The sequence below is a fragment of the Streptomyces sp. 1-11 genome, assembly GCF_007176755.1.
Classification (GTDB): Bacteria; Actinomycetota; Actinomycetes; order Streptomycetales; family Streptomycetaceae; genus Streptomyces.
Map to the genome: position 1 here is coordinate 1 of NZ_BJTV01000025.1, position 57671 is coordinate 57671.

A 57671-nucleotide genomic window follows, 5' to 3' on the forward strand; every position below is an offset into this window, starting at 1 on the left:
CCCGACCCCCCCGGACCCCCCGAGCTACTGGGCGCCCCGCGGAACCCCGGAGGACCCCCGCACCATCAACTCCCCCCGCACCGAAGCCACCCCTCCAGGCGGAGCCTCCTCACGGCCCATCGCGATCCGCCCCGCCCGGGCACCCGCCTCGGACAGCGGCAGCCGCACCGTCGTCAGCGACGGCACCGCGTCGATGCTGAACGGCAGGTCGTCGAAACCGGCCACCGAGACGTCCTCGGGAACACGCAGCCCGGACTCGCGCAGCGCGGCGCACGCGCCCAGCGCGACGGAGTCGTTCGCGGCGACGATCGCCGTCAGGGACGGGTCCCGGCGCAGCAGTTCCAGCGTGGCCTCGTGACCGGACCGGCGGTCGTAGCGGCCGTGCACCGTCCAGCGCGGGTCCTCCTCGACGCCGGCCGCCGAGAGCGCCGCGCGGTGGCCCTCCAGCCGGTGCCGGGTGGTGGTGCGCTCCTCGGGGCCCGCGATGTAGCCGAGCCGGCGGTGGCCGAGGCCGATGAGGTGGTCGGTGAGGGCGCGGGCGCCACCGCGGTTGTCGAAGGTCAGCGCGACGGCCCCGGTGTCCGGCGCGGGCGGCCGCCCGCACAGCACCACCCGGGTACCGGCCTCGGCCAGCTTGCGCAGCTTGGCCGAGACCGCCGCGGCGTGCGGCGCGTTCTCCACGGCCCCGCCGGTCAGCACCACCGCCGCGGCCCGCTGCCGCTGCAGCAGGGTGAGGTACGTCAGCTCCCGCTCCGGCGAGCCGCCGGTGTTGCACACCACCGCCAGCCGCTCGCCGCCGGCCCGGCCGCCCGGCCCCCCGATCTCGGCCTGTATCGCGCTGGCCATGATCCCGAAGAACGGGTCGGCGATGTCGTTGACGAGGATGCCGACGAGGTCGGAGGTGGCGGCGGCGAGCGCGCTGGCCGGGCCGTTGAGGACGTAGTCCAGCTCGTCGACCGCCCGCAGCACCCGCTCCCGGGTGGAGGCTGCCACCGGGTAGTTGCCGTTCAGCACGCGCGAAACCGTCGCGGGGGAGACCTGAGCGCGGGCGGCCACATCCGCCAGGGTCACCGTCATCTCGTCGTCCTCCGGTCGCGCATGGGGTCGCGCATTGGTGCTCGTACGTCCTCGTGGACAGGCGGCGCGCGGTCACGGTTCCGCGCGCGCCGAGCAGACCATACGGCCACCCGGGCCGTTCGTTCGCCCCCTCGAACAACTCGAAGAGGACACGGTCTTGTCCCGACCTGTGTGCAGAGGCTAGCTTCTCATCGGATAGAAAGCGCTTGCTGCACCCGCTGACGATGACGACGCCGGCACCGCCGAGCAAGGCCTCCCGGCGTTACGAAGGGGACTGACGTGACACGCAAGACGGTGCGTATCGCCATGAACGGCGTGACCGGACGCATGGGCTACCGCCAGCACCTCGTCCGGTCGATCCTCGCCCTGCGCGAGCAGGGCGGCCTCGACCTCGGCGACGGCACCGTGCTGTGGCCCGAGCCGATCCTGCTCGGCCGCCGCGAGCACGCCCTGAGGCAGATCGCCGACCGGCACGGCCTGGAGCACGTCTCCACCGACCTGGACGCGGTGCTCGCCGACCCGGACGTCGACGTCTACTTCGACTCCCAGGTCACCTCCGCCCGCGAGGACGCCATCAGGAAGGCGATCGCGGCGGGCAAGCACGTCTACACCGAGAAGCCCACGGCCACCGGACTCGACGGCGCCCTCGAACTCGCCCGGCTGGCCCGCGCGAAGGGCGTCAGGCACGGTGTCGTCCAGGACAAGATCTTCCTGCCGGGACTGCTGAAGCTGAAGCGGCTCGTCGACGGCGGCTTCTTCGGCCGGATCCTGTCCGTCCGGGGCGAGTTCGGCTACTGGGTCTTCGAGGGCGACTGGCAGGAGGCCCAGCGTCCCTCCTGGAACTACCGCGCCGAGGACGGCGGCGGCATCGTCGTCGACATGTTCCCGCACTGGGAGTACGTCCTGCACGAGCTGTTCGGCCGGGTGACCTCCGTCCAGGCCCTGGCTACCACCCACGTCCCGCAGCGCTGGGACGAGAACGGCAAGCCCTACGACGCGACGGCGGACGACGCCGCGTACGGCGTCTTCGAGCTCGAGGGCGGCGCGGTCGCCCAGATCAACTCCTCCTGGGCGGTGCGCGTCAACCGCGACGAACTGGTCGAGTTCCAGGTGGACGGCACCGAGGGCTCCGCGGTCGCGGGCCTGCGCAGGTGCCGCGTCCAGCACCGCTCGGCCACCCCCAAGCCGGTCTGGAACCCGGACATCCCCGCCACCGAGGCCTTCCGCGACCAGTGGCAGGAGGTCCCGGACAACCAGGAGTTCGACAACGGCTTCAAGGCCCAGTGGGAGCTGTTCCTCAAGCACGTGCACGCCGGCACCCCGTACCACTGGGACCTGCTGGCCGGCGCCCGCGGCGTCCAGCTCGCCGAGCTGGGCCTGCGGTCCTCGGCCGAGGGCCGCCGCATCGAGGTCCCGGAGATCGCGCTGTGACCCTCGCCCTCCCCGGCGCCGACGGGAGCCTGCGCGGCTACGAGCCCAGGACCGAACCGCTCGCCGCCACGCCCGGCACCCCCCTGACCTCCCGCACCGTCTTCTCGGCCGCGCACGTCGTGGCCGACCCGTTCGCCGACACCACCCCCGACTCGCCCGCCGCGGTCGACTGGGACGCCACCCTCGCCTTCCGCCGCCACCTGTGGTCCCACGGGCTCGGCGTCGCCGAGGCGATGGACACCGCCCAGCGGGGCATGGGCCTGGACTGGGCGGGCGCCGCCGAGCTGATCCGCCGCTCGGCGGCCGAGGCCCGGTCGGTGGGCGGCCGTATCGTCTGCGGCGTCGGCACCGACCAGATCACCGGCGGCGGCCTCGCCGACGTCCGCGCGGCCTACGAGGAGCAGCTCGCGGTCGTCGAGGAGGCGGGCGCGCGGGCCGTCCTGATGGCGTCCAGGGCGCTCGCCGCCGCGGCGCGCGGCCCCGAGGACTACCTGGAGACCTACGGCCACCTGCTGCGCCAGGCCGCCGAGCCGGTCGTCCTGCACTGGCTCGGCCCGATGTTCGACCCGGCGCTGGAGGGCTACTGGGGCTCGTCCGACCTCGACGCGGCCACCGGGACCTTCCTGGAGGTCGTCGCCGCCCACCCCGACAAGGTCGACGGCGTCAAGGTCTCCCTGCTGGACGCCCGGCGCGAGGTCGACCTGCGCCGCCGGCTCCCGCGGGGCGTGCGCTGCTACACCGGCGACGACTTCAACTACCCTGAGCTGATCGCGGGCGACGACCAGGGCTTCAGCCACGCCCTGCTCGGCGTCTTCGACCCGCTGGGCCCCCTGGCCGCCGAGGCGGTGCGGGTCCTGGACACCGGCGACACGGCGGGGTTCCGTGCCCTGCTCGACCCGACCGTGCCGCTGTCCCGGCACATCTTCCAGGCGCCGACCCGCTTCTACAAGACCGGAGTCGTCTTCCTGGCCTGGCTGGCCGGCCACCAGGACCACTTCACGATGGTCGGCGGCCTGCAGTCGGCCCGCTCCCTGCCGCACCTCGCCCGCGCCTACGAACTCGCCGACGGCCTGGGCCTGTTCCCCGACCCGAAGCGGGCCGAGGAGCGCATGAGGAACCTGCTCTCGCTGTACGGGGTGAACCAGTGACCACCGAACCCGCGGACGCCGACCTCGCCCGCTTCTCCATCAACCAGATGACCGTCAGGCAGCTCGGCCTGCCCGAACTGGTCGACGCCTGCGTCCGGCTGGGCGTCCCTGGTGTGGGACTGTGGCGCGAGCCCGCCCAGTCCTATGGCGTGGCGGCGACCGCCAAACTGGTCCGGGACGCGGGCCTGACGGTCACGACCCTGTGCCGGGGCGGCTTCCTCACCGCGGCCGGCCCGGCGGAGCGGGCGGCGGCGCTGGCCGACAACCGCCGCGCGATCGACGAGGCCGCGACCCTCGGCACGGACACCCTGGTCCTGGTCTCCGGCGGGCTGCCGCCCGGCTCGAAGGACCTGCGGGCGGCCCGCGAACGCATCGCCGACGCCCTCGCGGAACTCGGGCCGTACGCGGAGGAGCACGGGGTGCGGCTCGCCATCGAACCGCTGCACCCCATGTTCGCGTCCGACCGCTGCGTGGTCTCCACCCTCGCCCAGGCCCTGGACCTCGCCGAGCGCTTCCCCGCGCACCAGGTGGGCGTGGCCGTGGACACCTACCACCTGTGGTGGGACGACCTGGCGCCCGGGCAGATCGCCCGCGCGGGCGCGGCCGGCCGCATCCACACCTTCCAGCTCGCCGACTGGGTCACCCCGCTTCCCGAGGGCGTCCTCAACGGCCGCGGGCAGATCGGCGACGGCTCGGTCGACATGCGGGAGTGGAAGGGGTACGTGGAGGCGGCCGGATACACCGGGCCCATCGAGGTCGAGCTGTTCAACGAGGGGCTGTGGGCCCGTGACGGCCGCGAGGTGCTGGCGGAGACGGCGCAGCGGTTCGTCTCCCACGTGATCCGGTGAAACCGGTTCCGCAAGCCGTACAACCCTCTGCCCGCCTCCCGTGTCGAACCTGCCGTCCGGAACTCCTGGGGAGGGGACCCTGGGGGGGATCAGGGGGGTTCCGGCACGGAGGGGAAAGCCGAGGGGGTGCGCCCGGTCGACGGACCGGGCGCACCCCCTCGAAACCTCCGGACGCCGCCCGGAGGTCAGAAGAACACCCCGCACCGCAGCAGCACGTTCGCGTACGGCCGTGCCTCCCCGGTGCGCACCACCAGCCGCGCCCCCGCCGACAGCTCCTTCAGCCGTTCGTGCGGCACCAGCGCCAGCCCCGGGAAGTGGCCGTCGAGCAGCGCGCTCGCCGCCGGATTGGCGTCGCGCACCTCCTCGGCGGCCGTGGCCCCCTCCACCACCAGCTCGGCCAGCAGCCCGTCCAGGACCTCGGCGAACGAGGGGACACCCGCGCGGAAGGCCAGGTCCACCACGCGCGGCCCGTCCGGTATCGGCATGCCCGCGTCGCACACCAGCACCCCGTCGCCGTGCCCCAGCGCTGCCAGCGCACCGGCCAGATGACGATTCAGAATGCCCGCCCGCTTCACCGGTCACCGCCCCGCGCGCCGAGCGCCTCGGCCTCCGCCGCCGTCGGGTACGACTCCTGCGCACCGCGCCGCGTCACCGCGGCCGCGCCCACCAGGGCCGCGTAGGCCGCCGCCGCCGGCAGCGCGGCGCCCGCGCCCAGCTTCCAGGCCAGGGCCGCCGTGAACGCGTCGCCCGCGCCGGTGGTGTCCACCGCGTCCACCCGCACCGACGGCACCCGGGTCACCCCGGAGGAGTCGCACACCAGCGCGCCGGCCGCGCCGAGCGTCACCACCACCGAACGCGGGCCCCGGGCCAGCAGCAGCGGCGCCCAGTCCGCCGGTTCACCGCTCACGTCCTCCCCGCCGAGGAGCACCCGGGCCTCGTGCTCGTTGACGATCAGCGGATCGCAGGCCGCCAGCACCTCCGCGGGCAGCTCGCGCGGCGGGGACGGGTTGAGCACGAACCGGCCGCCGTCCGGCAGGGTCCGCACCACTTCCTCGACCGTCTCCAGCGGGATCTCCAGCTGCGCCGACACCACCCGCGAGGCGCGCAGCAGACCGGCGGCCCCCCGTACGTCCGCCGGGGTGAGCCGGGCGTTGGCGCCGGGCGAGACCACGATGCTGTTGTCCCCGGAGGGGTCGACGGTGATCAGCGCGACACCGGTCGGCGCCCCGCCCACCAGCACGCCGGCGGTGTCCACCCCGGCCGCCCGCTGCGCGTCCAGCAGCAGCCGGCCGTGGGCGTCGTCGCCGACCCGGGCCAGCAGCGCCGTACGCGCGCCGAGCCGGGCCGCCGCGACGGCCTGGTTGCCGCCCTTGCCGCCCGGGTGGACGGCCAGGTCGCCGCCCAGCACCGTCTCGCCGGCGGCCGGCCGCCGCTCGACCCCGATCACCAGGTCGGCGTTGGCCGAACCCACGACCAGGAGGTCGTAGTCGTACATGGAATTGACTCCCCTGAGAGATGACCGGGGCGGGCGGTCCCCGAGGACCGCCCGCCCGCTCGCCTGTGTCAGCCGGTGAACCCGGCCACGTTGTCCTTCGTGACCACCTTCACCGGCACCTTGATCGCGGACCCGACCTTCTTGCCCTGGACCGCCTTGAGCGCGTTGTCGACCGCGATCCGGCCGAGCTGGCTGGGCTGCTGCGCCACGGACGCGTACAGGGTGCCGCCCTCGACCGCCTTCAGTCCGTCGGGGGTGCCGTCGAAGCCGACCACCTGGACCGACCGGCCGGCCTTGGCGCCCAGCGCCTTGATCGCGCCGAGGGCCATCTCGTCGTTGGCGGCGATGACGCCCTGGACGTCGGGGTGGGCCTGCAGCAGGTTCGACATCACGTCGAGCCCCTTGGTGCGGTCGAAGTCGGCCGGCTGCTGGGCCAGCACCTGGATGCCCGGGTAGGCCTTCAGGCCCTTGGCGAAGCCCGCCGCCCGCTCCCGGGCGGCGGAGGTGCCCGCCTGGCCCTGCAGGATGACGATTTTGCCCTTGCCGCCGAGCTTCTCGGCCACCGTCTTCGCGGCCAGTTCACCGCCGGCCACGTTGTCGGAGGCCACCAGGGTGCTCGTCTTCGCGTTGTTCACCCCGCGGTCGACGGCGACGACCGGGATCCCGGCCTTGCCGGCGGCCTTCACCGAGTTGCTCGCCGCGTCCGAGTCCACCGGGTTGACGATGATCGCGCCGGCGTTGGAGCTGGTGAAGTTCTGGAGCTGGTTGGCCTGCTGGGAGGCGTCGTTCTGGGCGTCCGTGACCGTCAGGTCCACGCCCAGCTTCTTCGCCTCGGCCTGGGCGCCCGCCCGGATCTGCACGAAGAAGGGGTTGTTGAGGGTGGACAGCGACAGGCCCATCTTCGGGTTCGTGGACGAGGAGGAGCCATTGTGCAGGAACGAGGTCGCGCCGACGATCGCCACGGTCACGACCGCCGCGAGCGCGTACGTGCCCGCCTGCCTGCCCTTGCCGCCGGGCGAGGCGCCGGCCGCCGCCGGGGCCGCCCCGGCCTTGCGGCGCAGCGTGTCGAAGAGGACGGCCAGCGCGATGACCACGCCGATGACGACCTGCTGCCAGAAGGCGGACACGTTCAGCAGGTTCAGGCCGTTGCGCAGCACGGCCAGGATCAGCGCGCCGATCAGCGTGCCGGAGGCCTTGCCGGTGCCGCCGGCGAGCGAGGCGCCGCCGATCACGACCGCGGCGATCGCGTCCAGCTCGTAGCCGTCGGCGGCCTGGGGCTGCGCGGAGGACAGCCGGGCGGCGAGCACGACACCGGCGACGGCGGCGAACACGCCGGACAGGGCGTAGATGGCGAGCTTCTGCTTCTTCACCCGCAGGCCGGACAGGCGCGCGGCCTCCTCGTTGCCGCCGATCGCGTACATCGAGCGGCCGATGTAGGTCCGGCCGAGCACCAGGGCCGCGATCAGGCCCATCACGATCATCACGAGGACCGGCACCGGCAGCCAGCCGCCGAGCGTGTCCCCGAGGTGCGAGACGGAGCCCGGGAAGGGGATCGGGGAGCCGCCGGAGATCACCAGCGACAGACCGCGGGCCACCGAGAGCATGGCGAGCGTCGCGATGAACGGCGGGAGCTTGCCGTACGCGATGAGGAAGCCGTTGACGAGTCCGGCCGCGATGCCGGTCACCACGGCCAGCAGCACCGCCACCACCACCGGCACGCCGTGCGAGGTGGCGGTCCAGGCGAGCACGGTGGCCGACAGGGCCGCCACCGAGCCGACCGACAGGTCGATGCCCGCCGAGACGATGACGAAGGTGACGCCGAAGGCGAGGACGGCCGTCACGGCCGCCTGGACGCCGACGTTGAGCAGGTTGTCGGCGGTCAGGAAGTCGCCCGACAGCGCCGACATGGCGATGACGAGGACGATCAGCGCGGTCAGCGCGCCGTTCTCCAGGAGCAGCCGGCGCACCGCCCTGGCGCCACCGGCGCCCGTCGTGCTCTTGAGCGTGTCAGTGGCCACGAGCGGCCTCCTTGTCGGTCGTGGGGTTGCTGACGGCGAGTGCCATCACTGAGTCCTGGGTGGCCTCGTCGGCGGACAGTTCGCCCGCGATCCGGCCCTGGGCCATCACCAGCACCCGGTCGCTCATGCCGAGCACCTCGGGCAGATCGCTGGAGATCATGAGTACGGCGGCGCCGGCCGCGGTCAGCTCGTTGATGAGCTGGTAGATCTCGACCTTGGCGCCGACGTCGATGCCGCGGGTCGGCTCGTCGAGGATCAGCACCTTGGTGTCCGCGAGCAGCCACTTGCCGATGACGACCTTCTGCTGGTTGCCGCCGGACAGCGTGCGCACGTGCTGGCCGAGCCCGGCCATGCGCACCCCGAGCTGCCCGGCGATCCGCGCGGCCGCCTCGCGCTGGCCCCTGAGGTCGACGAGCCCGGCGTGCGTGGCGGCGCGCATGGTGACCAGGCCGAGGTTCTCCTCGACCGACTGGTCGAGCACCAGCCCCTGGCCCTTGCGGTCCTCCGGGACCAGCCCGATGCCGGCCGCCATGGCCGCGTTGACGTCATGGCGCCTCAGGGACGCGCCGGCGACCTTCACGGACCCCTTGTCGTAGGGGTCGGCGCCGAACACCGCCCGTACGACCTCGGTCCGGCCGGCGCCGACCAGCCCGGCGACGCCGACCACCTCACCGGCGTGCACCTCGAAGCCGACGTCGTGGAAGACACCGTCCCGGGTCAGGCCCTCGACGCTGAGCAGCGCGGCTCCCCGGCCGGCCCGTTCGCGCGGGTACTGCTGCTCGATGGAACGGCCCACCATGAGGCGGACCAGCTCCGCCTCCGGGGTGGCGGCCGGGACCTGCCCGACGCTCCTGCCGTCCCGGATGACGGTGACCCGGTCGCCCAGGGCGGCGATCTCCTCCAGGTGGTGGGTGATGAAGACGATCCCGACGCCGTCCTCGCGCAGCCGGCGCACGATCGCGAAGAGCTTGTCGACCTCCTCGGAGGTGAGCACCGCGGTCGGCTCGTCCATGATCAGGACGCGCGCGTCCAGGCTGAGCGCCTTGGCGATCTCGACCATCTGCAGGCGCGCGATGCCGAGTTCCCGCACCCGTGCCCGGGGGGACACGTGCACGCCGACCCGCTCCAGCAGGACCTCGGCGTCCGCCTCCATGCGCCTGCGGTCGATCATCCCGAACCGGCGCGGCTGCCGGCCGAGGAAGATGTTCTCGGCGACCGTGAGGTCGGGTACGAGGTTGAACTCCTGGTAGATGGTGGCGATCCCGAGGCGTTCGGCGTCCTGCGCGCCGTTGATGCGCACCTCCCGGCCGCCGGCCAGGATCCGCCCGGCGTCGGGCGTGTGGGCGCCGGAGAGCATCTTGATCAGGGTGCTCTTGCCCGCGCCGTTCTCGCCGAGCAGCACGTGCACCTCGCCGCGGCGCAGGTCGAAGTCGACGCCGTCCAGCGCGACCACGCCGGGGAAGCTCTTCCTGACGCCCTCGATGCGCAGCAACTCGTCCTGGTCGCTCACGACTCGCTCCTGTTCGTTGCGTGATTCCCGTCGGGGGCCGCGCCGCACGAGCGGCGCACGACGAGGCGGGCGGGGAGGGTGACGGACTCGCCGGGCCGCCCCTCGATGCGGTCCACCAGGGCCCGTACGGCGGCCCGGCCCAGCTCGCCCGTGGGCTGGGTGATCGCGGTGACCGGCGGATCGGTGTGCACGAACCAGCGGATGTCGTCGAACGCGGCGAGCGCGATGTCGTCCGGGACGCGCAGCCCGCGCGCGCGGATCGCGTCCAGGGCGCCGAGCGCCATCAGGTTGTCCGCGGCGAAGACCGCCTCGGGCGGCTCGGGCAGGTCGAGGAAGCCCTCGGTGACCCGCCGTCCGCTCTCGGCCTGGAAGTCGCCCTGTCCGGTGTACGCGTCGGGCAGGTCCAGCCCGTATTCGGCCAGGGCGGCCCGGAAGGCCTCGACGCGCTCGCTGCCGGTGGTGGTGGCCGCCGGTCCGGAGATGATCGCCAGCCGCCGGTGCCCGAGCCCGTGCAGGTGTGCGACGAGGTCCCGCACGGCGCGCCGCCCGTCGGCCCGCACCACGGGCACCTCGACGCCCGGGATCCACCGGTCGACGAAGACCATCGGCGTCCCCGCGCGCGCGGCGTCCAGCATCAGCGGCGAGCCGCCGTCGGTGGGGGAGACCAGCAGGCCGTCTATCCGGCGGTCCAGCAGGGTCCGCACATGGTGGTCCTGGAGGTCGGGCCGCTCGTCGGCGTTGCCGATGATCACGCTGTAGCCGAGCGCGCGGGCCTCCTCCTCGACGGAGCGGGCCAGTTCGGTGAAGTAGGGGTTCAGTACGTCGCTGATGACCAGGCCGAGGGTGCGGGTCTGGTCGGTGCGCAGGGAACGGGCGACGGCGTTGGGGCGGTAGCCCAGCGCCTCGACGGCGGCCAGCACGCGCGTGCGTGCGTCCGCGCTGACCGACGGGTGCTCGTTCAGGACGCGCGACACCGTGGCGACCGAGACGCCCGCCGCGGCGGCGACGTCCTTGATGCTCGCCATCGCCGGCTCCACCTCCTTGTGGAACTCATGGAATCGATTACATCGACGTGCATGAAGGATTGGAATCGATTACACGAGCGAGAGCAAGGGGGTGCCGGGTGGCTGAAACTGAATCGTGACCCACCGGGTGTCCCGGGTCCGGCCGGGTCACCCGGTGGGCGTGATGCCGGGGGCCCGGGGTCACGCGTCCTTGGCCGCGCGCCCCAGTCGGAGGGCGGACACCAGGAAGAAGATCCCGCCGAGGAGGGCGTAGCCGGCCAGGGAGTCCAGGGAGGCGCCGGACGCGCCCGCCTGCGCGTAGAACGACGCGCCGGCGAGGACGGAGACGGCGCCGCTGGCGATCATCGCCCACTGTCCTCCCAGCCGGCGCCGGGCGGCGCCGACGAGGAGCTGGACCAGGCCCGCGGTGACGGCCCAGACGCCCCAGACGCGCAGCACCGCCGGGATCCCCGACGTGGCGGCCACGGCGAGGGCGGCGCCGGTGAGGGCGCTGAGCGCGATGTTCGCGTACAGGTGGCGCACCGGGCCGTCGTCCGCCCTGGCGGACCGGACGTCGATCACGGCGCACGCGACGTCGAACAGGGGATAGGTCACCAGGAGCACCGAGCTCCACGGGGTCAGCGCGCCGGCGGCCGGGAACAGCAGGGCGGCCCACGCGGCGGCGAACGCGAAGCGCGAGAGGTACAGCTTCCGCAGGGTCGCGGGGACGCTGGTGCGGGCGGGGGTGGCGACGAAGGTATCCACGGGGTGCCTTCCCTGAAGCGGGGGAGAACGTTCGGTCTATCTGTCATCGAAGTGGGTGCCGCGTCTGCTGTCAAGACCGAACGTTCTCCCTTGCCGTTGCGGTAACCTCGGCCCCATGAGCCGGGGAACAGCGAGGGGCAGCACGTCCGAGGCACGCAAACGCCTGCTCGGCACGGCGACGAGGGTCTTCTACGCCGAGGGGATCCACTCCGTCGGTGTCGACCGGATCATCGCGGAGGCGCAGGTGACGCGGGCGACGCTCTACCGGCACTTCTCGGGCAAGGAGGAGCTCGTCCTCGCCTACCTCGACCTGGCCGACCAGGGGATCCGGGAACAGGTCGCCGCCGCGCAGGAGAGCGGCGAGTCGCCGGCCGACCGGGTCAGGGCCGTCGCCCGCTCCATCGCCGAGGGCATCAGGTCCCCGGGGTTCCGCGGCTGCGCCTTCCTCAACGCGGTGGCCGAATACCCCGACCCGGCCCACCCCGTCCACCAGGCGGTGCTGGCGCACCGGCAGTGGTTCCTGGAAACCGTCACGGACCTGCTGGCGCGGGCCGGCCGCGAGCCCGCGGACGAGGCCGGCCGGCACCTCGTCATGCTGCGGGACGGCGCGATGGCGGCCGGCTGCCTCTTCGACCCGCAGCTGGTCACCGGGACCTTCCTGCGGGGCGTCGAGGGGATCCTCCAGGCCGCCTAGGGACTGTCGGACAGGCCCTAAGCTCCCTCTTCCCAATCCCGCCGATCCCGCCGGATCCGCCGCATCCCGCCGGGTTCGAGCCGGAACACCCGGCCTCCGCCCCGGCCCGCCTCCGCCCCGCTTCGGCCTCGCCGGAGGGGGAGTCCCCTGTCACACCTCACCGGTACCGTCGGATCATGCCCAACCAGCCATCCGCGGCCCCCGGGGAGCGCCGGCTCGCCACGCTCGAAGGCGTGCTGGAGCGGATTACCTACGCCAACGAGGAGAGCGGTTACACCGTCGCCCGCGTCGACACCGGCCGGGGCGGCGGCGACCTCCTCACGGTGGTCGGCGCGCTGCTCGGCGCCCAGGTCGGGGAGTCGCTGCGGATGGAGGGCCGCTGGGGCTCGCACCCGCAGTACGGCAAGCAGTTCGTCTGCGAGAACTTCACGACGGTGCTGCCCGCCACCGTCCAGGGCATCCGGCGCTACCTGGGCTCCGGGCTGGTCAAGGGCATCGGCCCGGTCTTCGCGGACCGCATCACCCAGCACTTCGGCGTGGACACCCTGCGGATCATCGAGGAGGAGCCGAAGCGGCTGGTCGAGGTCCCGGGCCTCGGCCCCAAGCGGACCAGGAAGATCGCCGACGCCTGGGAGGAGCAGAAGGCGATCAAGGAGGTCATGCTCTTCCTCCAGACCGTCGAGGTGTCCACCTCCGTCGCCGTGCGGATCTACAAGAAGTACGGCGACGCGTCCATCTCGGTGGTGAAGAACCAGCCCTACCGGCTGGCCTCCGAGGTCTGGGGCATCGGCTTCCTCACCGCCGACCGGATCGCCCGGTCCGTCGGCATCCCGCACGACAGTCCCGAGCGCGTGAAGGCGGGCCTGCAGTACGCGCTGTCCCAGTCCGCCGACCAGGGCCACTGCTTCCTGCCGGAGGAACGGCTGATCGCGGACGCGGTGAAGCTGCTCCAGGTCGACACCGGCCTGGTCATCGAGTGCCTCGCCGAACTGGCCGAGCCGCCCGAGGAGGGCGGGGACCCGGGGGTCGTCCGGGAGAAGGTGCCCGGTCCCGACGGCGACGCGGAGCCCGTGACCGCCGTCTACCTGGTGCCTTTCCATCGGGCCGAACTCTCCCTCTCCGCCCAGCTGCTGCGGCTGCTGCGCACCCCGCAGGACCGGATGCCCGCCTTCCGTGAGGTGCCCTGGGACAAGGCGCTCGGCTGGCTCAGGGCCCGTACCGGCGCCGACCTCGCCCCCGAGCAGGAGGCCGCCGTACGGCTCGCGCTGACCGAGAAGGTGGCCGTGCTCACCGGCGGCCCCGGCTGCGGCAAGTCCTTCACGGTGCGCTCGATCGTGGAACTGGCCCGCGCCAAGCACGCCAAGGTGCTGCTCGCCGCGCCCACCGGCCGGGCCGCCAAGCGGCTGGCCGAGCTGACCGGCGCGGAGGCCCGCACGGTCCACCGGCTGCTGGAGCTCAAGCCCGGCGGCGACGCCGCCTATGACCGGGACCGCCCGCTGGACGCCGACCTGGTGGTCGTGGACGAGGCCTCGATGCTGGACCTGCTGCTCGCCAACAAGCTGGTCAAGGCCGTGCCGCCGGGGGCGCACCTGCTCTTCGTCGGCGACGTGGACCAGTTGCCCAGCGTCGGCGCCGGGGAGGTGCTGCGCGATCTGCTCGCCGAGGGCGGCCCCGTTCCGGCGGTGCGGCTCACCCGGGTCTTCCGGCAGGCCCAGCAGTCCGGCGTCGTCACCAACGCGCACCGCATCAACGCCGGGCAGCACCCGCTCACCGACGGGCTGAAGGACTTCTTCCTCTTCGTCGAGGACGACACCGAGGAGGCCGGCCGGCTCACCGTGGACGTGGCCGCCCGCCGGATCCCGGCCCGGTTCGGCCTGGACCCGCGCCGGGACGTGCAGGTGCTCGCCCCCATGCACCGCGGCCCGGCCGGCGCCGGCACCCTCAACGGGCTGCTCCAGCAGGCCATCACCCCGGGCCGCCCCGAGCTGCCGGAGAAGCGGCTCGGCGGCCGGGTCTTCCGTGTCGGCGACAAGGTCACCCAGATCCGCAACAATTACGAGAAGGGGGAGAACGGTGTCTTCAACGGCACCGTGGGCGTCGTCACCTCGCTCGACCCGGTCGACCAGCGTCTGACGGTGCTGACGGACGAGGACGAGGAGGTTCCGTACGACTTCGACGAACTGGACGAACTGGCCCACGCCTACGCGGTGACGATCCACCGCTCGCAGGGCAGCGAGTATCCCGCGGTGGTGATACCCGTCACCACCGGCGCCTGGATGATGCTGCAGCGGAACCTGCTGTACACGGCGGTGACACGGGCGAAACGGCTGGTCGTACTCGTCGGTTCACGCAAGGCGATCGGACAGGCGGTGCGCACGGTGTCGGCGGGCCGGCGCTGCACGGCCCTCGACTTCCGGCTCCGGGGGGCCGGAACGCTCTGACCAGCGGCTCGGACGCACATCACAAAAAATGATCGATCAAATGAGTCGTGAAGGTCACAGAGCACTTCCGGTTGCCGGTCGAAGCGGGCAGGATGAGCAGGTTGGCGGCACTGAGTGCCGTCGATGGGCCCAATGGTCGACCCCGAGTGCACTCTCCTGAGCCAAATGGGGGATGGTAGAGACAGTCAGGGCACCTCGAAGATGAGGCACTACGTCGGTGAGGGAAGACGTGAGCGACAACTCTGTAGTACTGCGGTACGGCGACGGCGAGTACACCTACCCGGTGGTCGACAGCACCGTCGGTGACAAGGGCTTCGACATCGGGAAGCTCCGCGCCCAGACCGGTCTGGTGACTCTGGACAGCGGTTACGGCAACACGGCCGCCTATAAATCCGCCATCACCTACCTCGACGGTGAGGCGGGCATCCTCCGCTACCGCGGCTACCCCATCGAGCAGCTGGCCGAACGCTCCACCTTCCTGGAGGTGGCCTACCTGCTGATCAACGGTGAGCTGCCGACCGTCGACGAGCTGACGACGTTCAAGGGCGACATCACGCGGCACACCCTGCTGCACGAGGACGTCAAGAACTTCTACAAGGGCTTCCCGCGCGACGCCCACCCGATGGCCATGCTGTCCTCGGTCGTCTCGGCGCTGTCCACCTTCTACCAGGACAGCCACAACCCGTTCGACGAGAAGCAGCGCAACCTCTCGACGATCCGCCTGCTCGCGAAGCTCCCGACGATCGCGGCGTACGCGTACAAGAAGTCGATCGGTCACCCGTTCGTCTACCCGCGCAACGACCTCGGCTACGTCGAGAACTTCCTGCGCATGACGTTCTCCGTCCCGGCGGACGAGTACGAGCTGGACCCGGTCGTGGTCTCCGCCCTGGACAAGCTGCTGATCCTGCACGCGGACCACGAGCAGAACTGCTCCACCTCGACGGTCCGCCTGGTGGGCTCGTCGCAGGCCAACATGTTCGCGTCCATCTCGGCCGGCATCAACGCCCTGTGGGGCCCGCTGCACGGCGGCGCCAACCAGTCCGTGCTGGAGATGCTCGAGGGCATCCGCGACGCCGGCGGCGACGTCGACTCCTTCATCCGCAAGGTGAAGAACAAGGAGGACGGCGTCCGCCTGATGGGCTTCGGCCACCGGGTCTACAAGAACTTCGACCCGCGCGCCAAGATCATCAAGGCCGCCGCGCACGATGTGCTCTCCGCCCTCGGCAAGTCCGACGAGCTGCTGGACATCGCGCTGAAGCTGGAGGAGCACGCGCTCTCCGACGACTACTTCGTCTCGCGCAGCCTCTACCCGAACGTCGACTTCTACACCGGTCTGATCTACCGGGCCATGGGCTTCCCGACCGAGATGTTCACGGTCCTGTTCGCCCTCGGCCGGCTGCCGGGCTGGATCGCCCAGTGGCACGAGATGATCAAGGAGCCGGGCTCCCGCATCGGCCGTCCGCGCCAGATCTACACGGGCGTCGTCGAGCGCGACTTCGTCCCGGTCGAGGAGCGCTGAGCACCTGCCGGCCCCGGGGCGCCGCTTCGGCGCCCCACCCGCCGCACAGGGCCTGCCGTCACGGGCGGGCCCCGCGTCGACGGTACTGAGCGAAAAAACGGAAGGCGCCCTGACGCCGGTCCCCCCACGGGCCGACGACCAGGGCGCCTTCCCATGTCCCGGTGCGGATTCCCCCCACGGGATCCGGCCGGGCGCTCGGAGAGGACAGCGCCTGAATTCGCTGTCTGAACACCACGGGCAACGCCCGCCGTGCTCCAGTGACACGGTGCGGTCTGCCGGGACAACGCACGCTGGGAGGGCCGCTCAAAGCTTCCCGGTGTACGTGCCCCGGCAACGCATCTCTGAGGAAGTCCCCCAAGACATCCTCAGATGCCAGTCAGCGCCCCCCAAGACGCTGGTCTGACATCGCCAACTTAGACCTTCGAACCCCTTCGATGGTTACGTTCGCGTCACTGTGATCTGCGTCTCTTGCATTTGTCCTTTAGGTGCGCAAGAGCCCCGATACGGTGATCGGGACTCAAGCGTAAGGATGATGCGCGAGCCTTGTGAAGAGCTTATGTGAGGCGCGCGCCCGACTCCAGGGGGACTCCCACTTCAACTGCGGCTAACCGCCGGTAACCTCGGGCGGTTTCAGTGAAACCCGCGCAGCCGCAGGCTGTTGGTCACCACGAAGACCGAGGAGAAGGCCATCGCGGCGCCCGCGATCATCGGGTTGAGCAGCCCCGCGGCGGCCAGGGGCAGCGCGGCCACGTTGTAGCCGAACGCCCAGACCAGATTGCCCTTGATGGTCGTCAGGGTGCGCCGGGAGAGCCGGATCGCGTCCGCGGCCACCCGGAGGTCGCCGCGCACCAGGGTCAGGTCGCCGGCCTCGATCGCCGCGTCCGTGCCGGTGCCCATCGCCAGCCCCAGGTCGGCGGTGGCGAGCGCGGCCGCGTCGTTGACGCCGTCGCCGACCATCGCCACGGTCCGGCCCTCGCCCTGCAGCCGCCGTACGACGTCCACCTTGTCCTCCGGGAGCACCTCGGCGATCACCTCGTCGATGCCGACTGTCCGCGCGACCGACTCGGCGACCGTCCGGTTGTCCCCGGTGAGCAGCACCGGTGTGAGCCCGAGCGCGCGCAGCTCGCGCACCGCCTCGGCGCTGGTCTCCTTGACCGCGTCGGCGACGGCGAGCACTCCGCGGGCCCGGCCGTCCCAGCCGACGGTGACGGCCGTACGCCCGTCCCGCTCGGCCGCCTCCCTGGCGCGTGCCAGCTCCCCGGGCAGCTCGTCGTACAGCCGCCCCACGGCCACCTCACGGCCCGCCACGCGCCCGCGCACGCCCCGGCCGGGGACGTTCTCGAAGGTCTCGACGGCGGGCAGGGTCCCGGCGCGTTCCTCGGCGCCCGCGGCGATCGCCCGGGCGACGGGGTGCTCGGAGGCGTGCTCCAGGGCGCCGGCGAGCCGCAGCAGCTCCTTCTCGTCCTCGCCCTCGGCGGTGTACACCTCCTGGAGGGTCATCCGGCCGGTGGTGACCGTGCCGGTCTTGTCCAGGACGACCGTGTCGACGCGGCGCGTGGACTCCAGCACCTCGGGGCCCTTGATCAGGATGCCGAGCTGGGCCCCCCGGCCGGTGCCGACCATCAGCGCGGTCGGGGTGGCCAGGCCCAGGGCGCAGGGGCAGGCGATGATCAGCACGGCGACGGCGGCGGTGAACGCGGCGACGGTGTCCCCGGTGACGCCCAGCCACACGCCGAAGGTGCCTAGCGCGATCAGGATGACCACGGGGACGAACACGGCGGAGATCCGGTCGGCGAGCCGCTGCACCTCGGCCTTGCCGTTCTGCGCGTCCTCCACCAGCCTCGCCATCCGGGCGAGCTGGGTGTCGGCGCCGACCCGGGTGGCCTCGACGACCAGCCGGCCGCCGGCGTTGACGGTGGCGCCGGTGACCCGGTCCCCGGGTCCGACGTCGACCGGCACCGACTCCCCGGTCAGCATGGAGGCGTCCACCGCGGAGACGCCCTCGGCGACCGTGCCGTCGGTGGCGATCTTCTCCCCGGGCCGTACGACGAACCGGTCGCCGACGGCCAGGGAGGCCACCGGGACCCGTACCTCGCGCCCTTCGCGCAGCACCGCCACGTCCTTGGCGCCCAGCTCGAGCAGCGCCTTCAGCGCGGCCCCGGCGCGCCGCTTGGAACGGGCCTCCAGGTAGCGGCCTAGCAGGATCAGCGCCACGACTCCGGAGGCGACCTCGAGGTAGATGGTGGAGGCGCCGTCCATCCGCGAGACGGTGAACCGGAACTCGTCGTGCATGCCGGGCATGCCCGCGTCGCCGAAGAACAGGGCCCACAGCGACCAGCCGAAGGCGGCCAGGGTGCCGACCGAGACGAGCGTGTCCATCGTCGCCGCGCCGTGCCGGAGGTTGGTCCAGGCGGCCCGGTGGAAGGGCGCTCCGCCCCACACCACGACCGGCGCCGCGAGGGTGAGCGAGAGCCACTGCCAGTTGTCGAACTGCAGGGCGGGGATCATGGCGAGCAGGACCACCGGGGCGGCGAGCAGCGCGGAGACGAGCAGCCGGTGCCGCAGCGCGCCGAGTTCCGGGTCCCGTCCGGCGGTCGCGGCCGCCTCCTCGGGCCCCGGTCCGGGCTCCGGCGGCGGGGGTTCCTCGGCGGTGTAGCCGGTCTTCACCACGGTGGCGATCAGGTCGGCGACCTGCACGCCCTCGGGGTAGCTGACCTTGGCCTTCTCGGTCGCGAAGTTGACGGTGGCGCTCACGCCGTCCATGCGGTTGAGCTTCTTCTCCACCCGGGCGGCGCAGGACGCGCAGGTCATCCCGCCGATGAGCAGCTCGACCTCGGAGCTGTCGCCTATCGCGCTCGCCGGTTTGGCGGTGGTGCTGGTCATGTCCGGACTCCAGACATCGGACCGGGCCGTACGGATCCAGTATCAGCTGGTCGGAACGGCCCGGTCGGGGAAGGGAGGGTCTTTCTCAGGCCTGGCCGGCGAGTTCGAAGCCCGCCTCGTCCACGGCGGCGCGCACGGCCTCGTCGTCGAGCGGGGCCGCGGAGACGACGGTCACCTCGCCGGTGGACGCGACGGCCTTCACCGAGCTGACGCCCGGGATCCGGGAGATCTCGCCGGAGACGGATCCCTCGCAGTGTCCGCAGCTCATGCCGGTCACCTTGTAGACGGTGGTGACGGAGCCCGAAGTGTCGGTCTGGGCGGTCATGTCGTTACTCCTCGTCGAAGCAGGTGGGGCCAGTGGGGCCCGCGGGGGGCTCCCACACTCACCACACTATACCCCTAGGGGGTATTCCTCCAAGCATCTCCGGGCGCCAGCGACCGGACCCACGCGACGCCCAGCGCCGCCACGAGTACCAGGCCTCCCGTCGAGAGCAACGCGAAGAGGTGCTCCTGTCCGGCGCCGGTGCGCGGCAGGTACGGCTGTCCGAACGGCCCCGGCACGGCCTCCGTGCCGTACGCCCGGGCCACCAGACGTCCGGCCACGCCGCGCGTGGCGTCCCACGCAGCGTGCAGCACACAGACACCGAGCCAGGTACCCACCACCGGCGCGGCGAGGCGGAAGCGCCCGTTCGGGCGGCGGTGGGAGAGCAGCGCGGCGCCCGCGATCGCCGTCCACAGACCGTGCCCGGCCGGGGTGAGCAGTGCGCGCGGGAACTCCGTCTCCAGCACCACGCGCAGATCGGCGGCGTCGGAGAGGAGCAGGGCGTCGAAGGCGTAGGCGCAGCTCTCCACCGCCGCGAAACCGAGGCCGACGGCGGCGCCGAGCACCAGACCGGCCCGCGGCCCGCGGACGCCCGGCTGCCGGCGCAGCGCGAACACCAGCGCGCCGAGCTTCGCCGCCTCCTCGGCCAGGGCGGCGCCGGTGGAGCGCCCCAGGGAGGGGTGGAGCAGGTGCGACTGCGTCAGCAGTGCGCCGGGCACCCCGAGCACGCCGCCGGCCAGGAAGCAGCCGAGGACCGCGCTGACGCCCAGATCCCGGCCGTGCCGCTCGTAGGCCCACAGCACGAAGGCGACGGGCAGCAGGAAGCCGCCGAGCAGGACCAGCGCGGGCAGCGGCACGGTGCCGCGCGTCGTGTACGCCGTCACCGCGGTCAGCGCCCACAGGGCGAGGCCGCCCCTCAGGCAGCGCCGCCACAGGCCCGCGCCGATGCGGGGGAACGGGGGCGGCGGCTGCCCGGGGCCGGGGATGCGGGCCCGGGGCGCGCCGGGCGGCGGGGAGTGGGTCACGTGGGTCCCCCTCGGACTGCTGCGGGGCGGTCTCTCCGCACCCTAAGCAGGTGCGCCCGCTGTCGCAGTCCGGGTGACCCTGTGGGGTCAGGCGCGGCCGAGCCGGTCGCCCACCAGGGGGTCGAGGTAGCGGACGAGCACGTTCTTGATCTCCTGGACGTAGGCCGCGCGCTCGGCTCCCTCGTGGGCTAGGACCAGTTCCAGGCCGGCCTTGTAGATGCCGAGACAGACGTGTGCCGTGCGCGTGAGGTCGGCCGGCGGGGCCTGCGGCAGCAGCGAGGCGAGCAGGCCCTCGACGCGGCCGATCAGGGTCGCGTGCAACTGGTCGTGCGCCTCCGTGATGCCGCCGGGCAGGTCGGGGCCGTGCATCAGGGCGAAGAACACCGGGTGCTCGGTGTTGAAGGCCATGAAACGGTCGACGGCCGAGCCGATGGCCTCCTCCAGCGGGGTGGCGGGATCGACGGGGGCGAGCGCCTCGCCGTAGGTCTCGCGCATCTCGTGCATCAGCCGGTCGCCCAGCTCGATCGCGATCGCTTCCTTGTTCGGGAAGAACTGGTAGAGCGTGCCCGGCGAGACGCCCGCCTCGCGGGCGATGGCGTTGGTGCTGGCGGCGGTGTAGCCGGTGGTGCAGAAGACCTGGGCGGCGGCCTGGAGGAGCTGGGCGATGCGGCGCTCGCCGCGCGCCTGGCGGCGGCGCGGCTGCTCGTTCCCCGCGGTTTCGGACACGCGTTATCCCCAGCCCTTCGGGAGGCGATTGACAAACGCGAGCGGTCGCTCGCATTCTTGTGGAACGCGAGCGATCTCTCGTGTTTGCCAGTTTATGGCAATGACCGACCCATGCCGCCTGCCTGCACGGACATGGGTCACGGTGAAGGGGACACCGCACGATGACCGAAGTCAACAAGCCGCCGCGCGCCGGTGACGAGCCTCCCCGGGCCGGCGGCTGGACCGGTTTCGTCACCGCCCGCCCGCGCCTGTCGCTGCTGGTGGCCCTGGTGCTGACCGCGCTCGCCGTGCTGGCCGGCGGCGGGGTCGCGGACCATCTGGGCAGCGGCGGCTGGGAGGACCCGGCCGCCGAGTCGACGTACGCGACGAAGGCGCTGGAGCGCGAGTTCCCCGACTCCCAGCCCAACCTGCTGCTCCTGGTCGACGCGGGCCGTGCCTCCGTCGACGACCCGGCGGTCGCCGCGGCGGCCCGCGGCCTGGCCGAGCGGCTGGCCGGGGAGCGGGGCGTGACCGGCGTCGGCTCCTACTGGCAGGCCGGTCCCGCGGCGGCCCCCGGCCTGCGCGCCGAGGACGGGCACGAGGCGCTGATCGCCGCCCGCATCACCGGCGACGAGAACGCGATGGGCCGCACCCTCGACCGCATCGCGCCCCACTACCGGGGCACGCACGGCCCGGTGCGGGTGAAGGTCGGCGGCATCGTCGCCGTCCGGCACGAGATGCAGACCATCATCAAGGAGGACCTGACCCGGGCCGAGATGATCGCCCTGCCGATCACGCTGGTGCTGCTGGTGATGGTCTTCGGCAGCGCCGTCGCGGCCCTGCTGCCGCTGGGCATCGGCATCGTGGCGATCCTCGGCACCAACGCGGTGCTGCGCGGCCTGACCTCCTTCACCGACGTGTCGGTCTTCGCGCTCAACCTCACCACGGCCCTCGGCCTAGGCCTCGCCATCGACTACGCCCTGTTCATCGTCCGCCGCTACCGGGAGGAGCTCTCCGGCGGCGCCGATCCCCTGACCGCGGTCGGCACGACACTGCGCACCGCCGGCCGAACGGTGCTCTTCTCCGCCCTGACCGTCGCGGTGTCCCTGGCCGCCATGATGCTCTTCCCGCAGTACTTCCTGCGGTCCTTCGCCTACGCCGGCATCGCCGTGGTCCTGCTGGCCGCCGCTGCCGCCCTGATCCTGCTCCCGGCGGCCCTGGTCCTGCTCGGTCACCGGGTCAACTCCCTCGACCTGAGGCGCCTGTTCCGCCGCGGCCGGACAAGCGCGGACTCCGGCGCCGAGGCCGCGGGCGACACCGGCTGGGCGCGCACCGCCACGCTCGTGATGCGCCGTGCCCCGCTCTTCGCGATCGGCACCAGCGCCCTCCTCGTCGTCCTCGGACTGCCCTTCCTGGGGGTGCGGTTCGGCACCGCCGACGACCGCCAGCTGCCCTCGGGCGCCGAGTCGCACGTGGTGCAGCAGCATCTCCGCGACGGCTTCCCGGGCACTCCCGGCGGCGGCCTGGAGGTCCTCGCCGAGGGCCGGGCCACCCAGGCCCAGTACGCCGCCTACAAGCGGCGGGTCGCCGCCCTGCCCGAAGTCGTCGGTGTCGACGGCCCGCTGGTCAAGGGCGACACCGCCTACTTCACCGTGCAGCCGAGGGGAGAGGCCGTCGACACCGGGGCCCAGCGCCTGGTCGGCGACCTGCGCTCGCTCAAGACCCCCTTCACCACCAAGGTGACCGGCACGGCCGCCGTCCTGGTCGACTCCAAGCACGCGATAGGCGAACGCCTGCCCTGGGCGGGCGCGTTCATCGCGGTCGTCACCCTGCTGCTGGTCTTCCTGCTCACCGGGAGCGTGCTGATACCCCTTCAGGCCGTGGTGCTCAACGCCCTCAGTCTGACGGCGATGTTCGGCGCGGTGGTCTGGGTCTTCCAGGACGGCCATCTGTCCGGCGCGCTCGGCTTCACCAGCCCCGGCTCCATCGAGACCACCCTGCCCGTCCTGATGTTCTGCGTGGCCTTCGGACTCTCCATGGACTACGGCGTGTTCCTGCTGTCCCGCATCAAGGAGGAGTACGACCGCACCGGCGACCACGACGAGGCGGTCCGCCACGGGCTGCAGCGCACCGGCGGTCTCATCACCGCGGCGGCGGTCATCCTCGCGGTGGTGATGGTCGCCATCGGCACCTCCCGGGTGACCAACACCAAGATGCTGGGCCTCGGCATCGCGCTCGCGGTCCTGATGGACGCGATGGTCGTCCGCAGCCTCCTGGTCCCGGCGATCATGCGGCTCACCGGCCGCGCCACCTGGTGGGCCCCTGCCCCGCTGCGCCGCTTCCACCGGCGGTTCGGGCTCAGCGAGGGCGAGGCGCCCGCGCCCGCGCCCGAGAAGGAGACGGCGGGGGTCTGAGCGGACGGCGGGGTGTGGGGAGGGGGCCCCGCGTGCGAAGGTGGGCCGCATGAGAGCGGTGGTGTTCGAGAAGTTCGGGGAGCCGGCCGAGGTGCGGGAGGTGCCGGACCCGGAGCCGGCCGGGCACGGGGTCGTGGTGCGGGTGGAGGCGACGGGCCTGTGCCGCAGCGACTGGCACGGCTGGATGGGCCACGACCCGGACATCACCCTGCCGCACGTCCCCGGGCACGAACTCGCCGGAGTCGTCGAGGCGGTGGGCGCCCGGGTGACGGGCTGGCGTCCCGGGGACCGGGTCACCGTGCCCTTCGTCTGCGCCTGCGGGAGCTGCCCGTCCTGCGCGGCCGGCGACCAGCAGGTGTGCGAGCGCCAGACCCAGCCCGGCTTCCACCACTGGGGCTCCTTCGCCCAGTACGTGGCCCTCGACCACGCCGATGTGAATCTGGTCGCGGTCCCCGACTCGATGGACTGCGGCACCGCCGCCGCCCTCGGCTGCCGCTTCGCCACCGCCTTCCGCGCGGTGGTGCGCCAGGGCCGGGTGGCGGCGGGGGAGTGGGTGGCGGTGCACGGCTGCGGCGGGGTCGGGCTGTCGGCGGTGATGATCGCGGCCGCGGCCGGCGCCCGGGTGATCGCGGTGGACGTCTCGCCCGGGGCGCTGGAGCTGGCCCGGACGTTCGGCGCGGCCGGGACGGTGGACGCCGCCGCCGTGCCGGACACTGCGGCGGCCGTGCGGGAGCTGACCGGCGGCGGCGCCCATCTCTCCCTGGACGCCCTCGGCTCGCCCGTGACCTGCGCCGCCTCCGTCGGCTCCCTGCGCCGTCGCGGCCGGCACGTCCAGGTGGGCCTGCTGCCCTCGGCCGACGGCACCACCCCCGTCCCGCTGGCCCGCGCCATCGCCCTGGAACTGGAGATCCTGGGCAGCCACGGCATGGCCGCCCACGCCTATCCCGGCATGCTGGAGCTGGTCGGCTCCGGGGCGCTGCGCCCCGACCTGCTGGTGACGCGGACCATCGCGCTGGACGAGGTTCCGGCCGCCCTCGCCGCCATGGGGACGGTGCCGGGGGCGGGCGTGACCGTCATCGAGCCGTGGCGTTGAGCGCGGCCCACTCACGGTCCAGGACCGCCATGATCACCTCGTCGGCCCACTCGTCCTCGCGCCGCTGCACCTCCCGCCGCACCCCCTCGACCACGAAGCCCGCCTTCTCGTAGACGCGCAGGGCGCGGTGGTTGTGGGCCCAGGCCGCCAGCTCGATGCGGTGCAGGCCGAGGGCCTCGAAGCCGTGGGCGACGATCAGCCGGGTCGCCTCGGTGCCGATGCCGCGGCCGCGGCCCCGGGGGCCGATGAGCGTGCGGAAGACGCAGCTCCGGGCGGCCGCGTCGTACTCGAACAGCACGACCTCGCCCAGGACCTCACCGGTCGCCGGATCGGTGACGGCCAGGTCGAGGCGGTCGGGGGCGGTGGCCCGGGAGCCGTACCAGGTGCGCAGCCGCTCCGGGGTCAGCTCGGTGGACGGCTCGAAGGTGAAGCGGACGACCTCGGGGTCGGCGACGATCTCCCCCATGACACCGGCGTCGGCCTCGGTGAACGGCCTCAGAACGGTCCTGTGGCCGGTCAGGACGGGTTTGACGGAGAAACTCATGGGGCGACTGTGCCCCACTTGGCTGGTGGGGCACAGGTGATTTTCCCTGCTCAGTCCGTTCTTCGGCCCCGGTTGCGCGGCCGGGCGGCCACCCAGGCGCGGACGGTGTCGGCGTACCAGTAGGGCTTGCCGGCCTCCACCTGGTCCGGCGGCGGCAGCAGGCCGTGCTTGCGGTAGGACCGCACGGTGTCCGGCTGCACCCTGATGTGCGCCGCGATCTCCTTGTAGGACCAGAGCCTTCGGTCGGTCATGCGTCGTACCTCCCCGCGCGCGCCGCGGCGCGGCCGGGGACGGCCTTCGGGGGAGCCGGGCGCTGCGCTGGTGATCAACAAGCCTGTGCCCGGTGAACGACGCCGGGGTGCGACGGGCAAGCGGCTGTCGGCCGGATGTGACCGAGAACCCGCGTAGGCGCGACATCTGTGACAGGAAGGAGGAGTTTGTGACACGGCCGCAGCAAAGAGGCCTGGGAGACCGCCGGGTTCAGACGCCGCAGGACCTCAGGAACGCCCGGGTGCGCCGGGCGATCGGCAGCGGCTTGTCCGGGTCGCACGGGTACATGTCCTGCTCGACGATCGCGAACAGGTCGGTGCCCAGCCGTCCGGCGGCCTCCAATACCGGCCCCAGTGCGGGCACCCCGGACGGCGGTTCGCACATCACCCCCCGGGCGACCGCGGGCCCGAACGGCGTGCCCTCGGCCCGCACGCCGGCGAGGATCTCCGGGTCCACCTGCTTCAGGTGGAGGTAGCCGATGCGCTCGCCGTAGGTCTCGATCAGCTTGACGCTGTCGCCGCCGCAGTAGGCGTAGTGCCCGGTGTCCAGACACAGCGACACCAGGGCGGGGTCGGTGCCGTCGAGGAACCGGGTGACGTTCTCCTCGGTGTCGATGTGCGTGTCGGCGTGCGGGTGGACGACGGCCGTGAGGCCGTACCGCTCCCGCACCTCGCGCCCCAGCCGTTCGGTCAGCGAGGTCAGGTCGCGCCACTGCCCGGCGGTCAGCGTGTCCGGCTCCAGCACCTCGCCCGTGCGGTCGTCCCGCCAGAAGGACGGGATGACGACCAGGTGGCGGGCGCCCATGTCCCGGGTCAGGGCGGCGATGCCGGAGACGTGTTCCCAGGTCTTCTCCCAGACGGCGGGGCCGTGGTGCAGGCCGGTGAAGACCGTGCCGGCCGACACCCGCAGGCCACGGCGGGCGGTCTCCTCGGCGAGCACGGCGGGGTCGGTCGGCAGATAGCCGTAGGGGCCCAGCTCGATCCACTCGTAGCCGGAGGCGGCGACCTCGTCGAGGAACCGCCGCCAGGGCACCTGCCGCGGGTCGTCCGGGAACCAGACACCCCAGGAGTCGGGCGCCGAACCGATCCGGATGCGGGAAGGGGAGGAAGGGGAGGAGGGTGACAAGGACGTCATGGCCGTCAGCCTGCGGGCGCCCGGAAAGCGGTGTCAAGCTGTCGTCCGAATGTCCGGACAAAATGTTGACAGGGTTCGCCGGACAGGACTAGAAAGCCGGAAGGGCCACGCAGGGTGAACCGGCCGGCACGGAAGGGAAGCCGATGGCGTACGACCTGATCACCATGGGGCGGATCGGAGTGGACCTCTACCCGCTGCAGACCGGCGTCCCGCTCGCCCAGGTGTCGTCCTTCGGCAAGTTCCTCGGCGGCTCGGCGGCCAACGTCGCGGTCGCCGCGGCCCGGCTCGGCCGCCGCACCGCGGTGATCACCCGCACCGGAGACGACCCGTTCGGCGCCTATCTGCACGAGGCCCTGCGCGGCTTCGGCGTCGACGACCGCTGGGTCGCCCCGGTCCCCGGCCTGCCCACCCCGGTCACCTTCTGCGAGGTCTTCCCGCCGGACGACTTCCCCCTGTACTTCTACCGCCGGCCCAAGGCGCCCGACCTGGAGATCGACGCCGCCGGCCTGGACCTGGACGCCATCGCCGGCGCACGGGTCTTCTGGGTCACCGGCACCGGCCTGAGCGCCGAGCCGAGCCGTACGGCGACCCTCACGGCCCTCGCCCACCGGGCCCGGTCCGGCACGACGGTCTTCGACCTCGACTGGCGTCCCGCCCTCTGGAACAGCGCTTCCTGGGCCGGCCCCGACGAGGCCCGGCCCTTCTACGCCGAGGCGCTGCGGCACACCACGGTCGCCGTCGGCAACCTGGACGAGGTGGAGATCGCGACCGGAGTCCGCGACCCCCGTGCGGCGGCCGACGCGCTGCTGGCCGCCGGGGCCGAGACCGCCGTGGTCAAACAAGGGCCCAAGGGCGTCCTGGCCGTCGACCGCGGCGGCGGGTACGCCGAGGTCCCGCCGCTGCCGGTCACCGTCCTCAACGGGCTCGGCGCCGGGGACGCCTTCGGCGGCTCCCTCTGCCACGGCCTGCTGGCGGGCTGGGACCTGGAGACGGTCATGCGGCACGCCAACGCGGCCGGCGCCATCGTCGCCTCCCGCCTGGAGTGCTCCTCCGCCATGCCGACCCCCGCCGAGGTGGCCGCCGCGCTCGACGCCGGAGCGGTGCTGTGAGGGCGGGCCGCGTGGCCGGCACGCACACCGGGGGCGGGGCGGGGACCCGGCTGCCGCCCGTCGACGTCGCCGAACTGGTCCGCGTCCGCACCCACCGTCCCGAGGCCGTCGCCGAGGCCGCCGCCCGGCGGATCCGGCGCCCGCTGCTGGGCACGAGCGGCCGCCTGATGATCGTCGCCGCCGACCACCCGGCCCGCGGCGCGCTCGGCGCCGGCGACCGCGCGCTCGCCATGGCCAACCGCGCCGACCTGCTGCGGCGCCTGTGCCTCGCGCTGTCCCGGCCCGGCGTCGACGGCGTCCTCGCGACCGCCGACGTACTGGACGACCTGCTGCTGCTCGGCGCCCTCGACGGCAAGGTCGTCCTCGGCTCCATGAACCGCGGCGGGCTGCAGGGCGCCAGCTTCGAACTCGACGACCGCTTCACCGGCCACCGCCCCGAGGACATCCAGCGGCTCGGTTTCGACGCCGGGAAGATGCTGCTGCGCATCGACTACACCGACCCGGGCTCCCTGACCACCCTGGAGTCCGCCGCACGCGTCATCGACGACATGGCCGCCCGCCGGCTGCCGGTCTTCGTGGAGCCGTTCATCAGCCGCCGCACCCCCGAGGGACGGCTGGTCAACGACCTGTCGGCCGAAGCCGTCACCCGGTCCGTCGCCATCGCCTCCGGCCTCGGCGGCACCTCGGCCTACACCTGGCTGAAGGTGCCGGTCACCGAGAACCCCGACGACATGGCCCGGGTCATGGAGACCTCGACGCTGCCGGCCGTGCTCCTCGGCGGCGACGTGGGGGACTCGCCCGGGGAGCAGGACGCCGCCTACGAGAAGTGGCGCGGGGCGCTGCGACTGCCCACCGTGCGCGGCCTGGTGGTGGGCCGTTCGCTGCTGTATCCGGCGGACGGCGACGTGGCCGCCGCCGTGGACACCGCCACCGGACTGCTGTGAGGGGCCGCATGACCAGCACCGACCTGCACCTGCCCCGGGGGGCCGCGTCGAACGGCGGGTACGCCGTCGACATCGGTCCCGAGCGCGCCGGATGGGAGTACAGCGGCCTGCGCGTGCTGGAGCTGACACCCGGCGGCAGCCATACGTTCACCACCGGGGGCAGTGAATGGATCGTGCTTCCGCTGCAAGGCGGATGTACCGTGCGAATCGAGGAAAACGAATTCCAACTCCTGGGACGGGACAGCGTGTTCACCGGGGTCTCCGACTTCGTGTACGCGCCCCGCGACGCCCGGGTCCAGATCGCCTCCGGCGCGGGAGGCCGCTTCGCCCTGGCAGGAGCGAAGTGCGAGCGACGACTCCCCGCCCGCTACGGCCCCGCGCCGGAGGTCCCCGTCGAACACCGCGGCAGCGGCGCCTGCGCCCGCCAGGTGCGCAACTTCGCCGCTGCGGACGCCTTCGACTGCGACCGGCTGATCGCCGTGGAGGTCGTCACCCCCGGCGGCAACTGGTCCTCCTACCCCTCGCACAAGCACGACGAGCACCGGCCGGGCGAGGAGTCGGTGCTGGAGGAGATCTACTACTTCGAGATCGACGGCCCGGACGGATTCGGCTACCAGCGCGTGTTCCCCTCGCGCCAGGGCGGCTGCGACCTCCTCGCCGAGGTCCGCTCCGGCGACGCCGTCCTCGTGCCCGACGGGTGGCACGGCCCGTCGATCGCCCAGCCCGGCCATGACATGTACTACCTCAACGTCATGGCCGGCCCCGGCGAGACCCGGGAGTGGCGGATCCGCTTCCATCCCGACCACGCGAAGAGCACAGGGGGCTACCGATGACCGTCCGGCTGACCGTCGCCCAGGCACTGGTCCGCTTCCTCGCCGCCCAGCACACCGAACGGGACGGCGAGCGGCGGCGGCTGATCGGCGCCACCTGGGGCATCTTCGGGCACGGCAACGTCGCCGGGCTCGGCCAGGCCCTGGTCGAGCACGCCGGCGCCATGCCGTTCCACCAGGGCCGCAACGAGCAGGCCATGGTGCACGCGGCGGTCGGCTACGCCCGGCAGTGCGACCGCCTGTCCACCCACGCGGTCACCACCTCCATCGGCCCCGGCGCGACCAATCTGGTCACCGGCGCCGCCCTCGCCACCGTCAACCACCTCCCGGTCCTGCTGCTCCCAGGCGACGTCTTCGCCGCCCGCCCCGCCGACCCGGTCCTGCAGCAGCTGGAGGTGCCGTACGCCGGTGACGTGTCGGTCAACGACACCCTGCGCCCGGTGTCGCGGTACTTCGACCGGATCACCCGGCCCGAGCAGCTGATCCCCGGCGCGCTGCAGGCCATGCGGGTCCTCACCGACCCGGTGGAGACCGGCGCGGTCACCCTCGCCCTGCCCCAGGACGTCCAGGCCGAGGCGTACGACTGGCCCGAGGCGTTCTTCGCCGAGCGCGTGTGGGCGGTGCGGCGCCCCGGCGCGGACCCGGCCGAGCTGGCCGAGGCGGTGCGGGCCGTCCGCCGGGCGCGCAGGCCGCTCGTCATCGCGGGCGGCGGCGTCCACCACAGCCGCGCCGAGGAGAGCCTCGCGGAGTTCGCGGCGGCCACCGGCATACCGGTGGCGTCCACCCAGGCGGGCAAGGGCTCCCTGCGCCACGACCACCCGCAGGACGTCGGCGGCGTCGGCCACACCGGCACCGCCACCGCCGACGAACTGGCCCGCACCGCGGACCTCGTCATCGGCGTCGGCACCCGGTACACGGACTTCACCACCGCCTCCGGCACCCTCTTCGGCAACCCGGACGTCCGCTTCCTGAACCTCAACATCGCGTCCTTCGACAGCCACAAGCTCGCCGGCCTCCCGCTGGTCGCGGACGCCCGCAGCGGGCTCGGCGAGCTGACCGAGGCGCTGGGGAGGCTCGGCCACCGGGTGGCCGCCTCCTACGTCGCGGAGTACACCGAGGACAAGGAGCGCTGGGAGCAGCGCGTGGACGCCTGCCTCGAGGCCGACGAGCCCGACGTGCGTCCGACCCAGCCGCAGGTCATCGGGGCCCTCGACGCCCTGGCCGACGAGTCCGACATCATCGTGGCCGCGGCCGGCTCGCTCCCCGGCGACCTGCACAAGCTGTGGCGGACCCGGTCCCGGGACCAGTACCACCTGGAGTACGGCTACTCCTGCATGGGCTACGAGATCCCGGCCGCGATCGGCGTCAAGCTCGCAGCGCCCGGGCGGAACGTGTGGGCGCTGGTCGGCGACGGCACGTACCTGATGATGCCGACGGAGATCGTCACCGCCGTCCAGGAGGGCGTCGCGATCAAGGTGCTGCTGGTGCAGAACCACGGCTACGCCTCGATCGGCGGTCTGTCGGAGGCGGTGGGCGCCGAGCGGTTCGGCACCGCCTACCGCCACCGCGCGGCCGACGGCGCGTTCACCGGCGCCCCGCTGCCCGTGGACCTCGCCGCCAACGCGGCGAGCCTCGGCATGCGGGTGCTGCGCGCGCGGACGGTCCGGGACCTGCGGTCGGCGCTCGCCGAGGCCCGCTCGGCGGACACTCCCACATGTGTCTACGTGGAGACCGAAACGTCCGACACTGTGTCGGGCGCGCCCGAGGCGCAGGCCTGGTGGGATGTTCCTGTGGCCGAGACCGCGGCCCGATCGAGCGCGGTCAAGGCACGTGAGCTGTACGAACGGCACGTCTCGACCCGACGCCGCCATCTGTAGAAGGAGTCTTAGGGCATGACGAAGATCGTCAACCACTGGATCGGCGGCAAGACCGCCGAAGGCGCGTCGGGCGCGTACGGGCCGGTCACGGACCCGGCGACCGGCGCGGTCACCACGAAGGTCGCGTTCGCGTCGGTCGAGGAGGTGGACGCGGCGGTCGCCGCCGCCAAGGACGCCTACACGACCTGGGGCCAGTCCTCGCTGGCCCAGCGGACCGGCATCCTCTTCAAGTTCCGCGCGCTGCTCGACGCGCACCGGGACGAGATCGCCGAGCTGATCACCGCCGAGCACGGCAAGGTGCACTCGGACGCCCTCGGCGAGGTGGCGCGCGGCCTGGAGATCGTCGACCTGGCCTGCGGCATCAACGTCCAGCTCAAGGGCGAGCTGTCCACGCAGGTGGCGAGCCGGGTGGACGTGTCCTCGATCCGGCAGCCGCTGGGCGTGGTCGCGGGCATCACCCCGTTCAACTTCCCGGCGATGGTCCCGATGTGGATGTTCCCGATCGCCATCGCCTGCGGCAACACGTTCGTGCTGAAGCCGAGCGAGAAGGACCCGTCGGCCGCGGTCCGGCTCGCCGAGCTGCTCGCCGAGGCCGGACTGCCCGACGGCGTCTTCAACGTCGTGCACGGCGACAAGGTGGCCGTGGACCGGCTGCTGGAGCACCCGGACGTCAAGGCCGTCTCCTTCGTCGGCTCGACCCCGATCGCCCGCTACATCCACACCACCGCCTCCGCCAACGGCAAGCGGGTGCAGGCCCTCGGCGGCGCCAAGAACCACATGCTGGTCCTGCCGGACGCCGACCTGGACGCGGCCGCCGACGCGGCGGTCTCGGCGGCCTACGGCTCGGCCGGCGAGCGCTGCATGGCCATCTCCGCGGTGGTGGCGGTCGGCGCGATCGGCGACGAGCTGGTGGAGAAGATCCGCGAGCGGGCCGAGAAGATCAAGATCGGTCCCGGAGACGACCCGGCGTCCGAGATGGGCCCGCTGATCACCGCCGCCCACCGCGACAAGGTCGCCTCCTACGTGAAGGGCGCCGCCGACGAGGGCTGCGAGGTGGTCCTGGACGGCACCGGCCACACCGTGGCGGGCTACGAGGACGGCCACTGGATCGGCATCTCGCTGCTCGACAGGGTCCCGACCACGGCCGGCGCCTACCGGGACGAGATCTTCGGCCCGGTCCTGTGCGTGCTGCGCGCCGACACCTACGAGGAGGGCGTGGCCCTCATCAACGCCTCGCCGTTCGGCAACGGCACCGCCATCTTCACCCGGGACGGCGGCGCGGCCCGCCGCTTCCAGCTCGAGGTCGAGGCCGGCATGGTCGGCGTGAACGTCCCGATCCCGGTCCCCGTCGGCTACCACTCGTTCGGCGGCTGGAAGGACTCGCTCTTCGGCGACCACCACATCTACGGCAACGACGGCACGCACTTCTACACCCGCGGCAAGGTCGTCACCACCCGCTGGCCGGACCCGGCGGACGCCCCGGCCGGAGTCGACCTGGGCTTCCCGCGCAACCACTGAGAACCCGCTGGAAACGCCCCGTCGGGTCGTCCGGATACCGGACGGCCCGACATTTTTTTGTCACGTTGCCTGCGGTTCCCGTTTTCGTGGATGAAACGGGCAAGCCATGGAAGTCGCTCAGCTCACCTTCGAAAGCAAGGTCATCTGTTGGCTTGGCTTGCTGAATGAACTGTCACGTGATCAGTGCCTACGAAAGTGATGTGAACTGCGTCGCTTTCCAGGTGCGGAATCCGAAGGCAGACCCCCATTGACGTGGCGGTTTTCGTCGGGGTTCTCTAAGCAGCGCCGGGAGCGGACGAGACGAACGTACGACGAGCCGCCGGAGGCGATAGCGCTCCCGACCCCCACCCTCAGCAGCACGAGTCGATCGGAACCCCGCCGCATGACCGACACGCTCCGCCCTGTCGACACCGCCGTCACAGACGCTTCGGGCATCCCTGACGGCCCCCAGAAGCTCAAGCGTTCCATCGGCGTCGTCGGCGGCACTCTGCTGACGCTCTCGTGCGTCACGCCCGCGTCCACGCTCTTCGTGGTCGTCCCGGACCTGTTCGGCACCCTCGGCACCGCGACCGCCCTGACGATCGCCATCGGCTCCCTCCTCTGTATCGCCGTGGCGTTCTGCTACTCCGAGCTGGGCACCCTCATCCCCAGCGCGGGCGGCGAGTACGCCATGGTGTCGACGATGGCCGGGCGGCTCGCGGGCTGGCTGGTCTTCGTGCTGTCCCTGCTGGTGGTGGTGATCGTCCCGCCGGTGATCGCGATGGGCACGGCCGACTACCTGACCCCGATCGTGCACCTCGACCCGGCCATGACCGGCGCCGGCGTGATGCTGCTCGCCACCCTCGCCGGCCTGCTCGACCTGCGGGCCAACGCCTGGATCACCGGCATCTTCCTGGTCCTGGAGGTCATCGCGGCCGGCGTGGTCGCCCTGCTCGGCTTCTCGCACAGCCAGCGCGGCGTCGGCAGCCTGGTCTCCATGGAGGTGGCCGGCCCGAGCGGCCACACCGACCCGGTGACGGCCATGCTCGTCATCTCCGGCCTCGCCATCGCCCTCTTCGCCACCCAGGGCTTCTCGACCGCCGTCTACCTCTCCGAGGAACTCGAGCACCCGCGCCGCAACGTCGCCCGCACGGTGCTGGCCACCCTCGCCATCTCCTCGGTGATCATCATCGTGCCGGTCGCCGCCATCACCATGGGCGCCTCCGACATCAAGGAGCTGACCAGCGGCGACCTGAGCGCTATGGTCACCGCCTGGTCCAACTCCGCGGTCGGCACCTTCGTGAGCCTCTGTGTGGCCCTCGCGATCATCAACGCGGGCATCGTCATGGTCATCCAGAACTCCCGCGTCCTGTTCGCCTCCGCTCGTGACAAGGCCTGGCCCGAGCCGGTCAACGACGTCTTCTCCCGGCTCGGCCGCTTCGGCTCCCCCTGGGTCGCCACGCTCGCGGTCGGCGTCCCCGGCGCGCTGCTCTGCTTCGTCAACCTGGACACCCTGTACGGCGTCACCGGCGTCTCCGTGACCGGCATGTACATCCTCGTCGCGGTCGCCGCCCTGCTGAGCCGCCGCGGCTCGCACAAGCACACGCCCGCCTGGCGGATGCCGCTGTGGCCCGCGATGCCCATCCTGCTCATCGTGGTCCTCGCCTACATCCTCACCCAGCAGGAGGCGACCTACCTGCTGTGGACCGGCGGCATCACCGCGGTCGCCACCCTCTACTGGGTCTTCTACCTCCGCCCGCGCCGCGACACCCGCTGGCTGGTGACGATCCCGGAGGACGAGCAGGTCTGAGGCCTCAGCCGAAGTCCCACGCCACCACCGAGCACGACCCGTCGTCCTCGCCGCCCGCACTGCGATAGGCGGCGAGGGCGACGTCGTTCCCGCGGTCCACGCCGACCCACATACCGTGGCAGCCCCGCTCCCGCGCCAGCGCGGCCAGCCGCAGCACCAGCGCCCGCCCGATCCCCCGGCGGCGGTACGGCCCGGCGACACCCAGCTCGTACAGGAACATCTCGGTCCCCTTGTCGGGGTGCACGGTCTCCACGCCGCTGACGAACCCGACCGGGCCGCCCCCGTCCTCCGCGTGCGCGAGGAACAGATGGTGTCCGGCGGTGGTCAGGAACCGTTCGGCCCACTCGGCGCGGACCGGCCGGTCGAACAGGTGCCCGGCCGCCACGAGCTGGGCGACGGTCGTGGCACGGCGGATGTCAGGAGGGCGCATGCGTTTTGCTACCACGCCTGGAGTACGGGAGGAACCGTTCCGTACGCCGCGAGGAGGGCGAGAGTTCAGCCCCCGGGCCGCATGCGCTGTCGGTGGCGGCCCGTACCGTTGATGCATGGATCTTCGAGTGCCCGTGCCGCGGGGACTGCTGAAGGGGCCGCGCCGGCTGCTCGCCGCCGCGGCCGCCGTCGTGGTGCTCGCCGGCGCCGGGACGTGGTCGGCCGTGGCGTCCGACGGCCCGTCCGGGGTGCGCCGGACCGACCGGGTGATGACCATGGCCGACGGCACCCGCCTGGACACCTCGTACTTCACCGGCGCCTCGTCCGGCCGACGCCCCGCCGTCCTGCTCGCCCACGGCTTCGGCGGCAGCAAGGACGACGTGCGCCAGGAGGCCGAGGACCTCACCCGCGCCGGGTACACGGTGCTGACCTGGTCGGCCCGCGGCTTCGGCCGCTCCACCGGAAAAATCGGCCTGAACGACCCGGAGCACGAGGTCGCCGACGTCTCCCGGCTCATCGACTGGCTGGCCGAGCAGCCCCAGGTCCGCCTCGACGCCAAGGGCGACCCCCGCGTGGGCGTGACCGGCGGCTCCTACGGCGGCGCCGTCTCCCTGCTCGCCGCCGGGCACGACCACCGCGTCGACGCCATCGCCCCGGCCGTCACCTACTGGAACCTCGCCGACGCCCTGTTCCCGAACGGCGTCTTCAAGAAGCTGTGGGCCGGCGTCTTCTTCAACACCGGCGGCGGCTGCGCCAGGTTCGAGCCCGCCCTGTGCCGGATGTACGACCGGGTCGCCGAGTCCGGCACCCCGGACGCCGCCGCCCGCGAACTGCTCCGGGAGCGCTCCCCGGTCGCGGTCGCCGGCCGCATCAAGGTGCCCACCCTGCTGGTGCAGGGCCAGACCGACTCGCTGTTCACCCTGGCCCAGTCCGACGCCGCCGCGAAGGCCCTGCGCGCCGGCGGCGCCCCGGTGGCCGTCGACTGGATCGCGGGCGGACACGACGGCGGCGACATGGAGGACGGCCGGGTCCAGGGGCGGGTCACCGCCTGGTTCGACCACTACCTCAAGGGCGACGATTCCGCGGCCACCGGCCCCGCCTTCCGCGTCACCCGCACCGGCGGCGTCGACTCCACCGACGGCGCCGCCCAGCTCCGCGGCGCGAGCGCCGACGCCTACCCGGGCCTGCGCGACCACCCGCGGGCCGTTCCTCTGAGCGGCCGCGAGCAGCGCGTGGCCAACCCGGCCGGCGCCAGCCCGCCCGGCGTCTCCGCGCTGCCCGGCCTCGGCGGCTCCGGCGGCCTCTCCCAGCTCTCCGCGCTCGGCGTCGGGGTCTCCCTGGACTTCCCCGGCCAGTACGCCCGGTTCGACTCGGCCCCGCTCACCCGCGACCTGCGGATCACCGGCTCGCCGACCGCCACGGTGCACGTCACCTCCACCACCGGCGACGCCGTCCTGTTCGGCAAGGTGTACGACGTCGGCCCCGACGGCGCCCGGCAGGTGCTGCCCGCCCAGCTCGTCACGCCGCTGCGGGTCACCGGCGCCAAGGCGGGCAAGGACGTCACGGTCACCCTCCCGGCCATCGACCACGAGGTGCGCAAGGGCCACCGGCTCCGTCTGGTCCTCGCCTCCACCGACCTCGGCTACGCCTCACCGGCCGCCCCGGCCACGTACACCGTCTCGCTCGGGTCGGACCTGAGCGTGCCGACCGCGCCCGCCGTCACCACCGCGGCGGCCCCGCTGCCCTCCTGGGTGTGGTGGCTGCCGCTGGCCGGCGCCCTGGGCGCGCTCGCCCTGCTGGTCACCGGCCGCCGTCCCACCGCCGCCCCCGCCCCCGACCCGGCCCTCGCCGACGTCCCGCTGCAGATAACGGACCTGAGCAAGCGGTACGCCGGGTCCGCCGACCGGTACGCGGTGCGTGAGCTGTCCTTCCGGGTGGAGAAGGGCCAGGTCCTCGGTCTGCTCGGGCCCAACGGCGCGGGCAAGACCACCACCCTGCGCATGCTGATGGGCCTCATCGGGCCGGACGGCGGACAGATCCGCGTCTTCGGCCACGCCGTCCGCCCGGGCGCGCCGGTGCTGTCGAGAGTGGGCGCCTTCGTCGAGGGCGCGGGCTTCCTGCCCCACCTGTCCGGCCGGGAGAACCTGGAGCTCTACTGGCGGGCCACCGGCCGGCCGCCCGGGGACGCCCACCTCGACGAGGCTCTGGAGATCGCCGGCCTCGGTGACGCGCTCGCCCGTGCCGTGCGCACCTACTCCCAGGGCATGCGCCAGCGCCTGGCCATCGCCCAGGCCATGCTCGGCCTGCCTGACCTGCTCATCCTGGACGAGCCCACCAACGGCCTCGACCCGCCGCAGATCCGCGAGATGCGCGAGGTGATGATCCGCTACGCGGCCGCCGGCCGCACCGTGATCGTCTCCAGCCACCTCCTCGCCGAGGTCGAGCAGTCCTGCACCCACCTGGTGGTGATGGACCGCGGCCGGCTGGTGCAGGCGGGCCCGGTGCGGGACATCGTCGGCTCCGGCGACACGCTGCTGGTCGGCACGGGCACGCCCGTGGAGGAACCGGTCGTGGAGAAGGTCGCGGCCCTGCCCGGCGTGGCCTCCGCCGTCCGCACCGAGGACGGGCTGCTCATCCGCCTCGAACCCGGCGGCGCCGCCGAGGAGCTGGTCGTGGAACTGGTGCGCCTGGAGGTGCCCGTCGCCTCGGTCGGCCCCCACCGGCGCCTGGAAGACGCCTTCCTCACCCTGATCGGAGGTGCCCCGTGAGCACGCTCAGCGAACCCGTCAAGCCCGTCGATCCCGTAGAGCCCGTAGAGGCCGCTCCCGGTTACCGCGCGGCCCGTACGCTGCCGCTGCGCGTGGAGCTGGTCCGCCAGCTCAAGCGGCGCCGCACGCTCGTCATGGGCGGCGTCCTCGCGGTCCTGCCGTTCGTGCTGCTCGTCGCGTTCGCGATCGGGGGCGAGCCCTCGGGCCGCGACGGCCGGGTCACGCTGATGGACACGGCCACCGCGTCCGGCGCCAACTTCGCCGCCGTCAACCTGTTCGTCTCGGCGGGCTTCCTGCTGGTGATCCCGGTCGCCCTGTTCTGCGGGGACACGGTCGCCTCCGAGGCGAGCTGGTCCTCCCTGCGCTACCTGCTCGCCGCGCCCGTGCCGAGGACCCGGCTGCTGCTGTCCAAGCTCGGCGTGGGGCTCGGGCTGAGCCTCGCCGCGATGGTGCTGCTGCCGGTCGTCGCCCTCGCGGTCGGCACCGCCGCCTACGGCTGGGGCCCGCTGCAGATACCCACCGGCGGCGCGCTGGACGCGGGCACGGCCGCGCAGCGGCTGGTGGTGGTCGTGGCGTACGTCTTCGTGTCCCAGCTGGTAACGGCGGGACTCGCGTTCTGGCTCTCCACCAGGACGGACGCCCCGCTCGGCGCGGTCGGCGGCGCGGTCGGCCTGACGATCGTCGGCAACGTCCTGGACGCGGTGACCGCCCTCGGCCACTGGCGCGACTTCCTGCCCGCGCACTGGCAGTTCGCCTGGGCCGACGTCGTGCAGCAGGACCCCGAGTGGTCCGGCATGGTCCAGGGCGCCGCGGTCTCCGTGACGTACGCCGTGGTGCTGTTCGCCCTGGCCTTCCGGGGGTTCGCCCGCAAGGACATCGTCTCCTGAACCGGGCCGCGACCGGCTGCGGCGCCTCCCATTGACGTTTCCTTACTTGCGAGTAAGTTGACCCGGCGGTAAGAACCTTCGCAGCAGCCGCGACCGGGAGCCGTCATGGGCGTACGCAGGGATCTGAAGCGAGCACGGCAGCGCGCCGACCTGGCGGCGCGCGGGTCGGTGGAGATCGTCAGGGACCCCCAGGGCGCCGTGCGCGAGGTACGGGCGGCGCCCCTGGCGGCACCGCTCAGCGGCGGCTCCATGGCCGACCTCCCGTTCACCCACGCGGCCGAAACCCCGGACGCGGTGCTCCTGCGCCGCCGCACCGCGGGAGCCTGGCGCCCGGTGACGGCGGCCGCCTTCGCCGCGGAGGTCACCGCCGTCGCCAAGGGGCTGATCGCCGCCGGTCTGGAACCCGGCGGCCGGGTCGCGGTGATGTCCCGCACCCGCTACGAGTGGACCGTCCTGGACTTCGCGATCTGGGCGGCCGGCGGCCAGTCCGTGCCCGTCTACCCGACCTCGGCCGCCGCGCAGGTGGAGTGGATCCTGCGGGACTCCGGCGCCCGGTACGTGATCACCGAGACCGCCGAGAACACCGCCACCGTCCTCACCGGCACCGCGAGCCACGCCCGCCGGCCACGCCTGTGGCAACTGGCCCCCTCCCCGGACGCCGGCGCGCCCGCCGCCTCGGCCGTGCCGGGCGACGCACTCACCGACCTCACGGACCTCGGCCGCGGCCTCGGCGACGACGAGGTCGCCAAGCGGCGCGCCGCCCTCACCCCCGACACCATCGCCACCCTCTGCTACACCTCCGGCACCACCGGCCGCCCCAAGGGCTGCGTCCTCACCCACGCCAACCTGCACGCCGAGGCCGCCAACACCGTCGAGCTGCTGCACCCGGTCTTCCAGGCGGTCACCGGGCAGCAGGCCTCCACCCTGCTGTTCCTGCCGCTCGCCCACATCCTCGGCCGCACCCTGCAGCTCGCCTGCCTCATGGCCCGCATCGGGACCGGCCACTTCCCGAGCGTCAAGCCCGACGAACTGCGGCCCGCGCTCAAGGAGTTCAGGCCCACCTTCCTGGTCGGGGTGCCGTACCTCTTCGAGAAGATCCACGACACCGGCCGGGCGACCGCCGAGAGGATCGGCCGCGGCGCCTCCTTCGACCGCGCCGAACGGATCGGGGTCCGCTTCGCCGAGGCGTACCTGAGCAAGTTCCTCGGCACCGGCAAGGGCCCCGGGCCCGGCCTGTACGCCGCGTGGGCCCTGTACGACCTGCTGGTCTACCGGCGCGTCCGCAAGGAGCTCGGCGGCCGGATGCGCTACGCCATCAGCGGCGGCTCCCCGCTGGACCGCGACCTCAACCTCTTCTTCAACGCGGCCGGCATCGTCGTCTACGAGGGTTACGGCCTGACCGAGACCACCGCCGCCGCCACCATCGTGCCCCCGCTCGGTCCGCGCCCCGGCACGGTCGGCCTGCCCGTCCCCGGCGTGGCCGTGCGCATCGCCGACGACGGCGAGGTGCTGATCAAGGGCAAAGTGGTCTTCGGCGCGTACTGGAACGACCCGGCCGCCACAGACGCCGTCCTGGCCGGCGGGTGGTTCGCCACCGGCGACCTCGGCAGCCTCGACGAGGACGGCTACCTCACCATCACCGGCCGCAAGAAGGACATCCTGGTCACCTCCGGCGGCAAGAACGTCTCCCCGGCCGTTCTGGAGGACCGGCTGCGCAGCCGCTCACCGGTCGGCCAGTGCCTGGTCGTCGGCGACAACCGCCCCTTCGTCGCCGCGCTGATCACCCTGGACCCGGAGGCGGTCGCGCACTGGCTGGCGGTGCGCGGACTGCCGCCGGACACCCCCATCGCCGAACTCGTGCGCGACGAGCGGCTGCGCGCCGAGGTGCAGAAGGCGGTGGACCATGCCAACGCGGCCGTCTCCCGCGCCGAGTCGATCCGTGCCTTCGCCCTGGTCGAGGGCGAGTTCACCGAGGACAACGGGCTGCTCACCCCGTCGCTGAAGGTGAAGCGGCACGCGGTGACCGCCGCCTACGCGGACCGGATCGAGGAGCTGTACGGCGCCTGAGCACGCGAAGCGGCGGGCCACCGGTGAGGAACCGGTGGCCCGCCGCGTCCTGGACGGCGTCGAAAATGCTCCGGCGTCGGCCAAGGTGTCAATTCCATGGGGGCGTTCGAGTGAATTGCCGGGTGGTATGCGTTCCGTAGTTTCTTCCGCCGTCTATTCCTCGTTTTACAGCTGCCGGTCATGGTGCGAGCCATTCAAGCCGTGCTCGCTCGGCCCAAGCCGCTCGCTCGGCTGGGCCGTCAGAAGGGCATGACCGCAGAGAAGGGAAACTCCCATGAAGAAGAGCGCTGCTGTTCTCGTCGGCGCGATCCTGGCTGTGGGCGGGGCGGCCCCTGCCTTCGCGGACTCCGGCGCGGAGGGCGTCGCCGCCAACTCGCCCGGCGTCCTCTCGGGCAACGTCGTCCAGGTTCCGGTGCACGTGCCGGTCAACGTCTGCGGTGACTCCGTGAACGTCATCGGGGCGCTGAACCCGGCGCTCGGCGCCCGGTGCGAAAACGACTGAGAGCAGTAACCCGACGCATCAGCCGACCGGCTGTGTCGTGGCCGGCCCCGGACCTTCTTTCTCGTTCCGGGGCCGGCCTTCCCATTTCTACGAGCAGGAAGACACGACATTGCGACAGACCCTCAGCAAGGGCATTCTCGTGGCCGCCGCCGCGACCGGCATGCTGTCCTTGTACGGCGGCCTGGCACTCGCCGACTCGGGCGCGCACGGCGCCGCCCGCCACTCGTCCGGGGTGGTGTCCGGCAACACCGTCCAGGCCCCGGCCGACGCCCCGGCCGACGTCTGCGGCGACTCCGCGAACGGAACGGCCGCGCTGAACCCGGCTTCCGGCGGCAGCTGCGCCGGCGGCCACGACTCCGGCACGGACGGCAAGGGCGCGGGCGCGTCCGGCACCGACCCGCGGGACGACTCCCACAGCGACGACGCGTCCCAGGCGCCGTCGCACAACAAGGGAAACGATTCCCCTCAGTCCGCGCAAGGTGAGGAGGACAAGGCCCCGAGCTCCCCGAAGGAGGCGGAGCACGCGTCCGAGCTCGCTCACGGCAAGGAGGAGCCCACCGCGGCGCCTTCGTACGGGGACGACGAGCCCACCCAGAAGCCGTCGTACGGCGACGACGAGCCCACCCAGAAGCCGTCGTACGGCGAGGACGAGCCCGGCAAGAAGCCGTCGTACGGTGACGAGGAGCCCGGCAAGATGTCCTCCTACGGGGACGACGAGCCCGGCAAGAAGCCGTCGTACGGCGAGGACGAGCCCGGCAAGAAGCCGTCGTACGGTGACGAGGAGCCCGGCAAGATGTCCTCCTACGGGGACGACGAGCCGAGCAAGAAGCCTTCGTACGGCGACGACGACCACTCGGCCCCGCCCTCCTACGGGGACGACGAGTCCGGCAAGAAGCCGTCGTACGGCGAGGACGAGCCCGGCAAGAAGCCTTCCTACGGGGACGACGAGCCCTCTCCGAAGCCCTCGTACGGCGACGACGGACCCAAGCCGCCGTCGTACGGGGACGACGAGCCGAGCAAGCAGCCCTCGTACGGGGACGACGAGCCCAGCAAGGAGCCCTCGTACGGGCACGAGGAGCCCAGCAAGGAGCCCTCTTACGGGGACGACGAACCCTCTCCGAAGCCTTCCTACGGGGACGACGAGCCCAGCAAGGAGCCGTCCTGCGGAGACGACGACCACTCGACACCGCCCCCCTACGGCGATGACGACGACACGCCCCCGTCCTGCGGCGACGAGGAGCACCCCCACCACCACCATCACGGGGGCAGACCCCACCTGCCGCACACCGGTGGCAACGCCGAAGCCATGATCGGGGCCTCGGCGGCGAGCGCCGTGCTGCTCGTGGCCGGGACCACCCTGTACCGACGGGGCCGCCGCGCCTCCCGTCACTGACGTGCCGGTGCGGGGTGCCGGCGCCCAGTGCCCGGCACCCCGCCGGTTCGGCCGTACGAGGGGCGGGGTCACCTGGAAGCCGTAACCGCGTTGGCGGAGCCCCGGTTCGTATGACTGGGTGTCAGTAACAGGAACCGCCGGGCGAGCAGGCGGTCGTGCGGGAGAGGGAGGATCCCGGCATGGCTCCACAGGGGCGACGAGCCCGGTACCGGCTGACCCTGATCTCGGCCGGGATCACCATCGCGGCGGTCCTCGCGGCAGGGCCGGTCCCCACCCCGGCGACCTCCACACCCACACCTCCCGTGCCCACGGCGACCCCGTCCACGGTCTCCGTGCCCACGGCCTCCACGCCTTCCGCCGCCGCGGCCGCGGCCGCGAAGCCCGGGGTCTCCGCCTCGCCCGGCGCCACGACGGGAGCCGTCGCGATCAGCCCCTTCGGCGCCTTCCTCGACTCGGGGCCGCTCGGCGTGGCCCGGATCACGGGGTTGCGCAGCTGGCTGGGCGGCACCGAACCGAAGGTCGCGCACACCTATCTGCCCGGCGGTGAATGGACGGACATCGAAGGCCCGCCCGGCTTCCTGGACGCGTGGGCGCGATGGCGGCGCGAGCGGGCGGACCGCACGCTCGTGCTCAACGTGCCGATGCAGGCGCACAACGAGGAGAACGTCCCCGACGGCCAGGTCCGCGAGCTGCTGGGGCAGGCGGCGGCCGGGGCGTTCGACCGCCACTTCCGCACGCTGGCCGAGCGGCTGGTGGCGCAGAAGGTGCCCGACACCGTGCTGGTGCTCGGCTGGGAGATGAACGGCATCACGTACACCCACCGCTGCGGACCCGACCCGGCGGCCTGGAAGGCGTACTGGAAGAGGATCGTCAGGACCATGCGGTCGGTGCCGGGCCAGAGGTTCCGGTTCGACTTCACCCCGAGCCGCGGCCGGGACGCCGTCCCCTGGACCGAGTGCTACCCCGGGGACGACACCGTCGACATCATCGGCATGGACGCCTACGACCAGCCCGCCGGGCTGTCGTTCGAGCAGCAGGTGAAGGAGCCCTACGGACTGCGGCAGCACGCCGAGTTCGCCAAGGCCCACCGCAAGCCCATCTCCTTCCCGGAGTGGGGGCTCTTCCGCAACGGCGACAACCCCGGCTACATGCGGGGCATGCTCGCCTGGATCGAGGAGCACAAGCCGCTGTACAACACGCTCACGGACTACTGCCCGCACGGCGTGTGGCAGTGCGCGTCCAACCCCCGCTCCTCCCAGGTCTACCGGTCCTTCCTCTACGGCCACGGCGACCAGCCGGCCGCCCCGGCGCCGACCACGCCGGTGCCGGAGCCCACGGGGTCCGCCGTGCCCGCACCGAAGCCGGCCGACGACTGCCCGGCGCCGGGCCCCGCGGACTGGCTGCAGTACTGGCTCGGCCGGAAGTTCTGCTTCGGGCCCGACCGGTGACGCCCCGGCCGGTGAGCCCGCGGCCGGCAGACCCCGGGTGTCAGCCCGACGGCTGCCGGCGCCACCGGCGCAGCACCCGGCCGCCCCACTGCCGGGCGGCCGCGCCGGACAGCGTGGCGGACAGCAGCGGCGCGGTCCGCCGCCGGGCCATCAGCAGCCGCCGGTTGGGGACCGGTTCGGGCCGCCAGTGCTGCTTGTACGGCTCGTCGCCGCGCAGCAGGCTCAGCGTGCCGCGTCCGTCGCCGCCGGTGCGCGCGGCCTGCTCGCTGCACGCGTCCAGCAGCAGCACGGCCACGTCCGCCTTGCTCTCCCGCAGCCGGGGATGCGCGCCGTACAGGTAGCCGCCGGTCAGGCTCCGGGACACCAGCGTCAGATCGACGGCGACGACGTCCTCGCCGATCCGGAACTCGGTGACGAGCGCGTTCCCGGAGCGGACCATCTCGGTCACCGCGCGCACCAGATGCTCACGGAACCGGGGTTGCATGTGCTCGGCCGTCACCTTCCGCTCCTGCCACTGCAGCCGGTGCAGCTCCAGCAGCCGGCGCAGGGCCTCGGGCGCCTCGTCGGGACGGGCCACGTGCCGCACCACGCCCAGCGACGCGTGCCTGCGCAGTTGCGCGCGGACCCGCTGGGCCCGCTTGGTGGGCAGCCGGGCGGCCAGCTCGGCCAGCGGCACGGCGGGCAGTTCGAGGCACAGCGAGTCGCGGACCGTGCGGCGCGGCCCGCGCCAGCGGTCGTGGATCCGCTCCACGGCGGCGCCGGGCCGCACCTCGCGGAAGTCGATCAACGCCGTGCGCGCCGCGTCCCACAGGCCGTCGGCGAGGGCGTCGGCCGCGCGCCCGTCGTCGGCGTCGTCCAGCAGCACGTCCCCGTAGTCGGAGATCGCCCCGCCGAGCGGGACGAGCGCGGGCACCGGACGGCGCACCAGCATCAGCGGCGCCGCGGCGAGCAGTTCGTCACCGGAGCGCACCAGCAGCACCCGGAGCCGGCCGGGACCCCCGTACGACCGCCACCACGAGTGCAGCCAGGCGTGGTGCTGGAACGGGGTCGCGGCGGCGCACCGCTCGTACAGCCGCCCCCAGGCCGGGGCCAGCGCGGCGAAGGCGTCCTCATCGGTGACGAGGTCGGTCGTGCAGGCCCGGACCGCCGGGCAGGTGGCCGTCACAGCTGGCCGTGGGCGTCGGAGGCGACGGCCGGGCCGGGCACCGCCGCCGGACGGCGCCCGGCCTCGGCCTCGGCCTCGGCCCCGGCCTCGTCCTCGGGCCGGCGCCGTGGCCGCACCAGCAGCACCAGGGCGCCGAGCAGTCCGCCCGCGCTCGCCCCCACCAGGCCGGTGACCACCGGGGAGGCCGAAGTGGGCGCGGTCGGCCGCGGGGCCCGGGAGAACTGCACCAGCTCGACATGGGTGTCGGCCTTGGTGGCGTTGGCGTGCTGGGCGAGGGAACGGGCGACCGCGTTGGCCATGTCGGCGGCCCGGGCCGGACGCCCGGAGGTGGCGGAGACGGCGACCATCGGGGCGTCCGGCGAGGTGGCCGTGCGCACACTGCCGCGCAGGGTGTTCACCGGCACCCCGGCCCACACCTGCGCGTCGCCGAGCACCGCGAGATCGGTGGCGACCCGGCCGTAGGCCTGGGCGAAGCCGACCGCGGCGGCGGAGTCGGAGCTCTGGGTGGGCACGGCGATCACGTAGCTGGTGGCCGTGTACGTGGGCGGCTTCAACACACCGTAGGCGCCGCCGAGCAGCCCGCCGGCGAGGACGCCGGCCGCCACCAGCGACCAGGGCGGAAGCGCGCGCAGGCGCTTGAAGCGGGCCGGGCGGGAGTGCCGGGTGGGATTCTCGGTCATGGCGAGCTGACTCTCTCAGGGGATGGGGACCTGGTGGGCGTGCCGGTGAGCGCCGCCGTGTAGACGTCCATCAGCCGGGCGGCGCTGCGGGTGATGCAGTAGTGACGGGGCGCCTCGGGGGCGGCGCGGGAGCCGGGTGCGGCGGCCCGCACCTCGGCGAGGGCGCGGGCGTAGGCGTCGGCGCCGCCCGTGACGCGCAGCGCGTCCGGGGCGGCTTCGGGCGGCAGGTCCTCGAGGGCCGGGCAGGAGGCGTAGCGCACCGGCAGCCCGGCCGCCAGCGCCTCGACGACGGCCAGCCCGAAGGCCTCCTCCGGGGACGGCGCGGCGAGCACGTCCATCGCCGAGGTCAGCGCGGGCAGATCGGGTCCGGGCGAGCCGTCCGGGACGTAGGGCCGTTCGCCGGTGAACAGCACCCGGCCGGCCACGCCGGACTCCTCGGCGGCCCGGCGCAGGGCGGCCTCCTGCGGGCCGCCGCCGACCAGCAGCAGCCTGCAGTCGCCGGGGAGCCGGGCGAGGGCCCCGATCAGGACGTCGAAGCGCTTGCCGGAGGTGAGCCGGCCGATGCCGCCGACGACGAACGCGTCGTCCGGCAGCCCGAGCCGGGCGCGGGTGAGCCGCCGCCGCTCGGGGTCGAAGCGGAAGCCGTCCAGGTCGATGCCGTTGGGCACCACCGCGATGCGCGGCCGGGGCACCCCCCAGCGGGTGAGCCGTTCGGCGACCGTGGGGGAGACCGCGACGGTGGTCCGGCCCAGCCGCTCGCCGGCCAGGTACAGCGCGCGCACGCCCGCGGTCAGGGGGCGCCCCTCCATCTGCGAGTCGCCGAGGGAGTGTTCGGTGGCGACGACCGCGCGCACCCCGGCCAGCCGGGCGGCGATCCGGCCGTACAGACAGGCCCGGTAGAGATGGGTGTGCACGAGGTCGTAGCGGCCGCGCCGGATGACGTGGGCCAGGCGGGGCAGCGCCGCCACGTCCCGGTTGCCGTTCATGCCGAGGTGGGTCACCCGCACCCCGTCGGCGGCCAGCCCGTCGGCCACCGCACCCGGGTTGGTCAGCGTCACCACGTCGCACCGCGCGGGCAGGTGCCGCAGCAGCAGCCGCAGTTGCTGCTCCGCGCCGCCCACCCCGAGTCCGGTGATGATGTGCAGGGCCCTCACCGCGGTTCGTCCACCGGCCGGCGGCGCAGCCGGTGCAGCCGGTACTTCAGCAGCAGGCGCACACCGGTGTCGTGCTGCCCGACGTACACCCGGGGCAGGGCGTACGGGCCGGTCAGCGCACCCGGGTCGATGGCGCAGGCGTAGTCGTACCCGGCGTCCCGGACCGCGTCGGCCGCGCGGGCGTCGACCGCGCCGTACGGATAGCAGAAGCCGGTGACCGGGGCGCCGGTCAGCGCCTCCAGCAGGGCCCGGCTCTCGACCGTCTCCGCCTTGAGCGTGAGGTCGTCGGCGCCGGTCAGGTCGACGTGGGTCAGACCGTGCGAGCCGATCTCCACCCCCGACCGGGCCGCCTGCCGGATCCCGTCGGCGGTCAGCAGCGGCTTGCGCGGGCCCAGCGGGTCCCACGCGTTGTCGCCGCCGAGCCGGCCGGGCAGCGCGAACAGGGTGGCCGTGCACTCCCAGCGGGCCAGCACCTCGGCCGCGCCGGTGAGGAAGTCGGCGTAACCGTCGTCGAAGGTCAGCCCGACCAGGCCGTGCCCCTCGCCGCGTGCGCGGGCGGCGAGCAGCTCGCGCACCGACACCCCCCGCAGTCCGCGGCCGCGCAGCCAGCGCAGCTGCCGCTCCAGCCGGTCGGGCGTGACGGTGATCCGGTACGGGTCGTCGGAGCGGTCGCCGACCGAGTGGTACATGGCGATCCACGGGACGCGGACGGGCCCGGCGGCGCCGGCGCGCCGGGGCGACTCAACGGAGGACGGCATGGGCGAGCCTTCCGGCGAGGGTGCGGACGAATCGGACGGCGGTGGTGCAGCCCTGGGCGCCCAGGGCGTGGCCGAGCAGGACGAACACGACGGTCACGGTGGTGCCGCCGGCCAGCAGGCCGGCGAGCGGGACGGCGGGCAGGCCCGCGGCGAACGCCCCCGCCAGGGCGGCCACCACGGCGGCCGCCAGCGGCCGGCTCAGCTCGCGCAGCACGCCCCTGACCCGCACGGGCACGCTGCGCGAGGCCATGCCGGCCAGCAGCAGCACGGAGGTGACGGTGATGCCGGCGGCGTTGGCGGCGGCGATGCCGGTGACGCCCCAGCGGCCGATGGTGCCGGCGCCGATACCGGAGGTCACGGTGATGCCGGCGGCCATGGCGGCGAGCGGGTACCAGGTGGGGCGGCCCGCGGAGAAGTAGGAGCGGACCAGCACGCCCGTCAGGGTCTGGCCGAGCAGGCCGAGCGCGTACACCCGCATGACGTCCGCCGTCGCCGCGGTGTCGGCCGCGGTGAACGCGCCCCGCTGGAAGAGGAGGTGGACCATCTGGGGGGCGCAGGCGACGACCGCCGCGGCGCCGAGCAGCACCAGGCACGCGGCCACCGCCAGATCGCCCTCCACCCGGGTCCTGGCCCGCTCGGTGTCGCCGTCCGCGATGGCCCTGGCCACCACCGGGAAGGTGACCGTGCACAGCATCATCGACAGCATCATCGGGATCTGCGCGACCTTCTGGGCGTAGTTCAGGTGCGAGATGGCCCCGGCGGGGAGCTGCGAGGCGAAGAACCGCTCGATGAGCACCTGCGACTGCCGGCACAGACCGAACAGCAGCACGGTGGCCATGAGCGCGACGTCCACCGGCCGGCTGCCGGCGCCGTTCCCGGACACGGTCCGGGGCGCCCGGGGATCGCGCAGCCGGCGCACCAGGTCGGGGAGCTGGACCAGCACCATCAGGCATCCGCCGGCCGCGACCCCGAACGCCGCCGAACGCACGCCCCAGCGGCCGCCGAGCGCGAACATGGCCACGACGATGCCGATGTTGTACACGACGTAGATCGCCGCCGGGGCCAGGTAGCGGCCGTGGGCCCGCAGCGCCGCGCTGCAGTACCCGGCGAGCCCGAAGCTGAGCACACAGGTCGCGGTGAGCCGGGTGCAGTCGACGGCGAGGGCGGGGTCGGGCAGCCCGGGGGCGAGCACGCCGACCAGTTGCGGAGCGGCGGCGGCGCAGAGCGCGCCCACCGCCGCGAACGCCAGCGACAGCCGGGGCAGGCTGCCGGCCACCAGGGCGCGCACGGGGTCGCCGGGGGCGCCCTGGGCCCGCCGGGCCAGGGCCGCGCTGAACGCCGGGATCAGCGCGAACGCCAGCCCTTCCTCGATGAGCAGCGTGGCCGCGAACTCCGGCACGGTCCAGGCGACCAGGAAGGCGTCAGTGTCCCGCCCGGCCCCGAACAACTGGGCCAGCGTCTGATCCCGCACCAGCCCGAGAAGCGCCCCGGCAACGGAGAGCGACGCGGTGACGAGCGCGGCGCGGGCCAGGAAGCGGGGGGTGGTGGTGCTGGGGGCGGCGGTGGCGGGGGTGGGGGTGGCGCTGGACTCCAGGCCGCCGCCAGGCTCTGGGACGGTGTCGGAGTCCACGGTGCTGCCGGAGGTCAGAGGGGCGCCGGGCTCCAGGGCGCTGCCGGAAGTCAGCGGAGCGTCGGTCGCGGCTCTGGGCGGGACGCCCCCGCCGGGCGCGATGCCCGGCGCGGCCGCCCGTGCGGCGGGCACGGATCCTCCGCCTGCCTGCTGCGCCGCCTCGGCGGAGCCCGCCACCGGCCCGGTCGGCCAGCCGGCTTCCGGGCTTGTCACCGGCCCGGCCCGCCCGCCGGCTGCTGGGCCCGTCACCGGCCCCGTCGGCCAGCCGGTTTCCGGACTCGCCACCGGCCCGCCCGGCCCGCCGGCTACCGGGCCCGCCACCGGGAGGGTCGGCCCGCCGACTACCGGGCTTGTCACCGGCACAGCCGGCCCACCGGCTTCTGGGCCCGTCACCGGCACAGCCGGCCCGCCTGCCTCCGGGTCCGCCGTCTGGCCGGCCGGTGGCCGCAGGTCCCGTGGTCCGCGGGAGGGCGTCGCCGTCATCGCGTGGCCGCCTCTCCCGGCGCCGGCGCCGGCGCCGGGGCGCGGTCGGCCGTCGCGGCGCCGGACAGCGCCCACCAGGCCGCCAGCCCCAGGCACACCGCCGTCAGCACCGTCGAGGGGCCGCCGATGTCGGCGTAGGCGAAGTCGACCAACTGCCAGACCAGCAGCCCGCAGGCGATCAGCGCGCACTCCCGGCCCCCGCGCGAACGCCGCGTCCGCCACAGGTTCCGCAGCGCGCACACCAGCAGGGCCAGCCAGCCGCCCGCCAGGCCCAGCAGGCCGAGCAGCCCCTGCTCGCCGAGCACCAGCAGGTACATGTTGTGCGGGGACAGCAGCGCCTGCCGGTGGAAGGCGCTGCCCGCGCCCGCCGTGTCGCTGCCCGAGGACAGCGCCAGCGAGGCGTGGCCGTCCCGGTACTCGGGGAAGCCCTTGAGGCCGACGCCGGTCAGCGGGTGCTCCCGCCACATGTCGGTGGCCGCCGCCCACATGGTGTACCGGTCGGTGACGGACTGGTCGGGCGCGTCGGCGACCTGGGTGATGCTGTCGAACCGCTCCTGCAGCATCGCCGTGCCCAGCCCGAACCCGCCCACCAGGACCACGCCCGCGGCCACCGCGGCCGCCCCCACCCGCAGCGCCCGGCGCGGCCCGGCCAGTGCCAGCTGGACGGCGACGGTCACCACGGTGGCGATCCAGGCGCCCCGGCTGAAGGACAGGGCGAGCGGCGGCAGCAGGGCCAGGGCGCAGGCCGCCGCGGCCCACCGCTCGCGCACCGGGGCGCGGCCCAGCGCCAGGCCGACCGCGCAGATGAGCCCGAAGGACACCACCGTCGCCATGCCCATCACGTCCGACGCCCCGAAGGTGCCCACGGCGCGGACGTCCTCGCCCTCGTACGACGCCCCCGTGCCGGTGACGTACTGGTGCACCCCGAGGATTCCCTGCCACAGCGCGAGCGCCACCAGCGACCAGGCCACCAGCCGGAAGTCGCGGCGGTCGCGGACCAGCAGGAGGACGGCGGCGGGCACGAGGACGAAGATCTGCAGGTAGCGGCCGAGACCGGCGACCCCGGCGGCCGGTGACACCGCGCCCATCGCGGCGACCGCGAGACCGGCGACCGGCAGCCCGAGGATGACGGCCGCGGTACGGGACAGCGGGCGCCGGCGCTCCCGCAGGAGCCGTACGGCGCAGTGGGCGACGACCACGGCGGACATGGCGTCGGCCGGTCCCGCGCCGCCCGCGCCGCCGGCCCGGCCGGGCAGCGCCAGCAGCGCGACCACGGCCACCACGGAGAGCGCCGGGGAGGGCCGGAACGGGCGGCGCATCGGCAGGGCGAGGCTCATCGGTCAGCTCCCCGCCGACCGCACGAGCGCGACCGCGGTGCGCAGCATGATGCAGACGTCCTGCCACAGCGACCAGTTGTCGATGTAGGCGTTGTCGAAACGGGCCCGGTCCTCGATGGAGGTGTCGCCGCGCAGACCGTTGATCTGGGCGAGGCCGGTGATGCCGGTCCGCATGCGGTGACGGTCCGCGTAGCCGGGGTGGGCCTGGCTGAACAGGGAGACGAAGTAGGGCCGTTCGGGGCGCGGCCCGACCAGGCTCATGTCGCCCCGGAAGACGTTCCAGAGCTGCGGCAGCTCGTCCAGCGAACTCACCCGGAGGAAGCGGCAGAACGGGGTCATGTCGCGCTCGCCCGCCACGCTCCACCGGGTGGCCGCCTCGTGCTGGTCGACCGGGCGGTGGGTGCGGAACTTCAGCAGCGTGAAGGGGCGCCCGTCCTTGCCGATGCGCTCCTGCCGGAACAGCACGCCGGGACCGTCGGTGAGCCGGAGCACCACCGCGCACAGCAGCAGCACCGGCGAGACCGGCAGCAGCAGCGCCCCCGACACCAGCACGTCCAGCAGCCGCTTGCCGAGGCTGCCGGGCCGCCCCGGACCCAGGTCGAGCCGGCGCACGGCGAACCCGGCGAGCTGGTCGCTCGTCCCGTGCGCCGGGCGTTCCGCGTCCAGTTCCCACACCGTGCAGCCCGCCTCGAGGAGTCTCCGCGTCAACGGCTCCTGTCCGTTGCGCATGGCCGGGGCGATGCTGAGGACGTCCCGTACGCCGTTCTGGATGAGCGCCCGCCCCACCTCCTCCTCCGTGGTGAGCACGGGCAGTCCGCCCGGGTCCCCGGAGTGTTCGGCGACCACGCCCACCGGCCGCACCCCGCAGCGCGGATGCCGCAGCAGCGCCGCGGCCACCCGCTGCGAGGTCGCGGCGGGGCCGACGACCAGCGCCGGACGCGGACGGCCGGCCAGGACGGCGCGGCGCCGCCAGTGCACCGCGCCGCGCCCCGCGCAGGCCGCCGCGGCGTGCAGCGTCCAGCCCAGCAGCAGACTGCGGGCGGACAGCGCCAGACCCGGGTCGTAAGCGGCGCACAGTGCGGCCAGCGCGAGCCAGGTGACCGCGATCCGGCCGCAGACAGAGGGCAGTTCGTCGAGTACGCCGAGCACGGGCCGCACCGCGCGCGGCTGCAGCACTATGGCTCCGGCCACCAGTACGGCGACCAGTAACGGGCTGTGGACGGCGCCCTCCAGGGCGAGCGCGCCCACCAGTGCGGCGAGCAGGTCGGCGGCGAGCAGCGGCAGCGGCGAGGTGGGCCGCGCTGGCGACCGGCGCACCGGGAACAGGGACCCGCCGGTGGCGCGCGCGGGCAGCACCGAGAGGGGCGAGAGTCCGTGGTCCCAGGGCTGGGCGCCGGGGGATGGGACGGTACTTTCCGCGGTCACGAGTGGATGGACTCCCTGCGCTCGAAGGACACGGGTGGCCGGGGGCCGAGCAGTTCGCGGTACAGGTCCGCGACCCGCTCGGCGGTGTGCCGCACGTCGTGAGTGGACAGGACGTGCCGGCGCCCCTGGTCCGCGAGCGCGGCGCGCAGGGGTGCGTCGGTGAGCAGCGCGGTGACGGCTCCGGCCAGCGCCGCGGGGTCCGCCGCCGGTACCAGACAGCGGTCCGCGAGCGCCGGCGGCAGGCTCTCCCGGGCGCCGTCGACGTCGGTGAGCACGACGGGCCGCCCGCAGGCCAGCGCCTCCAGCGGGGCGAGGGCCATGCCCTCCCAGCGCGAGGGCAGGACCACCAGGTCGGCGGCCCGGTACCAGGGCACCGTGTCGGCGACCGCGCCCACGAGCCGGACCGAGGGGTGCGCCCGCGCGCGCAGCGCGTCCCGGTCGGGTCCGTCGCCGACCAGCGCCAGCCGGGCGTCCGGCACCGCGCACCGGATCCGCTCCCAGGCGCGCAGCAGCACGTCCTGGCCCTTCTGCCGGCACAGCCGCCCGACGCAGACGACGAGCGGTGCGGACGGACCGAGGTCCGGCAGGAGCGCGGCCCTGGCGGTGGCGGTGGCGGCGGGACCCGCTGCGGCGGGCGTGGGTGCGGGGGAGAAGCGGCCGGTGTCGATACCGTTGGGGATGACGGCGTACGAGGCGTGCACCCCGGCGCGTTCCCCGGTCGCCCGCTCCGCCTCGCTGACGCACACGATGCGGTCGGCCCACCGGGCGCCCCAGCGTTCCCAGCGCAGTGCGAGGCCCGCGGTCACCCCGCCGACGGCCTCGAACGACCATGCGTGCGGCTGGAACACGGTCGGGATGCGGCCGCGTACCGCCAGCCGGGCGGCGAGCCCGGCCTTTGCGCTGTGCGCGTGCACCAGTTCGGGCCGTACCTCTTCGATCAGATGTGCCAACCGCCGTACCTCGCCGGCCAGTCCCGGGCCCGGGGACCGCGCGGCCCGCCACGGCCGGAAGCCGGCGCCCAGCCCGCGCAGCTCCGCGCCCAGTTCACCGCCGGGACAGCCGGCCGTGACCCGCGTGCCCGCGGCGAGCTGGGCCCGCGCGAGATCGAGCACGACACGGGCGACCCCACCGTCGACGGGTTGCGCGATGTGCAGGACCCGCGGCCGAGGATCGGGTGCTGGCTGGTGCATGCGCGGGTTCCTCGCTCAGGGGCGCTCGGGGCTGCGGGTGGGTACGCGTGTGGTGCCGGCGCGTCCGCGGCCACGAGGAGTGCGCCGGTCCACGTCATATACGGAGCAACGAGCCGGTGGCCCGGCTGGTCACCACCGACCGGGCCGGGCCTGGTCGTCGTCGAACACAGGTGCCAGGCGGCGAATGGGGTACGCCGTCCGCCCTCTCCTTCGTGGTGGAGAGGGCAGCAACTCTATGAGGCGTTGGGATTAATCCGAAGAAACCGGACAAGTGTGTCTGATTCGTGAAGGGGTGCTTCGGTGCACATCACCCCTTTGGCGGCGGAACCCCGGCCGGTGCCACGCGTTGACACAGCGCTGGGCATTCCGCCCGGATGTGTGTCGATCCCCAAGGAGCACTTCTCCATGTCGCGTATCGCGAAGGGTCTGGTTCTGACCTCCGCCGCCGTCGCGGCCGTCGCCGGCGGCGTCGGCGTGGCCGCCGCCGACTCGGGTGCGGACGGTCTCGCCGCCAACTCCCCGGGCGTGCTGTCGGGCAACGTCATCGAGGCCCCGATCCACGTGCCGGTCAACGTCTGCGGCGACACCGTCGACGTCATCGGCCTGCTGAACCCCGCGTTCGGCAGCGGCTGCGAAAACGACTGACGCCGGGACCCGCGCCCTTTCGCCGGCCGTCCGCCCGTGCCTCGTGCACGGACGGGCGGCCGGTTCGCGTGCCGCCTCCCCCGGATGCACCACCCGGGCCGTGAGCGGTTGCGGTACGCCACCGGCGGTCCAACGGTGGGCTGAGACCCCAGCCCCGCCGAAAGGAACCCGCATGCGCGCGCTGCCCACGAGCCGTCTCGCGTCCGCCGCCCTCTGCGCCGCCCTCCTGGTCGGCATCGCCGGCTCGGCCGCCGTCGCCACCGACCTGGCCGGGGAGCGCACCCGCACGGCCCGGCACCCGGCCGTGCCCGGCGCGGACGCGCTGCTCGCCCGGATCAAGGCGCTCAGCGACACCGGCTCCGTCCCCGCGCCGGTGGCGGAACTGCTCGAACGTTCGCTCCGTGAGGCCCGGCTGACGCCGGGTGAGGCACACCGACTCGGCGAGGCGGCCAAGCGCGCCGTCACCGAGGCGGCCACCGGGACTCCGGCTGCCGCCGCCGCACCGACCGCCGCCGCCGTGCCCGCCGAGCCGCCCGCGGCGGTGACGCCCACGGCTCCGGCGGCCACGCCCACCAATGCCGTGGCGCCCTCCGCCGACGCGTCGCTGTCCTCCGCCGCGTCGCCCTCCATGACCGCCACACCCCCGGCGGCGACGCCTTCCACGCCGGTGAGGCCCCCGGCTGCCACGCCTTCCGCTGCCACGCCTTCCACGGCGGCCGGTGCCGTGGTTCCCGCCCTGCCCGCCCTGCCCGCCGTGCCTGCCGTGCCTGCCGTGCCTGCCGGGTCCGCCCTCGGCACCCTGACCCAGACCCTCGGCCTGCCCGCCCCCGCACCGGTCCCGCCGGCCGCCGGCGGTTCCGCCCGCCTGGCGGCGCCCGCCGCCCCGGACACCGCGAGCGACGCGCTCGCCAAGCTGACCGGCGCGATCGACGCCCTGGTGAAGGCCGTCGTCTCCAGCCTCGACGACGTACTGCCCGCCGCCACCGGTGTGGTGAACGGCCTGTTGGGCCTCCTCAAGCCGGTCCTCCCGGGCGCCGGGACACCCACCCCCGCCCCGAGCGCGGCCCTGCCCGGCCTGCCGTCGGTCCCGGCGCTCCCGGCCGGGTGACGGCTCCCACGCCTGAGCCCCGGCCGACGTGCCCGCCGGCGCACGGTGGCCGGGGCGTCGCGCTGCCCGACGGCATCTCATATGCCTTTTCGGTACGGGGTTTCCGGCCCGGCGGCCACTCGTTAGGCACGGTGTCAGATCGCTCCGGGTGACGTGAGTTGCCGAAGGAAGGAACACGATGAAGTCCCTGAAGGCCGCCGCTGTCATTGCCGGTTCCATGGCCGTCGTCGGCGCCGCCGCGCCCGCGTTCGCCCAGAACTCGGCCGACCTCAGGCCCACCAGCCTCAACGGCGCGGTGGACACGCTCACCCACCACCCCATCACCGTGCACGACGTGATGCCGCTCCAGCACCAGTCGGACGCGCTCAGCACCGAGGACAAGGACTCCGTCCTGCACACGGTCAAGGACGCCACCACCGCCGTGAACCAGCAGAACCCGCTGCTCGGCGGCATGCCCCTGCAGGGCTGACCCACCGGCGACGCGCTGGAACCGGGCCGGTACCGCACCCCGCGGGACCGGCCTTCGGTGTGTCCGAGGCCGCTTCCCCCGATCGTGTGGAGCGGTTCCCGGCGCTGGGCCGACGGGGTGAGAGGCCGCAGGGCCGCACCGCACCCCGCCGGGCAGGGGCAACCGGCCGCGTCCCGCACCCCGTGTACCGCCGGATGGCCCTCACCGGTGACTCGGCACCGGTCCCGCCGGTTACCGATAGGGACATCGGATCCCGATCGAGGAGTGAGAGATGGTCGTCGGTGCCGGAGGCGTCGCGGTGGGGGCGAATCAGCAGGTGGTGGCGGGCGGCCGCAGAACGTCCCGCAGAGAGGCGGCCCGGGTGCTGCTGGCCACCGGAGCCGCCCTGGCGCTCGCCCCGGTCGTCGCCGCGTCGCGCCCTCTGCCGGCCGGGCAGGGCCGCGGGCGCAGCTCCTTCGACGAGACCTACCGGGGCCGCCGCATCCAGGGCGCCCTGGTGCCGATCGCCGGACGGCGCGCGGCCGACGGCGACTGGGAGGTCACCATCGACGGCCGCCCGCTGCACCTGATGCGCCGGGCCGACGGCACCTGGCTCAGCATGGTCGACCACTACGGCTCGTACCCGACCGCGCTGGAGGCGACCCGCGCGGCGGTCGACGAGATCGGTCCCGGGCAGCACCTGCGCGACCTCGCCCCCGGTCCGGTCGGCGGCGGGATGGCCGGACACCACATGGGAGGGCCGCATGGCGTACGTGCGTAAGAACGTCAGCACGCTCAGCCGCACCGAGCGCCGCCGGTTCGTCAACGCCCTGCTGGAGCTGAAACGGCGCGGCGAGTACGACGAGTTCGTGCGCATGCACATCGCCCACTACGCCGCCGACGGCGAGACCGGGCTGCGCACCGCCCACATGGCCCCGTCCTTCCTGCCCTGGCACCGCCAGTTCCTGCTGGACCTGGAGCGGGCGCTGCACCGGGTGGACTCCTCGGTGACGGTGCCGTACTGGGACTGGACCCGCAACCGCACGAAGACCTCCGTGCCCTGGACGGCGGACCTGCTTGGCGGCGACGGACGGCGCTCCGACCGGCAGGTGATGACCGGCCCGTTCGCGTACTCGGCGGGACACTGGACCATCAGGGTGGGGGTCACGGACGGCAAGTTCCTCACCCGGGACCTGGGCCGTGCCGCCAACCCCATCGCCCTGCCCACCAGGAGCCAGTTGCAGGTGGCCCTCGACGACCCCGTCTACGACGCCAGGCCCTGGGACTCGACGGCCGCCACCGGGTTCCGCAACAAGCTGGAGGGCTGGGGACCCGGCAGCGGCAGCGCCTCCTGGCGCAACCACAACCGGGTGCACCGCTGGGTCGGCGGCGTGATGCTCGGCGGCGCCTCCGTCAACGACCCGGTGTTCTGGCTGCACCACGCCTTCCTCGACCTGCAGTGGCACCGGTGGCAGCTCGCCCACCGCAACCACCGCTACCTGCCCGCGAGCCCGCCGCCCTCGGGGGACCGGCAGCACGGGCGGATCGTCGCCCGGTTCCAGAAGCTGCCGCCCTGGGACGTGACGCCGGACCAGCTCGAGGACGTGAGCGGGGTCTACCGGTACGCGTGAGGTGTGCGAGCGCCGCGGACACGGGAAGGGCCCCGGCGCTCGAGGTGCCGGGGCCCTTCGCCGTACGTGCGGCCCGATCAGTTGCCGTAGCCGCCGGATTCGCCCGGGGTCCCCTC

At 73.6% G+C, this 57671-nt stretch carries 49 protein-coding genes (1 of these 49 running past the window's edge); 25 read left to right on the top strand and 24 right to left on the bottom strand.

Going from position 1 to position 57671, the window contains the following annotated elements:
• Positions 1–24: 24 nt before the first annotated feature.
• The gene (locus TNCT1_RS33445) at positions 25–1077 is read right to left on the bottom strand and encodes a LacI family DNA-binding transcriptional regulator (RefSeq protein WP_143639707.1); all 1053 of its coding nucleotides are present in this window, start codon (positions 1075–1077) and stop codon (positions 25–27) included.
• Between the two features lie 279 nt (positions 1078–1356).
• Between TNCT1_RS33445 and TNCT1_RS33450 the strand changes: the two genes are divergently transcribed.
• Genes TNCT1_RS33450 through TNCT1_RS33460 form a run of 3 tightly spaced genes read left to right on the top strand, consistent with a single transcriptional unit; the run spans position 1357 to position 4504 of the window.
• Positions 1357–2508 (top strand): Gfo/Idh/MocA family protein, encoded by a 1152-nt coding sequence (locus TNCT1_RS33450; RefSeq protein WP_143639709.1) that lies wholly within the window; start codon positions 1357–1359, stop codon positions 2506–2508.
• Entirely contained in the window at positions 2505–3656 is a 1152-nt protein-coding gene (locus TNCT1_RS33455) for a dihydrodipicolinate synthase family protein (protein WP_143639711.1), read from the top strand. Before TNCT1_RS33450 ends, TNCT1_RS33455 begins: the two co-directional genes overlap by 4 nt.
• 47 nt (positions 3657–3703) lie before the next feature.
• Positions 3704–4504 carry a sugar phosphate isomerase/epimerase gene (locus TNCT1_RS33460; RefSeq protein WP_143639829.1) on the top strand — a complete coding sequence of 267 codons (801 nt, stop codon included), beginning with the start codon at positions 3704–3706 and terminating at the stop codon, positions 4502–4504.
• A 185-nt stretch (positions 4505–4689) separates the two neighbouring features.
• Here the strand turns inward: TNCT1_RS33460 and rbsD are convergent, their stop codons facing one another.
• From rbsD to TNCT1_RS33490, 6 genes are all read right to left on the bottom strand, one after another.
• The gene (rbsD, locus tag TNCT1_RS33465) at positions 4690–5079 is read right to left on the bottom strand and encodes a D-ribose pyranase (protein WP_143639713.1); all 390 of its coding nucleotides are present in this window, start codon (positions 5077–5079) and stop codon (positions 4690–4692) included.
• A complete protein-coding gene (locus TNCT1_RS33470; RefSeq protein ID WP_143639716.1) occupies positions 5076–5999 on the bottom strand; it encodes a ribokinase in 924 nt (307 codons plus the stop codon). The genes rbsD and TNCT1_RS33470 overlap by 4 nt, the downstream gene beginning before the upstream one ends.
• 68 nt (positions 6000–6067) lie before the next feature.
• Positions 6068–8017, bottom strand: coding sequence for a substrate-binding domain-containing protein (locus TNCT1_RS33475; protein WP_143639720.1), 1950 nt, complete (start codon positions 8015–8017; stop codon positions 6068–6070).
• Positions 8007–9527: a sugar ABC transporter ATP-binding protein gene (locus TNCT1_RS33480; RefSeq protein WP_143639722.1), complete on the bottom strand. Its 1521-nt coding sequence runs from the start codon at positions 9525–9527 to the stop codon at positions 8007–8009. Before TNCT1_RS33480 ends, TNCT1_RS33475 begins: the two co-directional genes overlap by 11 nt.
• Complete coding sequence (locus TNCT1_RS33485) at positions 9524–10552, bottom strand: LacI family DNA-binding transcriptional regulator (protein ID WP_143639724.1); 1029 nt, start codon at positions 10550–10552, stop codon at positions 9524–9526. The genes TNCT1_RS33480 and TNCT1_RS33485 overlap by 4 nt, the downstream gene beginning before the upstream one ends.
• A 180-nt stretch (positions 10553–10732) precedes the next feature.
• Entirely contained in the window at positions 10733–11296 is a 564-nt protein-coding gene (locus TNCT1_RS33490; protein WP_143639726.1) for a hypothetical protein, read from the bottom strand.
• 115 nt (positions 11297–11411) lie between these two features.
• Here TNCT1_RS33490 and TNCT1_RS33495 point away from each other — a divergent pair, with 115 nt between their 5' ends.
• The 3 genes from TNCT1_RS33495 (at position 11412) to TNCT1_RS33505 (ending at position 15950) form a co-directional block, all read left to right on the top strand.
• The gene (locus tag TNCT1_RS33495; RefSeq protein WP_143639728.1) at positions 11412–11990 is read left to right on the top strand and encodes a TetR/AcrR family transcriptional regulator; all 579 of its coding nucleotides are present in this window, start codon (positions 11412–11414) and stop codon (positions 11988–11990) included.
• Between the two features lie 176 nt (positions 11991–12166).
• Positions 12167–14431 carry an ATP-dependent RecD-like DNA helicase gene (locus tag TNCT1_RS33500; RefSeq protein WP_143639730.1) on the top strand — a complete coding sequence of 755 codons (2265 nt, stop codon included), beginning with the start codon at positions 12167–12169 and terminating at the stop codon, positions 14429–14431.
• Between the two features lie 229 nt (positions 14432–14660).
• Entirely contained in the window at positions 14661–15950 is a 1290-nt protein-coding gene (locus TNCT1_RS33505; RefSeq protein WP_143639733.1) for a citrate synthase, read from the top strand.
• 630 nt (positions 15951–16580) lie between these two features.
• Here the strand turns inward: TNCT1_RS33505 and TNCT1_RS33510 are convergent.
• The 4 genes from TNCT1_RS33510 to TNCT1_RS33525 all read right to left on the bottom strand — a co-directional run bounded on the left by TNCT1_RS33510 (position 16581) and on the right by TNCT1_RS33525 (position 20906).
• A complete protein-coding gene (locus tag TNCT1_RS33510) occupies positions 16581–18833 on the bottom strand; it encodes a cation-translocating P-type ATPase (protein ID WP_143639735.1) in 2253 nt (750 codons plus the stop codon).
• A gap of 85 nt (positions 18834–18918) precedes the next feature.
• Entirely contained in the window at positions 18919–19158 is a 240-nt protein-coding gene (locus TNCT1_RS33515; RefSeq protein ID WP_143639737.1) for a heavy-metal-associated domain-containing protein, read from the bottom strand.
• A gap of 74 nt (positions 19159–19232) precedes the next feature.
• Positions 19233–20180 (bottom strand): PrsW family intramembrane metalloprotease, encoded by a 948-nt coding sequence (locus tag TNCT1_RS33520; protein ID WP_143639739.1) that lies wholly within the window; start codon positions 20178–20180, stop codon positions 19233–19235.
• A gap of 87 nt (positions 20181–20267) precedes the next feature.
• Entirely contained in the window at positions 20268–20906 is a 639-nt protein-coding gene (locus TNCT1_RS33525) for a TetR/AcrR family transcriptional regulator (protein ID WP_143639741.1), read from the bottom strand.
• 161 nt (positions 20907–21067) lie between these two features.
• Here TNCT1_RS33525 and TNCT1_RS33530 point away from each other — a divergent pair, with 161 nt between their 5' ends.
• Together TNCT1_RS33530 and TNCT1_RS33535 are read left to right on the top strand one after the other, a co-directional pair.
• Positions 21068–23299 (top strand): MMPL family transporter, encoded by a 2232-nt coding sequence (locus TNCT1_RS33530; protein WP_143639743.1) that lies wholly within the window; start codon positions 21068–21070, stop codon positions 23297–23299.
• 49 nt (positions 23300–23348) lie between these two features.
• Positions 23349–24392, top strand: a complete 1044-nt coding sequence (locus tag TNCT1_RS33535) for a zinc-dependent alcohol dehydrogenase family protein (protein ID WP_143639745.1) — start codon at positions 23349–23351, stop codon at positions 24390–24392.
• Here the strand turns inward: TNCT1_RS33535 and TNCT1_RS33540 are convergent.
• The 3 genes from TNCT1_RS33540 to TNCT1_RS33550 all read right to left on the bottom strand — a co-directional run bounded on the left by TNCT1_RS33540 (position 24373) and on the right by TNCT1_RS33550 (position 26340).
• Positions 24373–24936 (bottom strand): GNAT family N-acetyltransferase, encoded by a 564-nt coding sequence (locus tag TNCT1_RS33540; RefSeq protein WP_143639747.1) that lies wholly within the window; start codon positions 24934–24936, stop codon positions 24373–24375. The genes TNCT1_RS33535 and TNCT1_RS33540 overlap by 20 nt on opposite strands.
• A gap of 50 nt (positions 24937–24986) precedes the next feature.
• A complete protein-coding gene (locus TNCT1_RS33545) occupies positions 24987–25187 on the bottom strand; it encodes an AlpA family transcriptional regulator (protein WP_143639749.1) in 201 nt (66 codons plus the stop codon).
• Between the two features lie 229 nt (positions 25188–25416).
• Positions 25417–26340 (bottom strand): sugar phosphate isomerase/epimerase, encoded by a 924-nt coding sequence (locus TNCT1_RS33550; RefSeq protein WP_143639752.1) that lies wholly within the window; start codon positions 26338–26340, stop codon positions 25417–25419.
• A 143-nt stretch (positions 26341–26483) separates the two neighbouring features.
• On the opposite strand from TNCT1_RS33550, the gene iolC reads away from it, so the two are divergent.
• The 6 genes from iolC (at position 26484) to TNCT1_RS33580 (ending at position 34407) form a co-directional block, all read left to right on the top strand.
• The gene (iolC, locus tag TNCT1_RS33555; RefSeq protein WP_143639754.1) at positions 26484–27449 is read left to right on the top strand and encodes a 5-dehydro-2-deoxygluconokinase; all 966 of its coding nucleotides are present in this window, start codon (positions 26484–26486) and stop codon (positions 27447–27449) included.
• Between the two features lie 11 nt (positions 27450–27460).
• On the top strand, positions 27461–28393 hold the full coding sequence (locus TNCT1_RS33560; RefSeq protein WP_143639756.1) for a deoxyribose-phosphate aldolase: 933 nt from the start codon (positions 27461–27463) through the stop codon (positions 28391–28393).
• 8 nt (positions 28394–28401) lie between these two features.
• Positions 28402–29226 carry a 5-deoxy-glucuronate isomerase gene (iolB, locus tag TNCT1_RS33565; RefSeq protein ID WP_143639758.1) on the top strand — a complete coding sequence of 275 codons (825 nt, stop codon included), beginning with the start codon at positions 28402–28404 and terminating at the stop codon, positions 29224–29226.
• A complete protein-coding gene (gene iolD / locus TNCT1_RS33570) occupies positions 29223–31100 on the top strand; it encodes a 3D-(3,5/4)-trihydroxycyclohexane-1,2-dione acylhydrolase (decyclizing) (protein WP_143639760.1) in 1878 nt (625 codons plus the stop codon). The genes iolB and iolD overlap by 4 nt, the downstream gene beginning before the upstream one ends.
• Before the next feature lie 15 nt (positions 31101–31115).
• Entirely contained in the window at positions 31116–32618 is a 1503-nt protein-coding gene (mmsA, locus tag TNCT1_RS33575; protein ID WP_143639764.1) for a CoA-acylating methylmalonate-semialdehyde dehydrogenase, read from the top strand.
• Between the two features lie 382 nt (positions 32619–33000).
• Positions 33001–34407 (top strand): APC family permease, encoded by a 1407-nt coding sequence (locus tag TNCT1_RS33580; RefSeq protein ID WP_143639767.1) that lies wholly within the window; start codon positions 33001–33003, stop codon positions 34405–34407.
• A gap of 4 nt (positions 34408–34411) precedes the next feature.
• Here the strand turns inward: TNCT1_RS33580 and TNCT1_RS33585 are convergent, their stop codons facing one another.
• A complete protein-coding gene (locus tag TNCT1_RS33585; protein ID WP_143639770.1) occupies positions 34412–34837 on the bottom strand; it encodes a GNAT family N-acetyltransferase in 426 nt (141 codons plus the stop codon).
• Between the two features lie 115 nt (positions 34838–34952).
• Between TNCT1_RS33585 and TNCT1_RS33590 the strand changes: the two genes are divergently transcribed.
• From TNCT1_RS33590 to TNCT1_RS33615, 6 genes are all read left to right on the top strand, one after another.
• Complete coding sequence (locus TNCT1_RS33590) at positions 34953–37604, top strand: CocE/NonD family hydrolase (RefSeq protein ID WP_174266541.1); 2652 nt, start codon at positions 34953–34955, stop codon at positions 37602–37604.
• On the top strand, positions 37601–38491 hold the full coding sequence (locus tag TNCT1_RS33595) for an ABC transporter permease (protein ID WP_143639773.1): 891 nt from the start codon (positions 37601–37603) through the stop codon (positions 38489–38491). The genes TNCT1_RS33590 and TNCT1_RS33595 overlap by 4 nt, the downstream gene beginning before the upstream one ends.
• Positions 38492–38596: 105 nt before the next feature.
• Positions 38597–40558, top strand: a complete 1962-nt coding sequence (locus TNCT1_RS33600; protein ID WP_143639776.1) for a long-chain fatty acid--CoA ligase — start codon at positions 38597–38599, stop codon at positions 40556–40558.
• A 274-nt stretch (positions 40559–40832) separates the two neighbouring features.
• Positions 40833–41060: a chaplin gene (locus tag TNCT1_RS33605; RefSeq protein ID WP_143639779.1), complete on the top strand. Its 228-nt coding sequence runs from the start codon at positions 40833–40835 to the stop codon at positions 41058–41060.
• A gap of 109 nt (positions 41061–41169) precedes the next feature.
• Positions 41170–42453 carry a chaplin family protein gene (locus TNCT1_RS36850; RefSeq protein WP_143639782.1) on the top strand — a complete coding sequence of 428 codons (1284 nt, stop codon included), beginning with the start codon at positions 41170–41172 and terminating at the stop codon, positions 42451–42453.
• Between the two features lie 179 nt (positions 42454–42632).
• A complete protein-coding gene (locus TNCT1_RS33615; RefSeq protein ID WP_143639785.1) occupies positions 42633–43901 on the top strand; it encodes a glycoside hydrolase family 26 protein in 1269 nt (422 codons plus the stop codon).
• Between the two features lie 40 nt (positions 43902–43941).
• On the opposite strand, the gene TNCT1_RS33620 is transcribed toward TNCT1_RS33615, so the two are convergent.
• The 8 genes from TNCT1_RS33620 to TNCT1_RS33655 all read right to left on the bottom strand — a co-directional run bounded on the left by TNCT1_RS33620 (position 43942) and on the right by TNCT1_RS33655 (position 53723).
• Entirely contained in the window at positions 43942–45066 is a 1125-nt protein-coding gene (locus TNCT1_RS33620; RefSeq protein WP_143639787.1) for a GNAT family N-acetyltransferase, read from the bottom strand.
• On the bottom strand, positions 45063–45746 hold the full coding sequence (locus TNCT1_RS33625; RefSeq protein ID WP_143639789.1) for a lipopolysaccharide biosynthesis protein: 684 nt from the start codon (positions 45744–45746) through the stop codon (positions 45063–45065). The genes TNCT1_RS33620 and TNCT1_RS33625 overlap by 4 nt, the downstream gene beginning before the upstream one ends.
• Positions 45743–46900 (bottom strand): glycosyltransferase, encoded by a 1158-nt coding sequence (locus TNCT1_RS33630; RefSeq protein WP_143639791.1) that lies wholly within the window; start codon positions 46898–46900, stop codon positions 45743–45745. The genes TNCT1_RS33625 and TNCT1_RS33630 overlap by 4 nt, the downstream gene beginning before the upstream one ends.
• Positions 46897–47658 carry a polysaccharide deacetylase family protein gene (locus TNCT1_RS33635; RefSeq protein ID WP_174266542.1) on the bottom strand — a complete coding sequence of 254 codons (762 nt, stop codon included), beginning with the start codon at positions 47656–47658 and terminating at the stop codon, positions 46897–46899. Before TNCT1_RS33635 ends, TNCT1_RS33630 begins: the two co-directional genes overlap by 4 nt.
• Positions 47642–49420 carry a murein biosynthesis integral membrane protein MurJ gene (gene murJ, locus TNCT1_RS33640; protein ID WP_373920525.1) on the bottom strand — a complete coding sequence of 593 codons (1779 nt, stop codon included), beginning with the start codon at positions 49418–49420 and terminating at the stop codon, positions 47642–47644. Before murJ ends, TNCT1_RS33635 begins: the two co-directional genes overlap by 17 nt.
• A gap of 347 nt (positions 49421–49767) precedes the next feature.
• A complete protein-coding gene (locus TNCT1_RS33645) occupies positions 49768–51108 on the bottom strand; it encodes an O-antigen ligase (RefSeq protein WP_143639793.1) in 1341 nt (446 codons plus the stop codon).
• 3 nt (positions 51109–51111) lie between these two features.
• Positions 51112–52533, bottom strand: coding sequence for an exopolysaccharide biosynthesis polyprenyl glycosylphosphotransferase (locus tag TNCT1_RS33650; protein ID WP_174266543.1), 1422 nt, complete (start codon positions 52531–52533; stop codon positions 51112–51114).
• Positions 52530–53723: a glycosyltransferase family 4 protein gene (locus tag TNCT1_RS33655; RefSeq protein WP_143639795.1), complete on the bottom strand. Its 1194-nt coding sequence runs from the start codon at positions 53721–53723 to the stop codon at positions 52530–52532. Before TNCT1_RS33655 ends, TNCT1_RS33650 begins: the two co-directional genes overlap by 4 nt.
• A gap of 405 nt (positions 53724–54128) precedes the next feature.
• Here TNCT1_RS33655 and TNCT1_RS33660 point away from each other — a divergent pair, with 405 nt between their 5' ends.
• From TNCT1_RS33660 to TNCT1_RS33680, 5 genes are all read left to right on the top strand, one after another.
• Positions 54129–54368 (top strand): chaplin, encoded by a 240-nt coding sequence (locus tag TNCT1_RS33660; RefSeq protein ID WP_174266544.1) that lies wholly within the window; start codon positions 54129–54131, stop codon positions 54366–54368.
• Between the two features lie 172 nt (positions 54369–54540).
• Complete coding sequence (locus TNCT1_RS33665) at positions 54541–55476, top strand: hypothetical protein (protein WP_143639798.1); 936 nt, start codon at positions 54541–54543, stop codon at positions 55474–55476.
• A gap of 178 nt (positions 55477–55654) precedes the next feature.
• Positions 55655–55945, top strand: coding sequence for a hypothetical protein (locus TNCT1_RS33670; protein WP_143639800.1), 291 nt, complete (start codon positions 55655–55657; stop codon positions 55943–55945).
• Between the two features lie 271 nt (positions 55946–56216).
• Positions 56217–56705: a tyrosinase family oxidase copper chaperone gene (locus TNCT1_RS33675; RefSeq protein ID WP_143639802.1), complete on the top strand. Its 489-nt coding sequence runs from the start codon at positions 56217–56219 to the stop codon at positions 56703–56705.
• Positions 56689–57555, top strand: coding sequence for a tyrosinase family protein (locus TNCT1_RS33680; RefSeq protein WP_143639804.1), 867 nt, complete (start codon positions 56689–56691; stop codon positions 57553–57555). Before TNCT1_RS33675 ends, TNCT1_RS33680 begins: the two co-directional genes overlap by 17 nt.
• A gap of 77 nt (positions 57556–57632) precedes the next feature.
• Here TNCT1_RS33680 and TNCT1_RS33685 read toward each other — a convergent pair whose 3' ends face one another.
• Positions 57633–57671, bottom strand: the 3' portion of a protein-coding gene (locus tag TNCT1_RS33685; RefSeq protein ID WP_143639806.1) for a chaplin. 246 nt of this gene lie beyond the right edge of the window; only the last 39 of its 285 coding nucleotides appear in the window; its start codon lies off the right edge, out of view; its stop codon occupies positions 57633–57635.

Coding starts and splice junctions, on each gene's coding strand:
- TNCT1_RS33545 (WP_143639749.1), bottom strand. CDS start 25,187: ATGACCGACCGAAGGCTCTGGTCCTACAAGGAGATCGCGGCGCACATC.
- TNCT1_RS33500 (WP_143639730.1), top strand. CDS start 12,167: ATGCCCAACCAGCCATCCGCGGCCCCCGGGGAGCGCCGGCTCGCCACG.
- TNCT1_RS33635 (WP_174266542.1), bottom strand. CDS start 47,658: ATGCCGTCCTCCGTTGAGTCGCCCCGGCGCGCCGGCGCCGCCGGGCCC.
- TNCT1_RS33485 (WP_143639724.1), bottom strand. CDS start 10,552: ATGGCGAGCATCAAGGACGTCGCCGCCGCGGCGGGCGTCTCGGTCGCC.
- TNCT1_RS33495 (WP_143639728.1), top strand. CDS start 11,412: ATGAGCCGGGGAACAGCGAGGGGCAGCACGTCCGAGGCACGCAAACGC.
- TNCT1_RS33460 (WP_143639829.1), top strand. CDS start 3,704: ATGACCGTCAGGCAGCTCGGCCTGCCCGAACTGGTCGACGCCTGCGTC.
- TNCT1_RS33645 (WP_143639793.1), bottom strand. CDS start 51,108: ATGAGCCTCGCCCTGCCGATGCGCCGCCCGTTCCGGCCCTCCCCGGCG.
- TNCT1_RS33585 (WP_143639770.1), bottom strand. CDS start 34,837: ATGCGCCCTCCTGACATCCGCCGTGCCACGACCGTCGCCCAGCTCGTG.
- mmsA (WP_143639764.1), top strand. CDS start 31,116: ATGACGAAGATCGTCAACCACTGGATCGGCGGCAAGACCGCCGAAGGC.
- TNCT1_RS33515 (WP_143639737.1), bottom strand. CDS start 19,158: ATGACCGCCCAGACCGACACTTCGGGCTCCGTCACCACCGTCTACAAG.
- TNCT1_RS33535 (WP_143639745.1), top strand. CDS start 23,349: ATGAGAGCGGTGGTGTTCGAGAAGTTCGGGGAGCCGGCCGAGGTGCGG.
- TNCT1_RS33665 (WP_143639798.1), top strand. CDS start 54,541: ATGCGCGCGCTGCCCACGAGCCGTCTCGCGTCCGCCGCCCTCTGCGCC.
- TNCT1_RS33550 (WP_143639752.1), bottom strand. CDS start 26,340: ATGACGTCCTTGTCACCCTCCTCCCCTTCCTCCCCTTCCCGCATCCGG.
- iolC (WP_143639754.1), top strand. CDS start 26,484: ATGGCGTACGACCTGATCACCATGGGGCGGATCGGAGTGGACCTCTAC.
- iolD (WP_143639760.1), top strand. CDS start 29,223: ATGACCGTCCGGCTGACCGTCGCCCAGGCACTGGTCCGCTTCCTCGCC.
- TNCT1_RS33580 (WP_143639767.1), top strand. CDS start 33,001: ATGACCGACACGCTCCGCCCTGTCGACACCGCCGTCACAGACGCTTCG.
- TNCT1_RS33600 (WP_143639776.1), top strand. CDS start 38,597: ATGGGCGTACGCAGGGATCTGAAGCGAGCACGGCAGCGCGCCGACCTG.
- TNCT1_RS33680 (WP_143639804.1), top strand. CDS start 56,689: ATGGCGTACGTGCGTAAGAACGTCAGCACGCTCAGCCGCACCGAGCGC.
- TNCT1_RS33510 (WP_143639735.1), bottom strand. CDS start 18,833: ATGACCAGCACCACCGCCAAACCGGCGAGCGCGATAGGCGACAGCTCC.
- TNCT1_RS33530 (WP_143639743.1), top strand. CDS start 21,068: ATGACCGAAGTCAACAAGCCGCCGCGCGCCGGTGACGAGCCTCCCCGG.
- TNCT1_RS33590 (WP_174266541.1), top strand. CDS start 34,953: ATGGATCTTCGAGTGCCCGTGCCGCGGGGACTGCTGAAGGGGCCGCGC.
- TNCT1_RS33540 (WP_143639747.1), bottom strand. CDS start 24,936: ATGAGTTTCTCCGTCAAACCCGTCCTGACCGGCCACAGGACCGTTCTG.
- TNCT1_RS33675 (WP_143639802.1), top strand. CDS start 56,217: ATGGTCGTCGGTGCCGGAGGCGTCGCGGTGGGGGCGAATCAGCAGGTG.
- TNCT1_RS33605 (WP_143639779.1), top strand. CDS start 40,833: ATGAAGAAGAGCGCTGCTGTTCTCGTCGGCGCGATCCTGGCTGTGGGC.
- TNCT1_RS33660 (WP_174266544.1), top strand. CDS start 54,129: ATGTCGCGTATCGCGAAGGGTCTGGTTCTGACCTCCGCCGCCGTCGCG.
- TNCT1_RS33625 (WP_143639789.1), bottom strand. CDS start 45,746: ATGACCGAGAATCCCACCCGGCACTCCCGCCCGGCCCGCTTCAAGCGC.
- TNCT1_RS33655 (WP_143639795.1), bottom strand. CDS start 53,723: ATGCACCAGCCAGCACCCGATCCTCGGCCGCGGGTCCTGCACATCGCG.
- TNCT1_RS33470 (WP_143639716.1), bottom strand. CDS start 5,999: ATGTACGACTACGACCTCCTGGTCGTGGGTTCGGCCAACGCCGACCTG.
- TNCT1_RS33445 (WP_143639707.1), bottom strand. CDS start 1,077: ATGACGGTGACCCTGGCGGATGTGGCCGCCCGCGCTCAGGTCTCCCCC.
- iolB (WP_143639758.1), top strand. CDS start 28,402: ATGACCAGCACCGACCTGCACCTGCCCCGGGGGGCCGCGTCGAACGGC.
- TNCT1_RS33615 (WP_143639785.1), top strand. CDS start 42,633: ATGGCTCCACAGGGGCGACGAGCCCGGTACCGGCTGACCCTGATCTCG.
- TNCT1_RS33670 (WP_143639800.1), top strand. CDS start 55,655: ATGAAGTCCCTGAAGGCCGCCGCTGTCATTGCCGGTTCCATGGCCGTC.